We start from the raw sequence: 53,531 nt of genomic DNA, 5'->3' as shown, positions 1-53,531 counted from the left end.
CGACCTTGGGCTGGAGAAAATCGCGTCCAAGCTCAGGCTCGAGCATTTGACTCTGGGATCGCAGGCGATTTCTCCGGCCGGCATCGAGCGACTTGCGCAGTCGTCGACGCTGGAGCATATTGGACTGTCGGGGCGCGCGATGGACGATGAATTCGCTTGCATCGCGCTGCGCGTTCCGTCGCTGACCAGCTTGTATCTCAAGGATGCCGCCATCACGGCGGCGTTCCTTCGACAAGTCGCCGCCACGCCACAGGTAACCGTGCTGCACTTGACGAACTGCCACTTGACGGATGCGGACGCCGCGCACCTGGCCCCGCAAACGTCGTTGACCAGTCTATCAATCACCGACTGTCCGCTGACCGATGCGGGCGTTGCCGCCTTGGGCGCCAAGCCGGCGCTCAATGTACTCGATCTCAGCGGCACGCAGATCACGTCCGCGGCGTTCGCACCGCTCGGACGCTACGGCGCCTTGAATACGCTGTTCCTCAGTCGCACCCTGGTCGACGATTCCTGCATTGACGCCGTGGCGGGCATGTCGAATCTCGATTATGTTTCGTTCGATAACTCCAAGGTCACGCCAGCGGGCATAGCGCGACTGAAGTCGTTGCGGCACGACATTCTGCTCACGGACGAAATGCGATCAGCGCGGTGGTGATTGGCGTCACGGCATGCCGACGAGCTCAAAGCTGCCCCAGTAAAACGGGCTTTGCCATTGCGATTGCTGGCGGACCCACAGCTTGGCCGCATGTAGCGCGGCGGCATAGTCAATGGCGCCGGCGTCGTTGGGCTTGGCGCAGCCGCCGCAGAAATAGGAAATCAGGCTCGCCGCGGCCGCGTCGTCGACAATCCAATTGCTGGCCACCACGCGCCGCGCGCCGGCCACCAAAAAGCCGCGCGACAACGCCCAGACCCCTTCGCCTTGCTGTTGCGGGCCGAAGTTGGTCTGGCAAGCGCTCAAGATCGCCAGGTCACAGTTCTTGAGGTTCAATTCGTAAATCTCGGGCAGGGTGATCTGCCCATCGTCGGCCGGATCGCTGGCGGCGGTCGGACCAGGCGACACCAACAGCGCGCCGAAGAGATTGCTGTACTCTTGATCGCTGACGCCATGACAGGCCAGGTGCAAGATGCGGCACGCCTCGGCGCGGCGGCGCAATTCGGCTTCGGTGGCTCTGTTGCCCGTGAGGCTGACCGCCTCGGCGCCGGCCTTGGCGAATAGATCGCACACCCAGCGCGACTCCTTGCCCGAGTTCGGCAAGGGCGCCAGCTTCATACCAAAACGCGCGGCGCGGTCGATCGTACTATTGCGCGGCGTCTGGGCCAATTGGGGGTCGCGCGGCGTCTGGTTATAGACCGGATCGCCCAGCGAGAGGACGACGCCACCGGCGGCCGGCTGGCGCGAGTCGAGACTGTAGAGGACGCTGGCCGAGGGGCCATAGACGATCGGCGGTCCCACATCGAGGAGATAGCGCGGCTGTGGACCGGGTTCAACGACGAGCGTCTCGAAGGGCAAAAACGCCAGCGCGCCATCGGGAATGACAACCAAACGCTGGAGGTTGCCGGAGAGAATGGCCTCGCGGGCTTCAGTGGGAATTAGCGTGTTCCATAGCGCGGCCAACTTGGGGAGCGCCGAGAGCGCCGTCGACGGTTTGGCCAGTTGCGAAACGAGGCCGTCGTTTTTCTCGCCGATCAGCAGGGTGTGAAGCTTGTCGGCCGTGAGCGGACCCGCCTCGATGCCGAGCGCCTTTGCGTCCTCCGTCGTGATGTCGAGCTTGCTGATCTTCGCTTTGGTTCCGTCCAGGGCCAAGACAAAGGTCGCTTCGTCGCCGATCATGTACGACAGCATCAGCCCATCGGCGCCGACGACGCGGCGCTGGATTTGACCAATCCGGGGCCGGCTGCCGCCGGTGGCCAATAGCGAGCGGTACACTTCGCTCGTCGCGCGGAGCTCGCGATAGAAGGCGTACAGTTCTTCGCGGGCTTGGGTCAGGTCGGCTTCCAGCTTGGCGCGATTCTCGTCGCTGGCGGCGGCGACCTGTGACTCCAGCGAACGAATCCGGGCATTCAGCTCGTTCTCGCGCTGTTTAAGCTGCGTCCGTTCGGCGGCGGAGCGGCCGGCGTGGAGATCGGCGTCGCCAGCGTTGAATTCATCGAGCAGCGAGCGCGCCCGCGAGCGTTCCATGGCGGTAAACGCCTCGTTCGGATCGTTTAGCTCCGCTTGCCAGGCGACCATCAAAGTGAATGCATCTCTTAATTCGGCAAACGCGGTAGCGCGATCCTGTTCGCCGCCCGACGACTGGCCGCGCTGCTCCTCGGCCAGGTCCATTGCTCGGCGCAGGTCGGCGACGGCCTCGTTGCGCTGCCCCAGCGCCCAGAGCGAATTGGCGCGGCGGCCATGCGCGTCGGCGCGCGCATGGGCGGGCATGCCGACGCGCTCCCAAATTTCGATGGCGCGGTCAAAGGAGTCGATGGCCTCGGCGTGTCGATCTTGCGCGGCGCGGAGTTTGCCGATGTTGTAGTAAGAGCGGCCAGTCTCTGGGTCATCGGCGCTGAGCGTTTTCTCGCGCCAGGCGAGCACGCTCGTCCACAGCTCGTCGGCCTGGTCGTATCGCTCTTGGAGAAAGGCCAGGTAGCCGAGATTGTTTACGATTTCCCACGCGCGAGGATGTTCTTTGCCAAGCGCCTTTTCGAAGATGGCCAGCGCGCGGCGATAGAGTTTTTCGGCTTCTTCGTACTTGCGGTCCAGGGTGTGGCGGTTGGCCAGATTGTTGAGGCTCATGGCCACAGCGGGATGATCGGGGCCATAGACTCGTTCGCGAATCGCCAGCACGCGCTGCATCAGCGGGAGGGCTTCGACTTCGCGCCCCTGGTCGATTAGTACGATCGCCAGGTGCGACAGAGCGATGGCTACAATCGCGGAGTCCGGCCCGACCGATTTCTCGAAGATGGCGAGCGCTTGCCGCATGAGAGGCTCGGCCTCGGCGTAACGGCCTTGCTCGGCATACATATAAGCAAGATTGCCGACACCCTTGGCGTATTCGGGGTGCTGCGGCCCGTAGTACTTGAGGTCGATCGCGTTGCCTTTCTTATGCAACTGTTCGGCCTCGGCGTAGCGGCCTTCGCTGGCATAGATCGACGCCAGGGCGCTGAGGCAGTGACCCACGGCGGCATCGTTGCCGCCCAGCTTGGTCTCGCGGATGGCCAGGGCCTGCTTGACGAGCGACTCGGCCTCGCGGTTGCGGCCCAGTTCCTTATACAGATTGGCGAGGTCCATCTGCACGTTGGCCAGCAGCAACGAGTCGCCGTGCGCCGCGCGTTCGATGCGCGTGGCGCGCAAGAATAGTTCTTCAGATTCTTTCGCTTTTCCGATGTCGTCGAACAGATCGCCAAGGTTCTCCAGCGCGTCGACTAGCTCGGGGCTATCGGCGCCGTGGAGCCGAGTGCGAATCGCGATCGCCCGCTCGAGCGCCTGTTGCGCGTCGGCGAGCCGATCGGTGCGCTGATAGGCGATGCCGCGGCGGTCGAGCAACTCGGCCAGCAATTCGGCCTGGGACGGGTCGCTTTCGCGCAGCATCGGCTCGGCGCGGTCGTACAAAGTCAACGCGTCGGCGTAGCGATACTGGGCCCCCACGGCCGCGCCCACCAGTATTATGGCGCGGGCTACTTCCACGCGGTCGGGCGGTTGTGCCCGCTCGTTGGCGGCGAGAATTTTGCGCGCCGCGTCCTCGGCGGATTTGAAGTCGCCGCGATTGAACGAGTCGCCATACCGTTCGACCAATTGCTCGTAGCTTTCGGCCGCCAGCGCCGGGCTGGCGAGCTGCGCGACCACGACGAGAACGACGCAAAACGATCGTTGAACGGACATGACGCCACGCGCCTTCGCAATGAGACGAATTGAAGTTGTCACAGGCAAACACTCCAACCGCTTTTTATCGCTGGGAATCGTTGGGGGCAACATTATCCTCAATCGCGCTCTCGTCCCCCATTACCTAAGGACGACGTCCAATAGAAGGGCCAAAACAAGCGCACGGCGCCTAAGTGGCGAGCGCGGGTTCCACTTCGCGCAGCAGCCCAGCCGCTCGTTGGCCTGCCGGTGATACGTGCCAGGCCGGCGGACCTGACAAAGGGGGACGGCGGAGTATGGTAGGCGATCCGGATTGCTCGAATTCCAGACGATCAACGCGCCAGAATGTGAAGCAAATCTCACCTGCTGGGCGCGCTCGCGGCGCTACTGTCGCGCTGTGACGCTCGATATACTCTCTTCTGAAATCTCATATTGGGGCGCGTGATTCTCAGCCAAACGAGCGAGCAACATGCGACTCCGCACACCTCGACGCTCTTATGCCCCTCTCGATGGAAAAAAGTCTCCCCCCGCGCGTCGGATGCTGCTGGAGCTGCTTGAAGATCGCCGGTTGCTGGCTTTCACGGTCAATCACACACCGTACCTGCAATTGGGCAACGCCCCGCTCGACGGCTTAAACGGCGGCGCGGATCAAGCCGAGGTACTGTGGCAAACCACCGGCGCGCAAGATACCGACACCTTCACCGCCGAGTATCGCGAGAACGGCGCTGGTAGTTGGACCAGCGCCACACTGAACGCCCAGATTGTGACCGGAGTGAGTGGGCGGATTGTCCATTCGGCCACGCTAACCGGCCTTAACTTCGACGATGATTACGACTACCAGATCACGCACTTGCGGGGCGGCAATCCGATCGCCACCTACCAAAACACGTTCCACACGCGGCTGGCTGCTGGCGACAACCAAAACTTTTCGTTTGTCGCGTATGGCGACTCGGCCGTGGGCGACCCGCCGGCCGATTTCATCGGAGTGCAAGAGCGGATCAACCTGGTTGATCCGGCATTTTCTGTGCTACTGGGCGACAACATCTACACCTCCGGCACGCACGCCGAGCACGACTTGCGGCTCGATCCCTCCAAGAACGCGCCGCTCACCACTTACAACCAAACCCACGTCGACTATTACGGCTTTGGCAATCACGACGTCGGTTCGGCCAATGGGCAGGCGGCGCGAGACAACTATTCGCTGCCAATCCCAGTGCAAGGCTCGACCAGTCCGGTGGGACTGGCGTTCGACACTGACGTGCAGACTGAGAAGAACTACTCGTTCGACTACGGTTCCGTGCATTTTGTCTCGTTCGACACCAATCTGTGGCAAAACGCGACCGCGCTCGACAAGCAACTCGACTGGGCCGAGGCTGACATCGCCGCGGCGCGTGCCCGACCCAATCCGCCGCGATGGGTGGTGGTGTACGGACATCATCCGGTGATCTCGCTGATCAGCCACACTGAGCACACCGCCGACGACAACTACTACGAGCAAGTGGTGTCGCGGCTTGGCGCCGGCGGGGCCGCGGTCGATCTGTTTCTTGCCGGCCACACGCACAACTATCAGCGCAGCTATCCCTTGACGGGACGCGTGGGCGCCACCCCCACCTACCTGGTCGACACCGACAACAACTACGCCAAGGGCGCTGGGCTAAACCTGGTGATCCAAGGCACCGGCGGAGTCGGCCTGGGCTATGGCGCCGGCGACGCCGCGTTCGCCAGTTCGCACGTGGCCGTCGGCATCGACTCGGCAACCACCGTGCCGATGCAGTTTGGATTTGGCAAGATCGACGTCACGCCGAACCAGTTGGTTTACAGCTACGTCTCCGACACGGGGCAAACGCTCGACAGCTTCGTCATCAGTGGCGGGCCTGACTCCATTCCGCCCAGCGCCGCCGTGTTGGCGCCGCTCGACAATGGGCCCAGCGACCAGGACCCGGCATTTCAGCAGGTGCTGGTCAGCGCCGCGCAGGCTGATCTGCAGATTCAGCTTTCGGACATGGGCGATGGCGTCGACGACGCGTCGGTCGTGGCCGCAGTGGTCTCGATGACCAGGGACGCCGCGCCGTTGGTCCTGGGCGTTGATTATTCCTTCGGCTACGACGGCGGCGCCAACCGAATCACGCTCACGCCGATCGGCGGCAGTTTTGGCAGTGGAACCTACGCGATTTCGCTGACGTCGGGCATCGAAGACCTTAACAACAACCCGCTCGCGCCGATCACGTTGACCGTGACGGTCGACACCTCGCTGCCGATTCAGGTCGCGTTTCGTAATGGCGAGAACGGCTACGGCGCCGCCTTGGACACCTACTTGCACCAAGATGAATCGAGCGTGCTGCACGGCACGAGCACCAAGATCGTCAGCGATGGCGACGACGATCTGGGCACGGCGGAGACGCCGGCTCAGATCGTGCAAGGCCTGATCCGTTTCAATTCGCTGTTCGCCTCGCGCGGCGGCGGCCCGATCCCGGACGGCGCGACGATCGTCAGCGCCACGTTGACGCTCCGCACGGGCACGTCCTCGAACGACCAATCGGGTTCGCTCTTCACGCTGCATCGCATGCTCTCCACCTGGAGCGAATCCGCCACCTGGGACAACATGTCAGGTGGTGTCAGTCTCGATGGCATCGAGGCGGTCGCTATCGCCACGGATCTGGTGAATGGTCCCAACGCGCTGGGCGGATTCGTGAATTTCGACGTCACCGCGGATTTGCAGACCTGGTCGGACAACATCGCGCTCAGCACCCGCGGCTGGGTGATCCATCCACTGAGCGGGACGGATGGCTGGCGGGTCGATTCGAGCGACGCATCGACCATTGCCAACCGGCCGCAGCTCACGGTGGCTTATCAGATTGGCCCGACCAGCGCGAGCGCCGGCGGACCGTACGCGGTGGATGAAGGCGCCTCGCTGGCGCTCGCCGCGTCGGCCACTGGCGTCGGCACGTTCAACTACAGTTGGGACGTGAACGGCGACAATGTCTTTGGCGACGCCAGCGGCATCGCGCCCGTGCTCAACTGGTCGCAATTGACGGCGCTTGGAATTGCCGACGGCCCCGCCGGTTTCAATGTTCGTGTGCGCGTCGACGACGGGCTGGGCCATTCGCTCACCAGTTCACCCGTCGCGCTCACGCTGAACAACCTCGCTCCCAGCGCCGGAGTGACCGGTCCCACCAATGTGCTGCGTGGACAGAGCGCTATTTTCAATCTTTCCGCGGTCGATCCGTCCGGCGTCGATCAAGCGGGCAGCTTCGTGTTCCAGATCGATTGGAATGGAGACGGGATTTACGACGAATCCACCGCAGCCGGCCCGGCGAATCAAAGCGTGTCGCATGTCTTTGCCAACAACGCGGCGCTCCAAGTGCGATTGCGAGCCGTTGACGACGACGGAGGCGTTGGCGCCACGGCCACGCTGCCAATCTTCGTGTCGGGCGTGTCGTTGGCGGCCGATCTTGACAATCCGTTGCTCACCAGCCTGTACTACACAGGCACGGCCGGCGCCGATCATCTCGTCTTCGAGCAACTCGGTCCAGGCGCCATCCGCGTGCAAACGCTGCTGGAGAACGGCGCCGTCTTCGCGCTCGATCAAACCTTCACCGGTGTAACGGGCCGCGTGATCGCAAACGCGCTGGCTGGCGACGACGAACTTGGCGCCGCGCTGCTCACAACCACGGCGGCCACGCTGATTGGAGGGCTCGGACACGACACGCTCACCGGTGGCGCTATTGGCGACCGCCTCTTCGGCGACCTGTCTGGCGACGGCCTGGGTGAACTGAACGCCGGCGGCAACGACGTGATCGTGGGGGGCGATGGCGACGACTTGATCTATGGCGATTTCAGCGGTGATGGCGGCGAAGGGGGCAACGACAACATTAGCGCCGGCGCTGGCGCCGACACAGTCTACGGCGATGCCGGTGGCGACGGCGGCGAGGGAGGCGACGATTCGATCGCGGGCGGCAGCGGCGCCGACACCATCTATGGCGATTTTGGCCTCGATGGCGGCGAAGGGGGTGATGATGCCATCTTTGGCGAGTCTGGCAATGACATTATTGTCGGCGACTTTGGCGGCGATGGCGGCGAGGGGGGCAGCGACATCATCCACGGCGGCGCCGACAACGACACGCTCAGCGGCGACTTTATGGGTAGTGCAACCGACGGCGAGCGCGAGGGCGCGGATATCGTCATTGGTGGAACCGGCGCCGACGCCATCTACGGCTGGGCGGCGCTCGTTGGTCCAGCCGGGTTCGGCGGCGACATCTTGGTCGGCGGCGATGTCACCCACGACCAAGTCGCGCTAGCCGCAATCCGCGCCGAATGGACCAGCGCCCGAACGTACGTTGATCGCGTGGCCAATATCACCAATGGCTCCGGTTCCGTGGTCGGAGTGAACGGCACGAACTATCTGTCCACCGGATCGACGGTGCTCGACGATGCCGCGGTCGACGAGATCTGGGGCGATTCGACCACAGTCGACGAATGGTTCCTGCTCAAGCTGACAGAAGATTTGCTCAGCGGCGACCAGCCCGGCGAGACCAAGACCGATACGCCTTAGATTAGCTGCTCGGGGAAGAATTCACCGAGCTGCGCGAATTGCAGGACGCAATTCACAAACTCACGACTACTGTCGCGATTTTGCGAGCTGCAGCAGCTTCGCTGCGCTCGCGGCGAGAGGGAAGAAAGCCACGATGGCTTTCTTCCCCAGACGGTTATCTCTGACGGCCAAAGAAAGCCAATCCGAGCGGGTTCAGATTGTCGTCTCCGAGCGGCGTCAGGCACACCAAAAAGTGCCCCTGCGCGTAGCCGGGATTTGCGGCGAGGAAAAACTCCACGTCGGGATCGCTCTCGTGTCGGCCCGGCTGCGGCACGCGATCCTCGCGCACCGGGGTGACATGCGCGGGGCGGACCACGCCCGCTGTGGCGTCGTACTCATTCGGAAACTTGAGCCGCGTCAAGGCGTTCATCAATTGCTGAATCGCGACGGGCGTCGGCTGCTCGCGCCGCGGATAATACTCGCGAAAGAAGCCCGGCAAAAATCGATAGCTGCGGTAGGTGCAGGTGAGCAGCAAAAAATAGACTCGCGACTCGGGCAGCTCGGCGGCCGTGCTGAACAACAGTTGGCCGATGGCGCGTATAAACTGCCGGTCGTTCGCATACTCCGGGCGAATCACGGTGTCGCCCGAGAAGAACGCCACCACCGGCTCGCCGTCGACCGTCGTATCGAGACGCATCAGAGTCGAGAAGCCGACCGGCGCGCCCGTTTCGCGATCGCTGACCACGAACACCCACGGCTTTTCATCGAGATCGAGGTCAAACTGTCGGCGTTCGACGCCTTGAAAATGCTCGCCGAGCAGTTGAAACAACTGATCGCGCTCGACGGCGGTCAACGTGGCGACGCGCCGTAGCGTGGTGACGGTGCCGCGGCGCACGGGCATTTCGCTATCGAGGTGGGAGCTCACGCGCGACTCGCAACCAGTGGGACGTCACCGCGGTAGCGGCACCTGCGAGCGGAACTCTTCAAACTTGCCGCGCCGCGTGCGGGGAATCTCGTCAACATAGCAGAAGGCGACCGCAAAAGCGTAACCGAGGCCGCGCTGCAGGTAGTGGCGAATGTGTTCCTCTTCTTCGCCCGTGAGGGGACGGGCCGATACCAGATTGACGTCGATCTCGGTCGTTGTGCGCTGCGTGATCTGAAACTGGCGAATCGGCGGCAACTCTTGAAACACCGAAGCGAGCGCGCTGGCGTCGAACATCGGCCAGCGCGTTTGACCGTCGGGCAGCACGAACATATTGCGCTGCCGACCCAGAATGCGGCGCAGCACCGGCAGGCCGCGTCCGCAATCGCACGGCGGGCCGACTTCGGCGTAGTCGCCAATGTCGTAGCGCAAAAGCGGCATGCCAAAGTTGTGCAGGCTGGTCACGACTACGCGGCCAATTTCGCCCGCGGCACAGGACCGGCCGCCGTCGTCTAGCACCTCGACCAGCACATTCTCTGACTGCACGTGATAGTGCTCGTGATCAGGGCATTGCATCGCCAGGTAGCCAAATTCCTCGGAGCTATAAACGTCGACAACTGGCACGCCCCAAGCCTCTCGGCAGGCGGCGCGCGTCTCAGGTTCCAGCACTTCGCCGAACGTGCGAATCTGCTGGAGACTCGGAAGACGAATGTTGTTCTTCAGGCAGTAACGGGCCAGCGCGTTGAGCGCCGAAGGGTATGACAATAAGTAACCCGGTTGTTGCCGCTGGAGCCAGTCCGCCTGCTCCGCGGTGCTGGAATGAATCGTCAAGATCGCACAAGGCCCGGTGGCGATCAGTCCGTCGGTCGCCGGTCCCCAGTTGCGCGAGCGCGCGCCTTGCGGCGGCCGGGCCGCCTCGTGGTCGACAAAGCGCATCGCCGCCAGTGTGGAGCGAAAGTCGCGCCGATGCCACAGATGCTCGCGTAGCGTGAACACCCGCCAGGCGAGCGCCGTGACCGCGGTCCCCCACACGCGCACCGGCTCGCCGGTCGAGCCACCGGTGACATGCATCCGCGTGGGCCCATGCGCGGGGGGAAGTTTCTTGCTGCAAAGGGCTTCGCCGAGCGACTGCACATCGTGCCGCGTTAAAATTGGCAGGCGCGACCAATTGGCTTCGAGATTCTCGCGCGCTGCGGAGATGCCGGCGTCGGCAAGTCGCTGCGCATGAAATGGTACGGTGCGCGCGGCATGGCCGACCACCTCGGCCAATTGATCGAACTGCCGGCGGCGCAAGCGCTGGGCCGACCACCACTGCGACTGCTCCAGTTGAAACAACAGCGCCAGCGCCATGGCGCCATCGGGCTTGGGGGGCGCGGGCCAGCGAATCGCCTGCACGGCGGAGAGAAAATCGACCTGATAGTCGTCGGACTTCGTCACGCGCTGTGTTCCACTTGTCGCCATCTTCGATCAATGCCGCTCGTCGAACCAATCCAAATCGAATGTGGCCAGTTCGATGCGCTGGTACGGCGACTCGTTGCCGCATTCGTAGAGGCAGGCCACCTGATTGTTTTTCAAGCGCGCCAGGCAGGAATACGCGGCCAGGCCGGTGTGCAACACGCGCGACAGGGGCCACGTGGCGCCATCGTCCCGGCTCAGGCGCGCCGTCAGTCGTTCTCGTTTCAGACTCGCGGGATTGGCGAACAGCAACCGCCGATCCGCGGCATCGCCCGGCGACCAGCGCAATAGCGACGCCTGACAGACCGGTTCAATCAGCGCGCGGTCTGGCTCGGGCACAGTCCAAGTTAGGCCGCCATCGTCACTCTTGCTTGCGAAGCGGCAGCCCTGTTTGTGATAACTGCGCATGTTGAGCAGCAGCGATTTGTCGGATAGCTCCGCAATCTGGCACTCGTTGAGCCGCGGTCCCACCACTCCGCCGATCTGCCAGCGCTGGCCATGATCGTCGCTGTAGATGACGTGCGAGCACATCGCCCGGTCGCCGGCCGTGGTGTGATCGCACGGAATGAGCAATCGGCCGGCGCTGGTCTGGATGCCGACGCCCGGCCCGGTGGCGTACCAGGTCCAGTGGTCGCGTTTCACTTGAGGAGTGATCTCGCGCGGCGGGCTCCAGGTGGCGCCGTCATCGGTCGAGGTCATCTGCCACACAGTACGCGAGCCTTGAGCCGTGCCGCCGACAATTTCACTTTCGGCATCGTCGCCCCGGTTGTGGGTGAGCAGCAGATGCACCGCGCCGGTGGCGAGGTCGATCACTGGGCAGGGGTTGCCGCAGGTGTTGGCGCCGTCGTCCCAGATGACGCGCGGCGGATTCCAGGTTTTACCGCCATCGTTGCTGGCGCGCATCACAAGATCGATGTCGCCGGCGTCGGAGGTCGACTGTTTGCGCCCTTCGCAGAAGGCAATGGCCGTGCCGCCCGGCGTCGCAATCAGGCTGGGGATCCGAAAGGTGTGATAACCGTGCGTGTCGGCGGCAAACAGCGTCTGCCGCTCGATCGGTTCGTCCGCGGCGGCGTGGCCTGCCGCTGCCGCGCAGAGCGCAAGCGCTGCAAACAGTTGGCGGTATTGTTGCCAGTTCAATCGTCGAATCGAGTCGCGTGGCATCATGTGGTCGCGGGGACTATTTGAATCTCGTCGCTGGTCCAGTGTCGTTCATCGCATAGGAGCCGGCAAGATAGCGGCGCCGGTGGGACGCCGCGCCCTGTTTCTGCTAAACTCGCGAGCGTTTCACCATCGATTTGAGCGTCGATCCAACGAGGGAGATTGCAGCATGCGACCCGCAGTCAGCCGAGAGATTCGCCTCCGTGAGCGCCCCGTTGGCCTGCCGACCGCCGAGACCTTTGAAATGGCTGAGGCCCCGGTCGCCGAGATCAAGGAGGGGCAGTTTTTGGTGCGCAACATCTGGATGTCGGTCGATCCGTACATGCGCGGTCGCATGATGGATCGCCGCAGCTACGTGGCGCCGTTCGAAGTTGGTCAACCGCTGGCCGGCGGCTGCGTGGGACAAGTCGTCGAGTCGAAGCACGATCGCTATCGCGCCGGCGACTATGTGCTGGGCATGAACGGCTGGCGCGAGTATTGGATCACTAGTGGCGCCGGCGTCGGCAAGATTGACCCCAAGCTTGCGCCGATCCAGGCGCATCTGGGCGTGCTCGGCATGCCCGGGCTCACGGCGTATGCGGGACTGCTCAAGGTTGGCGCGCTCAAGGAAGGGGAGTCGGTGTTTGTCTCCGGTGCGGCGGGGGCGGTGGGCTCGGTGGTCTGCCAGATCGCCAAGGCCAAGGGCGCCCGCGTGGTTGGCAGCACCGGCTCGGCGGAGAAGGCGGCCTGGCTCAAGAGCGAGGCGGGCGCCGACGAGGCGATCAACTATCGCGACGCGGGGGACCTGACCAAGGCGGTGGCCAAGGCGCTGCCGGAGGGGATCGATGTCTACTTCGAGAATGTGGGGGGAGCGCACTTCGATGCGGCGCTGGCCAACATGAAGGACTTTGGCCGCATCGTGGTGTGCGGGATGATCTCGCAGTACAACGCCACCAGCGCCGAGCCGGGGCCGAGCAACTTGGGGCTGGTCATCCCGCGTCGGCTGCGGATTCAAGGCTTCATCGTCACCGATCACGCCGACCTGCGCGATCAGTTTTTGGCCGACATGGGGGGCTGGATCGGCCAGGGCAAACTGAAGTGGCGCGAGACGGTGGTCGAAGGTCTTGATAAAGCCCCCGAGGCGTTCTTGGGTCTCTTTCGCGGCGACAACCTCGGCAAGATGCTGGTGAAGGTTGGCCCTGATGCGGTGGTATGAGGCGAGTTGTTATGGCTCCAGGGCACGAATTGCGTCTGTGGCCTGCGGCCAGCGTGCCCCAATGGAGCACGTGTCATTAGCCCGGGACGCAAGCCCCTGGCATCCGCCGACCCGAAATTGACTATTGAGCCAATTGGTGATATATTGGTATCATATTGTACTAACCACGGAGTCCCGCCATGATCAAGTCCCTGACCAAGCACGGCAACAGCTACGCGCTGGTCATCGAGAAGCCCATCTTGGAGCTGCTGCGCGCCACGCCGGATACTCCGTTTGAGATCATGAGCGATGGGCAGTGCCTCGTCTTGACGCCCGTACGCGACTCCAAGGAAGAGAAAAAGTTTCAGAAGTCACTGGAAATGGTGCATGCGCGGTTTGGCCGCGCCATGAAGCGTCTGGCGGAGTAAGTCATCATGGACACTCCGTGCTTCTTGGACATGGATCGCGTCATGCGCGTACATCGTAGTCTGATCGAAGTCTACGGCGGAATTGGCGGTGTGCGCGACGCAGGTCTGCTGCTCTCAGCGATTGCCATGCCGCAGGCTTCCTTTGGCGGCGAATGCCTGCACAGTGATCTATACGAAATGGCGGCCGCCTATTTGTACCATATCGTGCAAAACCATCCGTTTTTGGATGGAAACAAGCGGACGGGCGCGGCGGCCGCCGTTATTTTTCTTGCGATGAACGACATCGAGATCGACGCCGACGAAGCGGGACTGGTGGCGTTGACGTTGTCCGTGGCAAGCGCTGGCGCCGGCAAGTCCGAAATCGCGGAGTTCTTTCGTTTGCGGGCTCATCCCGCTCCTCCCGACGACGAGTGAGCCAATCCCCGGTTCCCTTCCGCCTGCTGCTTTTGAACCTACGCGTGTCGGCCGGTTTGCACTGCCGCCATCTGTGCTCGCGGTCGTCGGGTGGCAACAACGGCGATGGTCAAGCCGCCGATTGCGGCCAGGATTAGCGTTGCCGGCTCGGGCACGGGCAGGGCCGCCGATGCCGCACTGCCCAGCGAGGCGTGATCTGCCCAAATCGTGTAGTCGGCGCCATCGACCCAATAATCGTGATTGAAGTTACCGCCTGAAACGCCGTCGTAATAGCCACCGCGGTGGAATTTGTCTGCCCATAAGGTGTAGTCCGCTCCGTCGGCCACCCCATCGTCGTTGCCGTCGCCCGGTTTGGGGAGAGTGACCAGGACAAAGCCAAACTGGTGTCCCGATGGCATGGTGTCCGTAAACTCGGAGGTCAGATCAAAGTCGAGGTGAATAGGGCCGTCAACGTCACCTAGCGTTGTGCCAAGATACGTAAGCGCACGCGGGCCATCGAAAAAGTTGTCGATGTCGGCTGGATCGTCAAAGTGTTGATTCAGTACGGGGGCGCCGTTGCGGCTGATGGACCAATCAAACGCAACTCCAGTCAAATTGCCGATGGCGCCGGAAGCGATATAGTAGGCGATTCCCAAATCCTGGTTCGGATTCAACTGCGAGGCGTCCAGGACGATCGAAACCGAGTTTTGGTTGTTCACATCGGCAAATTGCGTGTTGCTTAAGTGAAGAATTTCGCCAATCGCGAGCGTATTGCTTTGCGGGTCGGCCACACCCACCGCGCGCAATTGGTCATTATGCTGATACAAGGAATACACATCCCAATCGAGTGGATCCGCGATCACTCTGGTGCCAACTTGATCGGGCATCATCGCGCGACCAAAGTATGCCTCAGACCGGGTACTGACGTATGACCCCACTTGGTTTTGCACGGCCGTGGCCGATGTAACTATTGACTGCACAGGGCCGGTGCTATGTCCCGCAGCCTCGGTGACGTTCACGCTTCCAAATTGAGCGGTCGCATCTGCTTGGGAGCCAACCGCCTTTGCATGTGATACGCTGTACTTGATGCCAGGTGCGGTGACGGGCGAGTTGGTCGCGCGAGCAATTGCAAGGTCCGCGCTGATTGCTTCCGCGGTTGCCTGCAGGCGAGGAACCAAATCAACTTGATCGGCGTCATTCCACGACTGCTTCTCAATCGAAGCGGTCACCTCCACTCGCGCGTTTCCGGTGCTGATTCCTCGAGCATGGGCCTCCAACTGCCCTGTGTAACGAGCACGGCCGGTGTACGGCAAATCGGTTGGCAAGACCTTCGCATTGACGTTGATTGCGCCTGACGTTGCGACGTCAACGAGCGCCAACGCATCGCCACCTTTGCCGGGCTGCGCCGATTCGCCAGCGATTGCCATGACCGATGCTGTCGTGGGCGCGGCGTCCTGTCGAGAATAGCGCAGAATCGAAGTCGCGCTGCCGCCATTTTCGCCGCTTAGTTCACCAAATTGTTCTGCGCCAGGATTACCGGCAATTGCGGTTTGCGTCAGGACAACCGCCCCGCTCGTCTTCGCGAACGCCGCGTCAACGATCGTTGCGTCGCCGCCTGAGTTCGGTTCCGAATACTTCGCCCCACCGTTTCCACCGGTAGCGGTCGCATTGATCGTGATTGCGCCGCCCGTCGTGCTTTCCGCGTAGGCGCCTGTCACGGTCGCATCTCCACCGTTGCTGCCAGCGCCCGGGTCGCCTGAGAATCTTGGGCCGCCGCCGCTGCCACCCGTCGCGATGATATTTGATGTGAAGCTTCCCGGCGCAACGACATGTCCGCTTGCGGTGGCGCTGCCACCGTCTCCTCCCTGTCCATTCACATTGGCGCCGCCCGCGCCCCCTGTGGCGACAACGTTCGCGCCGCCAATCGCCGTCGCGCTGCCGCCGTGTCCGGAGTTGAAGCCTGGCACATCCCAATTGCCGCCAAACCCGCCATCGCCGCCTTGCGCCGTCACCAAGTCGATGGCATTGGTGAGCGTTGACTCTGCCCAAGCGTTTCCACCGTTTCCACCATTGCCGAAGCCGTCTGTGCTGCTGGCCGATCCTCCGAGCCCTCCTGTCGCGCTTGCCTTGCCAACTGCTGAGTTAGTCGCGGTGGCGTCTCCACCGTTTCCTCCATTTCCCTGCGAAAAATGATTCTCGCTTACGCCGCTCAGTCCGCCATTTCCGCCAACAGCGACAAGGACATTTGTCGCGGTGACATTGCCACCGTTGCCGCCACTGCCACTGTGATATATCTCGCCGCCGCCGCTCCCGCCGTTTCCGCCATTGCCGGCGCGCACAGCATCAACGTTGGCTGCAACGACATCGCCGCCGTCGCCCCCATCACCTCCATTCGAATACCATCCACTGAGATAACCCGATCCTCCAGCTCCTCCATTGCCGCCATCTGGCGCGATCCAGCTATCAGCGTAGGTTTCCGAAAGTAACAACCCATCGGCGCCGTCCCCTCCGCGTCCGCCGTTCCCGCCCGGCGTGCCGTTCAGGCCGTTGCCTCCATTGCCGCCATTGCCGCCACGGCCGGGCAGGATCACTACGCCCGGAACAACTTCTCGCGTCATGCCGTTGCCACCTGGTTGCCCATCGCTGCCGGGCATGCCGTCCAGGCCGTGAGCGCCAGGCGCGCCATCAATCCATTGGGCCTTCGCTTCCTGTCCCGCCAATAAAAACAATGCGAGTGTCAGAGCGGCTTGGGCCAATCGTGGGAGGATTGTCATCGGTGCCCCTTGAAGGTTGGCGGAAATGGTTTCGGATGATTCCGTGAAAGGAAAAGCTCAGTAGCGGCCCGCCAATTATCGCCTCCCCGGCCCGGCTTCGACAACGCCCTTTGCCGTCGCTAAATTAGTGACTGCTTGGCCCATCGCCGGATCGCCCGTGGGGCGGTTTGTTGTCGTTTATCGCCTTCGCCGCCGCTCAGCCAACCAGTCAAGGAGCCTGTCATGTCGCAAGCCGTAATCATCGACGCCGTACGCACCCCGTTTGCCCGGCGTGATGGCCTGTTTCGCGAAATTCGCCCCGACACCTTGTTGTCGCTCTCGCTCAAGGGCCTTGTTGAGCGGACGGGCATCAGCCCCGCCAAGATCGAGGATGTCGTCACCGGCTGCGTCACCCAGGCGGGAGAGCAAGGCGCCAACGTCGGCCGGCTGGCGGTGCTGTTGGCGGGCTTTCCGGTCGAAGTGCCGGCGGTCACGCTCAACCGGATGTGCGGCTCTGCCCAGCAGGCGATTCACTTCGCGGCGCAGCAGGCGGCGGCGGGGGATGTTGATTACTCCATCGGCGCCGGCGTCGAGCACATGACGCGGGCCCCGATGTTCAGCGACCTGGGGGGACTCGATAAGCTCAACCCCATGCTGTTTCAACAGTTTGAACTGGTGCATCAGGGGGAAAGCGCCGAGCGGATGGCCGATAAGTGGAAGATCAGCCGCAAGGAGGCGGACGAGTACTCGATGGAAAGTCATCGCCGCGCCAGCGTCGCCGCCAAGGAAGGGCGCAATAAGGAGATCATCCCCGTCGAGGGATTGACCGCCGAAGGGGAGAAGGTGACGCTCACGCGCGACGAGGGGATTCGCGATACGCTCGACCCGGCGAAGATCGCGAGCCTCAAGACGGTGTTTCGCCCCGATGGCACCGTGACGGCGGCCAACAGCAGCCAGATTTCGGACGGTTCGGCGGCGGTGCTGATTGGCAATCGCGAGGTCGCCGAGGCCGAAGGGTACAAGCCGAAGGCCCGCTTTCTGGCGCGGGTGGCGGTTGGCGACGACCCCACGCTGCAACTGGCGGGCGTGATCCCGGCCACGCAGAAGGCGCTGAAGAAGGCGGGGCTCACGATCAAGGACATCGACTGGATCGAGATCAACGAGGCGTTCGCCAATGTGGTGCTGGGCTGGGCCCGCGAGATCAAGCCCGACATGGCCAAGGTGAACCCGTGGGGAGGCGCAATCGCGCATGGGCACCCGCTCGGCGGCACCGGCGCGGGACTGATGGCCAAGATGGTCGAGGGTTTGCGGGCGACCGGCGGGACGCTGGGCCTGCAAACCATGTGCATCGGCCACGGCATGGCGACCTGCACGATCATCGAGCGGATCTAGCGGACGAGCGCTAGCGGCCAGGGAGTGTCCCTTTGCCCGGCCTGCGGCCGAGTTGATGCGCTGCGCGCGGTGGTCGTCGAGGCTGCGCGCCAATTCTGAAATCGAGTTCAGGCGCTGGCGCTGATCTTCCGCCTGTGTCTTGAGCGCTGCTAAAACGGTCGACGCCCGGCTGCGGGTGAGCCGGTTGTATCGGGGCACCGCGGCGGAACGTGAACATGGATCATCAATCGGCGCCCCCGGTCTATTCACTGGTGCAGTTGACGGGGTACGCGCTCAAGCTGGGCACGATCGGCTTTGGGGGGCCGGTGGCGCTGGTGGGCTACATGCATCGTGACCTGGTGGAGTCGCGCGGTTGGATCAGCGAAGCGGAGTTCAAGGAGGGGCTGACCCTGGCGCAGATCATGCCGGGGCCGCTGGCGGCGCAGTTGGCTATCTATCTTGGCTTTGTGCATTACCGCGTGCTCGGCGCCACCGCGGTTGGATTGGCCTTTGTGCTGCCGTCGTTTTTGATGGTGCTGGCCATTGGTTACGCGTATGTGCGGTATGGTGGCTTGCCTTGGATGCAGGCCGTGTTCTACGGCGTTGGCGCCGCCGTGATCGCCATCATCAGTCTGAGCGCCTATAAACTAACGAAGAAGACGATTGGCAAGGATTGGCTGCTGTGGACGATCTACCTGGTTAGCGCCGCGATGACGGTGGTCACCGAATCCGAAAAGATCGCGATCTTCCTGGCCGCTGGCTTGATCGTTTGGCTGACCAGAACGCCGCCGCGATTTATTCGCTCGGCCGGGTCGGCTGGCGCCGCGCTGTTGCCATTTGTAATGGCGACGACAGGCTCCGCCGCTGCCACCGAGCGCGAGACGCTGGCGCGCATCGCGATGTTCTTCACGAAGGCGGGCGCCTTTGTTTTCGGCAGTGGACTGGCGATTGTGCCATTTCTATATGGCGGCGTGGTCAAGGAATATGGTTGGCTGAACGACCAGCAATTTTTGGATGCGGTCGCGGTGGCCATGATTACGCCCGGTCCGGTGGTCATCACCGTCGGGTTTATTGGCTATCTGATCGACGGCCTGCCCGGCGCTAGCGTGGCGGCAGTGGCCACCTTTCTGCCGTGCTACCTGCTGACCATCATTCCGGCGCCGTATTTCAAGAAGTATGGCAAACGGCCGGGCATCGTGGCGTTTGTCGACGGGGTGACCGCCGCCGCGATCGGCGCCATTGCGGGCGCGGTGGTCGTGCTGGGACGCCGCACCCTCTTTGAACAGGGGTATTCGCCGCAGTGGTTCAAGATGGCGCTTTGCGCCGCGACGCTCGCGCTATTGTGGCGATATCAGAAGCTGCCCGAGCCGATCGTGGTCTTGGCGGCGGCGGCGATTGGGTTGGTGGCTTATCCGAATTGGCACGGATGAGTATCTCGACTGTCCGTGACGGACACGGTAGTCGGAGCACATCGGAAAACAAACGTCAGAGCGGGCGAAGAGACTCGAACTCTCGACATCCAGCTTGGGAAGCTAGCGCTCTACCAACTGAGCTACGCCCGCGGGTGCGCGGCGAGGCCAATGGCCGCCGCGCGCTGCTCAACTATAGAATCTGGCGGCGATGGCAGCAACACACACCTGGGACACTACCGGCGATTTTGTGGCTTGCGAACGAAGGCCGTCAGGCGCCCGGCAGATCGTGCGGCTGCACGAGCGCTTCTAGTTGCCGCAGCATGGGTTCGTCGCTGGACGGCAGCGGCACGGATGGCCGCGCGGTGGCGCGAAGTTGTTTAAGTAGCTGGGCCAGCAGTTCGTCGCGAGTGGGCGCGGCGGCGGGATCGTCGGCCAGATTGGTCAGTTCGTGCGGGTCGCTTTCCAGGTCGTACAAGGCAAGCTCTTGCCCAACTGGCGAGTCGCTCGGTTTGTAGCCATCGGCGCGCACATGCTGGCCGGCGCGATAGACGATCTTCCAGCGCGACGTGCGGAGGCACGCTTCTTCATTCGGCGCGTACTCGACAAAGACCGCATCGCGATGCGTGGAGGCCGCGCCGGTCAACACGCCGCGCAGGCTGCGCCCTTGAGTGGTGGCGGGGGGCGCCACGCCGCAAGCGTCGAGCACCGTCGGCAACAGATCGACCAACTTGACCATGGCGTCGGCGCCGCCGCCGTTGGGAATCCAGGGGGGATAGCGCATCAAGAGCGCGGCGCGGATGGCCTCTTCGTACGAGGTGTGCTTTTCGAAGCGGCCATGCTGGCCGAGCAGATAGCCATGATCGCCGAGATAGATCACCAAGGTGTCGTCGGCATGGCCAGTTTGCTCCAGCGAGTGGAGGACGCGGCCAATATTCTGGTCGAGATACTCGACCGAGGTATGGTGGGCGGCGATGATGCCGCGCTTCTGGTCGTCGGTCAGATCGCGAAAGATCTGTGGGATTTGCGCCAGATCGCGCGGATCGACCGGCGGCGGGTTGAACTCGCTGGCGGCATGTCGATGCGCATACTCGACGGGAAAGTGAAACGGCGAATGAGGCTCGTAAAAACTGACCACCAAAAAGAAAGGCGCCGCGCGCGACTGGCGCAGCCACTGGTCGGCCTGAGCGGCGAAGTAGGCGCCAGACATGCGCGCGTCGACGCTGGCGAAGGGGCGGCAGGCGGCGTTGAGCCAGACACTTGCCGGATCGCGAAACGGTCGCCACACGCCGAGGGTTTCGACGCCTGTAGGCAGCGGAAGCGACGGTTGCTGGGTCAACCATTGGCGATACTCTGGCAGGTCGATGCGATGGTCGAAGCCGTGCTGGAGTTGGCTATTGAAGTGCATCTTGCCGATAGCGGCGGTGTCGTACCCGGCCGCCTTGAGCAGTTCGGCCAGCGTGGTTTCTGACTCGGGCAGGGGAGTCGCCAGTTGGGTGACGCCGATCGTGCGCGGGTAGCGTCCGGTGATCAGCGATTGGCGCGAGGCCGTGCAGACCGGCGAGTTGCAGAACGCGCGATCGAAGCGCATGCCGGCGGCGGCCAGGCGATCGAGGTGCGGCGTGCGCACCTGTCGATTGCCGTAGGTGCCGGTGACATAGGGGGCATGGTCGTCGCCCATCAGCAGCAAGACGTTGGGCGGGGCGGCGCGGGCCGCCACGGAAGCGACCAGGAGCAAGAGGAAGCCGATTGCTGCGGGACAAAATCGCATGCGCGCCGCCTACCCCTTGCGCTCGATGCCATATTCGTCGAGTTTGCGGTACAGCGTGGCGCGGCCAATGCCGAGCAGTTTGGCCGCTTCGGGAATGTTGCCGCTGGTGCGGGCGAGCGCCTCGCGGATCAGTTTGCGCTCCCAATCTTCGATGAGCAGGGAAGAAAGTTGCGTATCGCCGGTGCTGCGCAGGCCAAGATCGCCCGGCTCGATCTGTCGTCCGCTCGCCAGCACGACGGCGCTATCGATCACGTTGCGCAACTGGCGCACGTTGCCGGGCCAGGCGTAGCCAAGCAGTTTTTGTCGCGCGGCCGGCGACAGTTCCAGGCTGGGGCGGCCGTGCTGCCGTTTGAAGTGTTCGAGAAAGAAGTTGGTCAACAGTTCCAGGTCGCGACCGCGGTCGCGCAGCGGCGGAATCACCAGTTCGAACACGCTGAGGCGATAGTACAAATCCTCGCGAAACTTCTTCTCGCGCACGTACGAATTCAAATCTTGATTCGTCGCGGCGATCACGCGCACGTCGACTTGCACCTCGCTGGTGGCGCCAACGGGTTGAAACGGGTAGCCCTCCAGAATGCGCAGCAGCTTGGCCTGTCCGGCCAGGGTCAGTTCGCCGACCTCGTCCAGAAACAAGGTGCCGAGATGGGCCTGTTGGAACAGGCCGACGTGATCGCGTTCGGCGCTGGTGAAGGCGCCCGCCTTGTGGCCGAACAGATGGCTTTCCATCAGGTGTTCGGGAATCGCGGCGCAATTGACGGCCAGCAGCGGGCGGTCGGCGCGGGTGCTGTTCTTGTGCAAGGCGCGGGCGACCAGTTCTTTGCCGGCGCCGCTTTCGCCTCGCACCAGGACACAGCCCGAGGTCCGGCCGAGGCGGCCGATCTTGTCCTTGAGTTCGAGCATGGGCTGGCTTTCGCCGATCATTTCGTCGAAGCCGGCCGATTTTTGTTGCAGGCGCTGGTAGTCGATTTCGAGGCTCTCTTCGTGGCGGGCGCGAGCCAGGGCCACCGCCAGGATGTTGGCGAGCGAGATGGCAAAATCGAATTGCGACTGGCGAAAGCGCCCCTGTTGCAAATAGATGTGCAGCGCCCCCAGGACCTGCGCGCCGTTGACCAACGGCACGCAGAGCGCGTCGGCATAGTGTTGTGGTTTGTCGCTGGAGGGGAGGGTCCGCTGATTGGCGGTCCAAACCGCGCGGCGCTCTTGGATGACCAGCCGGGTGAGCGCTTCGCTCAACGGCGCCTGCTCGCCGCCACGTTCTGGCAAGACGGTGTGCGGCGTCAGGTGGCCATCGTCGCCGACGCCGAGGAAGCCGACAATCGAGGCGCCCGTCCGTTCGCAGAGCAGCTCGAGCGCGGTTGTCACCACCTCGTTGGAAGCGCCGCAGCCGAGCAACTTGATGCTGAGTTGATAGAGCAACAGCAGATCGTGCGCTTGTTCTGAATCGCGCATCGCGGCGATGGCGGCCAGCGCCATCATGCTGGTGTCGTCGCCCGTCACGCGCACGTCTTTGACCAACGTTTGCGACACGTTGGGATCTTCGTCGGTGGCGATGGTCGGTGGTTCGGTGCTTTGATGAAAGGTGAATTCTGTGGAGCCGACGCGAATGTAATGGCCGTCGCCGAGCACGGCGTCGTCGATCTTTTGACCATTGACGAAGGTGCCGTTGCGGCTATCGCCATCGTTAACTCGCCAAACCCCATCGTTCTGCGAGATGATGGCATGCACGCGGGAGCAAAGCGGATCGCCGAGTACGATGGCGTTGTCGGTGCCGCGGCCGATGCGATTGGGCTGGGAGTCGGAGAGCAAAAAGTGGGAGCCAGCCCTCGCGCCGAGGGTGACGGTGAGATAGGTGTACTGAGTTGCAGCGGCGCGAGGCGACGATGTCATAATTTTGAGTATAGCAGAGCGAATATCAAAATGAGACGTTTGGCCGCAGGTGATCGGCGGATCGCGTAAAATGGATCGGAGCCTGTAGATATGTTGAGAAAGCACGGCAGATGAGCCAACCGCGGGACGCCAAGACTGGGCTTTTGGTCATAGGGCACGGCACGCGCGACGAGGCCGGAGTGGCCGAGTTCTTGCTGCTGGTCGACCAATTGCGTCAGGCGCTACCCGATGTATTGGTGGGACATGCGTTCATCGAGTTGGTGGCGCCCGGAATGGAGCAGGGGCTGGCGCTGATGGTTGAGCGCGGGTGCGAGCGGGTCGCCGTGCTGCCGCTACTGCTGTTGGCCGCTGGGCATGCGAAGCGCGATATTCCACAGGCGATAGAAGCCGCCGAGCTGCGCTATCCGGCCGTGCGATTTGGATTGTGTTCGCACCTTGGCTGCCACCCAAAGCTATTGGAGTTGTCGGTCGCGCGGATGCGCGAGGCGGTTGAAGGCCGATCGGCCGTCGATCCCGCGGAGACATTATTACTGATGGTGGGGCGCGGCAGCAGTTGCGCACAAGCCAATGCCGAGATGTACCGATTGGCGCGGCTGCGCTGGGAGCTTGCGCCGGTGGGCGGGCTGGAGATAGCGTTCACGTCGCTCACAGAGCCATCGCTGGCGCGATCGCTGGAATTGGTCGCAAAGTTGCCCTATCGGCGAATCGTTGTGCAGCCTCATTTGCTATTTTCTGGGCGAATCGTCACGCGAATTCATGATGCGACGCGGAAAATGGCCGATGCTATTGGGGATAATGAGTGGATCGCCGCTCCGGTGCTCGGTCCGCATCGACTGTTGGTCGAGGCGTGTCTTTCGCGGGCGGAATTGCCCAACTTCGCCCATGCGAGAACCAGCGCGAGCTAGCTGCGTATAGCAGTTGGAGCAGATTGAGAATGATCAGTAGGGGGATGATGGATCGACGAGCGGTGTGCCAACTTGATCTTGATTTATAGGCAAGCTGCGCATACGATCCCATTAACCCGTTGTGCCTTTTCTACTTACGGTGTTCCGGGCATCGACTTTCAGAGGGATCGTAATGGCTCATCGAGTCTTCGCTGCGCGTGGCGTTTTGGCGGTTTTTTTCTCCTTGGCGCTACTGGCCAGCGCAGCGCAGGCAAAGACGACGAGTCTGCCGGAAGCGCCGACTGCGCAAGATCGGCAGATTACGCGGCTGGTGGCCTCGTTGCTGCGGCACGGCCATCTGTCTGGCCATAAGCTGGATGACGAGATCGCTCAGCGGACGCTGAAGTCGTTCTTGAAGACCATCGATCCGATGAAGTTGTACTTCTACCAGTCGGACGTGGACGCGTTTGAAAAGCAGCGCGACCAGATCGACGACCTGGCGAGCCGCGGCGACATTGCCTACGGCTACAAGATATTCAACACGCTGCTGGCGCGAATCGATGAGCGCATGAAGGTGGTGGATGAGCTACTGAGTGAGCCACAAGATTTCACCATTGATGAAGAGATGATCGTTGATCCCGAGGCGGCGCATTATCCGCGCACGCCGGAGGAAGCGCGCGACCGCTGGCGCAAGCGGATCAAGTACGACCTGTTGGTGCTGAAGGCGGAAAAGAAAGAAGGCGCCGAGGCGATTGATAAGCTGCGGCGTCGCTATAGCGGGATCGCCAAGCGGTTGCACCAGACCGATCGCGACGAGTTGTTGGAAATGTATTTGACCTCGATGACCAGCAGCTTCGACCCGCACACGAACTACATGTCGCCCGAGACGCTGGAGAATTTTGAGATCATCATGCGTCTCAATCTAGAAGGGATTGGCGCCGCGCTGTCGTTTCAAGACGGCTACACGGTGGTGAGCAAAGTGATTCCGGGGGGCGCCGCCGACAAAGATGGACGGATCAAACCCGAAGACCGCGTGACCGGCGTGGGGCAGGGGGAGAATGGCGAAATCGTTGACGTGGTTGATATGAAGCTGGCCGACGTGGTCGACATGATCCGCGGTGAAGCGGGAACCATCGTACGACTGCAAGTGGTGCCGGCGGGGGCCACCGTGCCGGTGGTCTACAACATCACCCGCGCGAAGATCGAGCTTAAGGACAGCGAAGCCCGCTCGCAGATCGTGGAGCATGGAACTCGGTCGGACGGCACTCCGCTGAAGATCGGCGTGATCGACCTGCCGAGCTTTTACATGGATATGGACGGCGCGCGGCAGCACGTATCAGACTACAAAAGCACCACGCGCGACGTGCGGAAGATTCTCAACGACTTCCGCCAGCAGGGGGTCGACGCCGTGGTGATGGACTTGCGCCGTAACGGCGGTGGATCGCTGACGGAGGCGATCAGCCTGACGGGCCTGTTTATTGACGAAGGCCCGGTGGTGCAGGTGAAGGGGGCCGACGGCCAGGTGCAGCACTATGACGACGTAGAGTCAGGCGTGGCCTGGGATGGACCGCTGACGGTGCTGGTCAGCAAGTTGAGCGCCAGCGCCAGCGAGATCTTCGCCGGCGCCATTCAAGACTATCGCCGTGGCATCGTGGTTGGCGATCACACCACACACGGCAAGGGAACCGTGCAGACGCTGCGCGAGTTGGGCCAAGAGTTGTTTGTCGGCCCGAACACGCCGAAGCTTGGCGCGCTGAAGATCACCATGCAGAAGTTCTATCGCCCGAGCGGCGACAGCACGCAGAAGCGGGGCGTGGTTTCGGACATTGAAGTGCCGTCGCTCACCACGCATCTCGACGTGGGCGAGGGAGACCTGGACTATGCGATGGAGTTTGATCGCGTGCCCGCGACGCCGTATCGCAAGCTGAACCTGGTCGACGCGGCGATGCTTGACCAGCTTCGCGATCTATCGCATCGGCGCACCGAGAAATCGAGCGACTTCCAGAAGCTGGCGCAGAACATCGCCAAGTATGAAGAGCAGAAGCAGCGCAAGACGGTCAACTTGGAAGAGACCAAGTTCCTGGCGGAACGCGCCGAGTTGAACGCCGAGAAGGAAGAGCAGAAGCAGCTTGAAGAAGAGCAGGGCGGAACCAAGCCGGTCGTCAGTGACGACGACTACCACATGCAAGAGGCGATCGCCATCACTGGCGATTACTTGCGATTGGTTCGCTTGGCGCAGGTCAATTAGCTCGTTGGGCCGCTTGGCTCAGCGCGAGGCGGCGCTGGCGATGAATTGTTGATGGGCGATTCGTGGCGGCACAATTGCCGTTACGACGCCCGCAGCACCGCGCCAAACCGTTGGCTGGCTGCGGCGACGATTTGATCGCGCACCGCGTCGGCCGCCTGGCTGGTGAGGGTGCCTTCCGGATCGCGGATGACCAGCGAAAATAGCAGGCTCTTGTGCGCTGCGCCCAGGCGCTGGGCGTCGCGGTAGGTGTCGCGGTAGGCCACCGATTCCAACAGCCGGCCGCCAGCCTGGCGGGCGGTTTGTTCCACCGCGGACCAAGCCACGTTCTCGGCGACGACGAGATTCACGTCGCGCTCGATGGCCGGAAACTGCGGCGTGCGATGGTACTGCGGCACGAGTTGCGCCAAGTCTAACAGCGCTTGCAGCCGCACCTCGGCCACCGTGGCGGCGCCGCGCAGATCGAACTCCTTGCGACCCGCCGGGCTGACTTCGCCGAGGTAACCGAAGAGTTGGTCGCCCAACCTGATTTGCGCAGCGCGGCCGCGTTCGAAGAGTCGATGACTGAATGGCTCGACATGCATCGCCGCGACGACGTGCAGTTCGTCGAGCAGCGATTGCAGCGCGCCTTTGGCATGCAAAAAGTCGCCGGCGGTGGTGAACGCCAGAGTCAATTGTTCTTGCGGTAGCGCCGCGGGACGCGGCAAGTAGATCTTGGCGATCTCGAAGAGTTCGATATCCGAGTTGGATAGGGACTCGTTGGCGCGGCGCGCCCCGAGCAGGCTGGGCGCCAGACTGCGGCGCAGGCGGTCGGCGCGGCGCAGAATCGGCGTTGAACTGACGAGCGGCGGAGCGTCGGTCCAAGGACTAAACGCTTCGGACCACGACTCGTCCACCACGCTCAGCGTGTACGCCTCATCGAAGCCGCGGGCCGTCATCACGCCGCGCACACGTTCGACGACGCGGTCGGCCAGGCTCTTGGCAGACGCGACCATCGGCACCTGCACGTCCTCGGGTATCGCATCGTAACCGTGGACGCGGGCGACCTCTTCGATCAGATCGACCTCGCGCGACAAGTCGCGGCGCCAGGTGGGCGGAACGACCACCATGCTTTGCTGGTCCGACCGCTCGATCTGGTTGCCAAGCGAACTCAGGATGTCGCGCACGCGGTCGGGCGGGATTTCGATGCCGAGCAAACGCTTGATTTGCGAAAGTCTCAAGACGACGCTCGGCGGCGGCGGCGGCTGAACGCCGACAGCTATGACGCCGGCGGCGAGTTCGCCCCCCGCAAGTTCGAGGATCAGCTCGCAGCAACGGCGGCTGGCCCAATCGACGCCGGCGAGATCGACGCCGCGCTCGAAGCGATACGACGAATCGCTGTGCAGCCCCAACTTGCGAGCCGTGGCCCGAACATTGGCGGGCGAAAACACGGCGGCTTCGATCAGCAGGTTCTTGGTGGCCGAGGAGACCTCGGTGGCGGCGCCCCCCATGATGCCGCCAATGGCCACCGCGCGAGAGGCGTCGGCGATCACGCACATGCCGGGGGCCAAGTCGTAGGTTTTATGGTCAATGGCTTCGAGCTTCTCGCCGGCGCGTGGTTCGCGGACGATGATTTCTGGCCCGTTCAGTTTCGCCAGATCAAAGGCATGCAGCGGCTGGCCACACTCGAAGAGGACATAGTTGGTGACGTCGACCACGTTGTTGATCGCGGCGACGCCGATGGTGGCCAAACGATTCACCAGCCAGCGCGGGCTGGGCCCGACTTGAACGCCGCGGATGACGCGCGCGGTGTAGTGTGGGCAGAGTTGCGGACACTCGACGCGCACCTTGGCGAGCGAGTTGACCGAAGCGGCGGCCTCTTTGACTTGGGCCGGCGGCGTTTTCAGTTCCTGGCCAAAGAGCACGGCGGCTTCGCGGGCGATGCCTAGATGGCCCAGACAATCGGGGCGATTGCTCGTCACTTCCAGATCGATGGCCAGGTCGTCGCCGCGCGGCTCGGTCGACTCGTGGTTCAGGCCCGCCATCATCAAGCGGCGCGCGAACTCGTCGGCCGACAGGTCGAGCGGCAAATAGTCTTTGAGCCAATTCCAGGAGACGATCATGCGAGCATCAAAACTGTCGGAGGAAGCGGACGTCGTTCTTGTAGAACTCGCGGATGTCGGCCACGTTGTGGCGGCGGGCGCAGACGCGTTCGACGCCTAGCCCAAAGGCGAAACCGGTGAACTGGTCGGGATCGTAGCCGACCGCGGACAGCACCGCGGGATCGACCATGCCGGCGCCCCCCATCTCGATCCAGGCGTCGTTCCAGCTCATGTCGACTTCGACGCTGGGCTCGGTGAACGGAAAGAACGACGGTCGAAAGCGAATGTGGACATCGTCGCCGCCAAAGTAACTCATGGCGAACAAGCGCAGCACGCTCTTGAGATCGGCCATGGTGACATGGCGATCGATCAACAGCCCCTCGATCTGATGGAACATGGGGTAGTGCGTGGCGTCGGCCGTGTCGGGCCGATAGACACGACCCATCGAAACAATGCGCACCGGCGGCCGCGTTTGCTCCATCACGCGGATCTGCACGGTGCTGGTTTGACTGCGCAACAGCAGTGGGCTGCCGGTGGCGGTGCGAGCGGCGGAGAGATAGAAGTTTTCGAGCGGATCGCGGGCGGGGTGATCGCCGGGGATGTTTAACGCCTCGAAGTTATGCCACTCGTCTTCAACCTCTGGCCCATCGGCGACCGAGAAGCCGAGCCGGCCCATGATCTCCTTCATGTCGCCAATGGTTTGCGTGAGCGGATGCAGACGGCCGAGCCGCGCGCGCGCGTCAGGGACGGTGATGTCGAAGGCGGGCCCCTGCGCTGCGCCGTCGGCGGAAGAATCGAGGGTTTCCTTGGCTGAGGAGAAGACCGCTTCGAGCGCTTGCTTTACTTCGTTGAAGCGTTTGCCAGCGGCCGGCTTTTCGGGGGGCGGCACGGCGCCGAGCAACTTTTGGGCGGCCTTCAGGCGGCCGCTTTTGGCGCCAAGGAATTCGACGCGGGCGGCTTCCACCTCGTTGGCGCCGCCGGCAGCGGAGAACCGCGCCTGCGCGTCGGCGAGCAACTGGTCTAGCTCGCTTAATAAATTGGCCAACGACATTGGCGCACCCAGGACGAAGTAACCTGCAAATCCAGGAAGGCTGGCGCCGGCCTGAACCAGTCGGGCAGGCGCGTCGTCCTTCCTACCACCCACGCGCGCGACCCAGTGGGCGCTTATGCGGCGGTGGCGAGCACGTCCTTGACTCGCGCGACGATCGCATCGAATCCGGCCGGATCGGCGATCGCCATTTCAGCCAATGTGCGGCGATCGAGTTCGATCTTGGCGAGGTTGAGCCCGTTGATAAATTCGCTGTAGCGCAAACCACGCTCGCGGCAGGCGGCGTTGATGCGAATGATCCACAGGCTGCGGAACTCGCGCTTGCGCAACCGGCGATCGCGCCGCGCGAACACGCCGGCGCGGAGCAGGGTTTCTTTCGCGGTGCGCAACAGCTTGCGACGACCGCCGACGAACCCTTTGACCTTCTTGAACAGACGGCGCTTCGCCTTGCGGCGAGCCGAACCTTTGACTGTACGCATGATTTTCCCTTTCGCGAAATCTAGGCCCATCTCGCAGCGGCGAGATGCGTTGGTTCGCGCCCGTTTCGCAGTTTGTGACGTCGGCTCAAGGCCAACGCCGTGGCAAAGCCAGCGCTCTGTTAGCGTTTGGATTCTGATATCTAAACCGATGCTGGAGCACCAGCGATTTGCCGTCCGCCGATCCACTTGCGTGTGCGGCGGTCGTGCTCATTCAGCCCTCGAATATCCAGGGCTGAATAAGCGCTAGTAGCTGTTGCCGCAAAGCGCCAACTTGACGCGCTTGGCCTCGACCGGATGCAGCGTGGTCGTGCCACGGAGGTTTCGCTTGCGCTTGTGCTCCATGCGCGATTGCAAGTGGCTGGTGCCCGCCTGACGATGCTTCACCTTGCCGGTGGCCGTCACGCGGAACCGTTTCTTGGAGGCTTTGTGTGTCTTTTGCTTGGGCATGTGCCGGCCCTTTGTTTTTCGTATGGATAGACCCGTTATTATAGGGCTTCGCGACGAGTCTAAAAGGGGGAATTATTGGACAATTGCGTCAAAGCGGCAGTGAAACGACCACGGCGGCGCGGTCGCCGCAGGTTAGCGCCGTTCCCGACGCGGCATGGCTGGCGCGAAGGTAGCCCAGGGCCAAAATGGCGCCCAACCGGCCAGAGGCTGTAACCGACGTTAGCTCGCCTGCGGGCTGACCATCGGATGTGAGGGTAGTTTCTGGCGGTGGCATGGGGCCATCGATGCGGATGCCGGTCAAAAGCCGGTTCACGTGGCCTAGCGCGTCGATCCTGGCGACCGTTTCCTGGCCGATGTAGCACCCCTTTACAAAGCTAATGGCGCGATCGTCTCGGCCTACCTCCTGCGGCAAGTTGCGATCGCTGATATCGCGGCCATAGAGGGGCAGTCCATTCTCGATTCGCACAATTTCCAAGGCGGGGGCGCCGCAAGGGCGAGCGCCGGCGGCGTGCAGCGCTTGCGCGATGTGGCGCGAGTCGGCGGCGGCCGATTGAATCAGATAGCTGCCGGGGCCCGCCCAATCAACAGCCTGGATTTGCGCGTTGTGGCCGCCAATTTGGGCTTCGATGCCGGAGAGTAGCGTGGTTGGTAGTGGGGGGCCGACCGCCGATTGCAGCGTTTGGGTGGCCAATGGGCCGGCGAGCAAAAGTGCGGTTGCTTCGCCGGTACGGTCGTGGAGTTGGACATCCTCGCGAATGATGTAGCGGTCGAGATGGGCCATCAGCCGCTGGTTTTGGCCGGGCGATCCGAAAATCAGGTGCGACGATTCGCCAGCAAACACAAACGCATGTCCCAGCACATGCCCTTTGGCATTGAGAAAAAACGCCTCGCGGCCGGCGCCCGGCGGAAGCTTGCGCATCTCGTTGGTGCAGATGTTGTGGAGGAAGCTCGCCCGATCGGCGCCGATGAGTTCAATCTGCGTCCAGTCGGCCAGTTCCAGCAGGCCGGCCTCAGCAGTGAGCGCGGCGTAGTCGGTTTCCAGGCGGTGCTGGTCCACCTCATCTGGAGGGCGATCGGGATTGTTGATCGAATCGCTCATGATGGATCGTAGGCCCGTCGCTGCGGAAATACGCCAAATCGGAAAACTGGGGGGGGTAATCTCCGAAAACCCCTGCACTGCGAATGGGGAGTCGCGATTCAAGGCGTTGACTTGGAATGACTTAGCGTGATCTACGCCGATTTGCGTTTTCGGAGTTTTCGGAATCACGACTCCGAAATGCGATTCTGCTTGTCGGAGGCACGTTGCGGCAGTTCGATGCGCTATTCGTCAGCCAGTTTTGCCTTGAGAAGGTTAAGCACTCTTACCGCTTTGCCGATTTCGGTCATCTGGCGGGCGGGGTCTTGCGGTATCTCGCGCTCAATCGTCAGCGGCCCGGAATAGCCAATCTGATCGAGGGTGCGCAGATAGTTCTCCATGCCGACATCCCCTTCGCCGGCGGGCACCTCGGCGCCCCATTCTTCGCCCGGCCGGGCGGCCCATTTAGCGTCTTTGACATGCACGCTGCGGACCCAGGGGCCCACCTTTTGCAGGGCGGCAATCGGCTCGCCCGATCCGTAGAGGATCATATTGGCAGGGTCGAAATTGACGTGCAGGTTCTGGCGGTCCACATCGCGAATGAATTGCACTAGGTCGTCGGCGGTTTCTTGACCTGTTTCGAGGTGCAATTTTTGGCCATGTTGGGCGACATAGTCGCAAAGCTCGCGGGTAACGGCCAACACCTCTTGATACAGGGGGCTTTTGCGGTCGTGGGGGACAAAGCCGAGATGCAAGGCCACGACGTGGACGCCGAGCAGCTTGCTGAAATCGGAGATTTCTTTCATTTCGGCGAGCCGCGCGGCGCGCGTTGCGGCGGGCACCAGGCCGACCGTTTTGACCACGGTGGGAATATCGGCGTAGCTTTCCCCCTCAAAGCCGCCGAAGACCGCGGTGGGGGTGATCTCCAACTCGCGCAATTGAGCCAGAAATTCGCGGGCCTTTTGGGGCGTGCGATTTTCCTGGCTGGGAGCGTGCAATTGAATGGTGGGGATTCCCAGCTCGCGCACGACGTTGAGCTTGACGCCCAAACCGGCGTCGATGCTGGTGAACACCCCAATCGGCCATTTCTCCATGTCACCGGACTCCTACACTTGCGTTCGCCGCGCATGCGATGCGCGCGGCTGAGTGGCTTAGTGTAGCGAATCGGGGGCGGGCTCGCATCTTGCGAAGCCGCGCAGCCAATCGGCGGCTGGAGGGGCGAAGGGGCGGAATTTCTCCTGTCGGCCTTCGTCCTCGATGTGCAAGATCGCCCGCGACCGGCCGAGTTGTCCGGCTGCGGGGGAGTCGATCAGCAGGCTGGAATCGGTGGCGCTCATTTGCAGCAGGACGCGCAGATTGAATTCGCGCAGTCCTTGTCGATCGAGCATTCGCTGGAAGGCCGTCAGCGTATCGCACCAAAGCAGGGTGTGAACGCCGAGCGCCGGACCATCGCGGAGAATGTCGGCGAATTGCGCGTCGGGCCGACTGGTTGGCTGATCGTCCGTGCGGGAGAAGCTGAAGTCGTCGGCACGCGACCGCAGCGCGCGCATTCGTGGCAAGTCGAAAATCAATAAGTAGATGGGACTCGTTGCGTCGCCGCCCGCTTGCCGCGCGGCCAGCTCCGCGGCGACGGCCGCGATGATCCGGGGCGCATCGTCGGCGGTAGCGAAATCACCGGCGCCGACTAGCGCGGCGAGCGGCGCAACGCCGCCCGCGTTCGCGCCGCCGTCGAGGACAAAGAATCGGGCCGGTTTCTCCAGCGGGCATTGCGCACGGAGGCTGAGCAGGGCGGAGGTCATCATGCCGGCGGCCGCTTCGGCGTTCTGCCCGATCATGAGCAGGTTGGCGCCGGCGCGGCGCTCGAGCGGTGCGCTGGCAATTTCTTCTAGTGCGAGCGGTTCTCCCAGCCAAGCGCTTGGGGGGCCGTCGGTGGGGGGCGCCGGTCGGGCGGCGATTGCGGCCAACGACTCGTTTTGCTCGATCGCGGCCGGCCGCGCGCCTTCGAAGACCAGCATGCGGCGGCGCGCCACAGTGGGGCGCTGCTCGGTTAGATGTCGCACCTGTTCAAGATACGCCTCGCGCTGGTCATCGGGTAGCCACACCACCTGGAACGGATGGTTCCCTTCGACTAGGCCATTGGCGTCGTTGTAGATCGCCTCGCCGGGGCGCGCGAGGAGGCGGGCGGCCGAGTTGTCTTCGCTGAGGATCAGGTGGGCGTCGGCTTCGCCGCATTGCAGCGCGATGCGCACCGCCATCTGGCCGAGCGTGCTGCGGGCCAGGGTATAGGCGCCGCCGAGCGTTTGCGAGCCGAGAATCACATGGATGCCAAAGGCGCGGCCCTGACGAACCAGCCGATCGAGCAGTAGCGACGCCTGCTGCGCCAGGCGGTCGTCTTCGGTGAAGAACTCTTGAAACTCATCGACAATGAAGAGCACGCGGGGGAGCGAATGGCCGGCGTCGCGATAGGCGGCGATGTCCTGTACGCCGGCGGCGCGAAACGTTTCGCCGCGCTCTTGCATCTGGCGATCGAGGCGCTGCATGACCGACAGGCCGAACTCGCGTTCGCTTTCGATGGCGACCACGCGGGCGTGCGGCAGTTGATGCTCGACGTAGGTCTTGAATTCGACCCCTTTTTTGAAGTCGATGAGATAGAGTTCCAGATCGTCCGGGCTGTAGCGAAGCGCCGCGTTGACGATCAGCGCGTGCAAGAGCGTCGACTTACCGGAACCGGTCTTGCCGGCGATGAGCACATGCTGCGAGACGCCGTGGCCCAGTTGCAGGCGCTGCAAGCGCGAGGCCCCGGATCGACCGAGCGGCACATCGAGCCCGCGGCGACTATCGCTTTGCCAGTATGAGTCGACGGTTGGCGCAATGGCCGCGAAGGGGACTTCGACCCGCTTGGCGCCTACGGCGGCGGCGCCGACGCCGTTCAATAGCCGCTTCAGTTCGTCGACCGTGGGCAAGGGATCGACGACGAGCGGCAGGGCGCCGAAGCGCGGATTGTTCCAGGCGAGCCGATCGGCCTTGGCGGAAAAGCGAGTGGCGCCTTGTTCCAGATCGCGCAGGTTGAAGTCGGGGATTTTGGGCAAGCGCGTATCGGTCGACATCAGCGTGAGCACACCGCAGCGCGGGCCCGTGGCGGCGATGCTGGCGAGCCGTCGGGCGGCGGCGTCGGTGAAGCCGGCGGGGAAGTTGGCGACCACCAAGATGTGATATGGCTCCGCAATCTCGCCGGCGGCGCGGTTGTAATCTTCGAGCGTGGCGAACTCGTCACGGAGATACTTTTGAATGACCGTCTCCATGTGTTCCGTCAGATCGGCCAGACGCTGTTCAATCTGCGCCGGCTCGGTCCAGATACGATGGCCGATGATGGCCGGATCGTGATCGGCCAGGTGCATGAAGGCGGCGAAGTTCTGGCCCAGGCCAACCGGGTCGATGAAGGTGACGCGGGCCTTTCCCGGCGGGAGGCCGAGCAACATGCGCAGCACGAGCGAACGGAGCAGTTCGATGGCACGCTGGCGCCCTTCGTCGCGGGCCTCGATCAGCAGTGACGATTGAGTCGGAAACTCGAGCAGCGCCGGCAACGTAAAAGTTGACGACGCGCTGCCATCGATCGGCGCGATTGTCGAGTTGTTCGGCTGCGTGGCGCCAAGATCGAGTGTCAATTGTCCAAAGCGAATGGCAGCGGGACTGGCGATGGCGGGCCGCCAATGGGCCGCGACAGCGCCGGTCCAATCGAAGGAACCGAGATGGGTTTGAGCCCAGACATCGGCCATCGATTTTTGGAACTGTGACTGGTTGTCTTGCCAGGTCGTGTGGGCGTCGGCGATGGCTAGTTCGTGCTCGTGCGCGCAGGCCAGTTCGGCTTCGCGGGCTTCGGCCTCTAGCTCCTCCAGCGCGCTACGATGTTGCTCAATAAGCTGCGCGCGAAGGACTTGATGCGATTGGTCGGCTGCCAACAGTTCGCTTTCGTGCCGCGCTTGAAGCGCGCCGAGTTTTGTGGCGACAGCGGACTCGATCTGGGGAAGTTCTCCTTCGCGGCGCTGGGTGGCCGCGCTGAGCACGCGGTCGAGTTCGGCGGTGGTGCGGCCGGTCTCGGCATCGCGCTGCGAGCGCGCCTGGCGGCGCTCGTCGCGAGCGGCCTGCGAAGCTCGTTCGTAGGTCTGCTTGCATAGCGTCTCGGTCTCGACGACCGCTGCGCAAAGGCGATTATATTCTTGCGCTACTTGCCGGCGCGCTTGGCGCGTGACCGCCCAAACAGTCGCTAGCACGCTGGCGCCCGCCAAGATCACGGAAGCGATGGCCCAGGGAAGTGGATTCCAACTGGCGAGCCAACCGACCATCGCCGCGACGGCGCCGGCAATGCCGATCGACATGAATAGCAGGGATGAGCGCTCGGCGAACGGCGGCAGGCGCAGCGCGACGAGCCTTGCGACGGCGTCTTGCGCCTCCGCCACGCGCGACGCGAGCGCTTCGCCCGTGGTCTGCTCGCTGGTCTGGATGGGCACGGGCGGCGGCGGATCGTGCGGCAACTGATGGATGCGCGTCAGATAATCGTCGGCCGCTTTCTTGGCGTCGCGGGCCAAACGCAAATTGGATTGCAGTTGCTTGCGGACCTGGGCCAGTTGCTTGCGCAACTGGCGGCGTCGCGCGTCGAAGACCGTGCCCGCCAGCCACACCGCCTCGTGTTTGACCTTGCGGGCGCGGCGTTCTTGTTTTTCGATCGCGGCGAGCGACTCGGCGAGTTTGGTTTTGGCCGCCTGCTCGATGGCCAGGTGCTCCGCCTCGAAGGCGGCGATACGGGCATGCCGCTGTTGCTGGTGACGCTGGTCGAGAGCGGCGATTTCGGCCTGATGATGCGCCGCGGCGTCAGCCAGCAGGCGCGTGCGCTGGGCGGCGACGGCAGACTGTGTTTGACGGCACGCCTGGCGCGCGGCCGACAGCGCCTGGGAGTAGGCGGCGGCGGCGGCCAAGGCTTGGCGGATTAGCTCTGCTTCGCGCGCGACGACGCTGCCCGCGGCTTGGCGAGGCTGGGGCGCATCGGATTGGAGGGGAAGCATGCTCAAGCGATGGAATCTGTTTGAGGGCGGCAATCGAGTTCGGCGCGGTGGAGGATGTCGGCCAGCCGGTCGATAGCTTGAATGACAGTGTTGATCTGCGGTTCTAGCGGGGCGAGATGATCGCGCTCGAAGCGGCGGCTGACGGAGTCGTTCCAGTCTTCTCGCGCTTCGTTCCAGCGCAGTTTGAGCTTTTTGGCCGCCAGCGCCAGCGCCGCCTTGCCGTCGTAGAGATTGCTCATGAGGGGGCTCCTGGCTCGGCACTGGCGGAGCGCGGCGGCGCGGCCGCGAGATAGGCGGCGATTTGCGCCAGCGAGCGATCTAGTTCGGCCAGGCTATTGGACACGCCGCTGGTCAAGTAGGTGCTGAGGGGCTCGCAGCGGGCGGTGAACTCGGTGATGGCCTGATCGATGAGCGGAATCCAGCGGCGCACGGCGGCGAGTTTCTGTTCGGCCTCTTCCAAGCGGCGCTTGGCGGCGGCGAGCAGTTTCTTTTCTTGCAGGCACGATGGCGTGCGCCGCGGATCGATGGTGGCCGACAAGCAGCGATGCAAATCGCTTTTGGCCTCGGCGACCAGCTCTTCGCGGCGGCGCAGTTCGTGCTTCCAGTAGGCGAGTTGCTCGTGCTTGAGCCAATCGGCGAAGCGCCGCGCCTCGTTGAGCGCGCTAGCCAGCCCTTGACTGGCCTCGGTTTGAAACGCGACAAGCGCGGCGCGTACCCCATCGATGGCGGCGGTGGATTGGACGTACATTCCCTGATTCATGCGGCCCTATCGCTGTCGCAGGTATTCTTCGGCTCGTTCCGCCTTGCGGAGCAGGAAAGGAATATGCTCGTCGGACGCCTCGACGAACTTGGCGACCGACTGCATGGCCCGTTCAAACTCGTCGGAGAATTTTTGCTGCTCCTTGTCGCGCCAGGTTTGACTCAGCGAGGTCATTTGCCCGCGCAGCGAGAGCATCTGGGCTTGCAACTCGTTGCTGAAGCGTTTGAGGTTTTGGGCGAAGCGCCGCATTTCCTCGGGATTGACGATGGCTTGCGACATGGCGGCGCCTGGGGAGTGCGGAAACGAGAACCCTGCGGACAGCGCGTGCTAAGGCTGGTTTCGCCCCCCGGACAGTGGCCGGGCGTCGACGCGATTCGCCGCCTGGCCGTTCACTCTTCCCTCTTTGCGACGCACGGGGGCGAGGGTTCCGAGGCGCAGAAACCAGCGCTAATCTCAGTCTAGGCGCGAAGCGCAGGGGAGTAAACGAAATGGCGCGCGGCGCGGCGGCGCTTTCGTCACGATCGGCAGAACTGGCAGCGGCGCGGCTGGGCAGAGCTTATTCGGCGGTGGCGGCGCCGGCCTTGCGGGTGGACTGCCACTGGCGATATTCGGGGCTTTTGGCGAACTCTTCGTAGGGAGGCGTGTTGGAGAGGTCGTCGAGCAGCATGACGCCGAGCGCTTCGATGGCGGTGAGCTGGCGCGCGGTCTCGGGGAAGTCCTTTTCTTCGAGGGAGATTTCAATCAACGCGGAACGAGCCTTCATGACGATTTCTGATTCTTTCGAATCGCACATGTCAGTGAGGATTTTTTTAGCGGGCTCGATCTCGCCTTTGCCGCGCAGAGCGTTGGCGCGATAGACTTCGAGCGCGCGGTCGCCGCCGACACGGCGGTCGAGTCGATCGACGCAGGCGAGAACCTCATCGAACTGATTCTGCAGGAAGTAGAAGTCGATCAGGACGAGGTCGGTCGACGGATCGTCGGCGAAGTCGCGCGCAAACCGCCGCATATTTTCGACGTATTGCGTCTGGTCAACTTCGGCGCTGGCCATGACGTGAATGAGTTGGAAGGCTTTTTGCTTTTGCAGGCTCTCGGGAAGCTGGTCGTATAGCGCCATGGCCTCGGCATATTGCCCGGCGCGCATGGCGGCCGACATGCCCCGAATTTGTCGGCCAAATTTCACCAGGTCGCTCTCGGCCGGCAGCAACTTGGACAACCCTTCGCCGGAAGCCTGTTGGATGGACGGCAACAACAAGTTGCGCAGCGTTTTGGAGAAGAGCTCACCGGCGGAGAGGATATAGAGATCGTAGATCATGGGCGCGCCGTCCTGCCCCTTGCCCAAGTGCAGTTCGTGATAGTTGGTGCCTTCCGTGTCGGGAGACAGCCGGAACATTGCGAGATGCTTCTTGCCGACCTGGCGGACCCACAAGAGGCGATAGGCGCCTCCCTGACCGAGGCCGCGGACGATGGTGTCGCCGAGCCGGGCCGGTCCCCGATAGCCGGTCTTGAAGTCGCGTTCAAGATTGTCGGGATACCGCAGGCCCTTGAGGCCGCGGCGAAAGCAGAGGTCGACACGGAAGTTGTCGTTGAAAAATTCCGCGTTGCCGGCGGTTGTCTCCGACTCGAGCCGTTGGGCGAACTCGACGAACTCGGCGGCGGCGGGCACGCCGGGGGGCGCCGGCGCGGCGGCCTCGTCGGTGGCCGCCATGACGACAAACAGGCGCAAAGTGAGTGCAAGAACCGGATTGGCGATCATTTTGGTTTCCCCTGAAGCATGACGATTCGTTACGCAGAGAACTCTGCTACGACAAGATGGATTGCACGACCTCGCCGCCGACGTCGGTGAGGCGGAAGTCGCGGCCTTGGTATCGAAAAGTGAGGCGCCGGTGGTCGATGCCTAACAGGTGCAGCATGGTGGCGTGGAGATCGTTGACGTGGACGGGGTTTTCGACGGCGTGATAGCCTAACTCGTCGGTGCCGCCGTAGGTAAGGCCGCCACGGACGCCGCCGCCCGCCAGGAACATGCTAAAGGCGCGCATGTGATGATCGCGGCCGACGCCTCCCTTGTTGCTCTGCGCCATGGGGGTGCGGCCGAATTCGCCCCCCCAGACGATGAGCGTGTCTTGCAGCATGCCGCGCTGCTTGAGATCGGTGATGAGGGCAGCGGTGGCGCGATCGCAATCGCGCGCGCAAATGTTGAAGTACTTGACCAGATCGTTGTGGTGATCCCAATCGCGGTGATAAAGCTGAATGAAGCGGACGCCGCGCTCGGCCAGACGGCGCGCCAGCAGGCAGTTGTAGGCGAATGTTCCATCGGCCGATTCGACGCCGTACAACTCGCGCACGCTTTGTGGCTCTTGCGAAATGTCCATTAAATCGGGCACGCTGGTCTGCATCTGAAAGGCCAGTTCGTACTGTGTGACGCGGGCGTCGATTTCTGGATTGGCGAGCGCTTGATTGCGCAGCGTGTCGAGCTGGCCGATGGTTTTGACCAGCCGGCCTTGTTGAGCGTGATCGACGCCGGGCGGGCTGCTCAAGTAGTGAACGGCGTCGCCGTGGGACGCGAAGGCCACGCCCTGATAGCGGCTGGGCAAGAAACCGCTATGCCACTGGCGCGCGGCGATGGGCTGCGGACTGCGCCCATCGGGGCTGGTGCTGGTGAGCACAATGAAGCCGGGCAGGTCCTGGCACTCGCTGCCAAGTCCGTAGAGTGCCCAGGAGCCCATGCTCGGCCGCCCGCTGATCGATGTGCCAGTGTTCATCACGGTATGGGCAGGGTCGTGATTGATCTGATCGGTGTGCAGCGAGCGGACGATGCAAATGTCGTCGGCGATGGCGCCGATGCGCGGCAGAGCTTTACAGATCTGTTGTCCCGACTCGCCATAGCGCTCGAAGTCGAACATGGGCGCATGGCACACCAGTTCTTGGCCTTGCAACTGGGCGATCGGCTGCCCGGCGGTGAAGGAGGCAGGCATGGGCTGGCCATGCAGTTCGGCGAGTTTGGGTTTGGGATCGAAGGTCTCCAGATGCGAAGGACCACCGGCCATGCAGAGAAAGATCACCCGCTTGGCCTTGGCGGCATGATGCGGCAGGCCGCTGACCGCTGGTGCGACGCCTAGGGTGTTGGCATTTGCGGGTGAAGCATGGAGACTGGCCAGCGCGGCGGCGCCGAGACCGAGCGAAGCGCGACCGAGAAAGGCGCGGCGGTTCATGTCTGGCGACGGCAGCAGATGGAGCATGGTTAGTTCCGGGTGATCGTTTCGCTGAGATTGAGCACCGCGCGGGCGACGGCAGTCCAACTGGCTTGCTCGATCGGTGGGAGGTCGGTGGCGGGGGGAGTTTGTCCCACGGCCAGCACCAGCGAGGCCGACTCGGGATGGGCTTCGTAGGCGGATCGCGCATCGGCGAGCAAGGCGCCGAGCAGTTCGATTTCGTTGGCGTTGGGCTGGCGCGAGGTGGCTTCGCGCCAGGTCCAGGCGATGCGCTGCTGGTCGGTGGCGCCTCCTTCATGCAGGGCGCGGGCGGCCAGCGCCTTGGCCGCCTCGACAAAGCTGGGATCGTTCAACAGGGCCAGCGCGGCCTTGGGGGTGTTCGACACGGCGCGCTGCGCTGCGCACTCTTCGCGCGTCGATGCGTCGAAGGCGAGCAGACTGGGGTGCAGAAAGGTGCGCTGCCAATGGGTGTAGAGCCCCCGGCGATACTGCTTGGCGCCCTGGTCGGCGACCCACTTGCGCTTGGGAAAGTTGAGAAACTCCCAATATCCCTCGGGCTGATAGGGTTTGACGCTGGGGCCGCCGATTTGTGGCGTCAACAGTCCGCTGGCGGACAGGGCGACGTCGTGAATGAACTCGGCCTCCAGTCGCCAGCGCGATTGCCGGGCGTACAAGCGGTTTTGCGGATCGCGCTCTACAAGTTCGGCGGAAGGGACCGACGATTGCTGGTAGGCATTGGACGCAACGATCGTCCGCACCAGATGTTTGATGTCCCAGTCACTTTCGATGAACTCCACGGCGAGCCAATCAAGTAGTTCGGGATGGGTTGGCGGTTCGCCTTGCGCGCCGAGGTCGTCCAGTCCGCGGGCGAGACCCGCGCCGAAAAAGAGCTTCCAGAGGCGATTGACGAAGACGCGCGCCGTGAGCGGATGGCGGCGATCGACCAGCCAATTGGCGAGATCCAACCGAGTGAGCCGGCGATCGGCCACGGGAGGCTGCGGCAGAAAAGCGGGCACGGCGGGGAGGACCACCTCGCCCGAGTGGTTGAGCCAATCGCCGCGTGGCAGGATGCGCATCTCGCGCGGTTCGACGGAGACCGTGACCATGCTGGGGATGAAACGCTTTGCCAGTTCGGCGCGCTCGGCGTTTAACGACGCCAGTTCGTTTGCGGCGGCAGTATTGTCGTTGCCGCTGGCATCGACGCGGACCTGGCAATCTTGGATCGCTTTGTCTAGCTGCGCGACGCGAGCGGCATCGGCGTAGTTTGGCGCCTGGACCACGGGATCGCGATTGCCCGCTTTGTAGACTCCCTTGCCTTGCACGTCGGCGAAGAAAGCGGCGAAGCTGTAGAAGTCGCGCGCGGTGTAGGGATCGAACTTGTGATCGTGGCACTCGGCGCAGCCGAGGGTGGCGGCGAGCCAGACGCCGGCCACGGTGCGGACGCGATCGGCGGCCGACTTGACGAGATACTCGCCGTCTTGCGCGCCACCCTCCTCGGTGGTCTTGTCGAGCCGGTTGAAGCCGGTGGCGACGCGCTGGGCCAACGTGGCGCTTGGCAGCAGGTCGCCGGCCAATTGCTCGCGCGTGAATTGATCGAACGGCAGATTCTCGTTGAACGCGCGAATTACATAGTCGCGGTAAGGAGAAATGGAGTGCGGGTTGTCGCTGTGATAGCCACACGAATCGGCGTAGCGGACCAGATCGAGCCAGTAGACGGCCAAGCGCTCGCCAAAATGCTCGGAGGCGAGATACTGATCGACCAGCGCCAAATAGTTGTCGGGAGTTGGCGCCGATTGCAGCGACTCGACATCGTCTTGCTTGGGCGGGAGGCCAGTCAGGTCGAAGCTGAGCCGGCGAACCAGCGTTGTGGCGTCGGCTGGCGGCGCCGGCCGCAATTGCTCCGACTCCAGTCGCGCCAGGATGAAGCGGTCGATGGCGCCGGCGCCCCAGGACTGGTCTTGCACCTCGGGCGGGCTGGTACGCGCGGGGGGGATGTACGCCCAATGTTCCTGCCACGGCGCGCCCGACTCGACCCAGCGCTTGAGCACATCCATTTGCGCGGGCGTGAGTTTGTTGACGCTGTCGGCCGGGGGCATGCGCTCTGACTCGTCGATCGAGGTGATGCGACGAATGAGCTCGCTGCTATCCAAATTGCCCGGTACAACGGGCATGGCGCCGCTGTCGGCGGGGGTGAACAAACCTTGGCGCACATCGAGCCGGAGCCCGGCCTCGCGCGTGCCAGCGTCGGGACCGTGACACTGATAACAGGTGTTGGAGAGAATCGGCCGCACATCGCGGTAAAAGTCGATGGCGGGCGGAGCGGCGCGCAGCGGAAGAATCGCGCCATGCGCCACAATGACAATCCACAACGCCTGCCGCATTTCGCTCACCGAGTAGGGACGGAATTGATCGGCGCTTATTCTAACAGCCGACGCACGGCGATGCGCCGCTTGTCGGCGCGCGACATGTTAAACTACCGCAGCGCGGGGCGAAGCGAACGCGGAGCCAATTGATATGCGAACATTTGCCTTGCTTGCGGCGTGGATTGTGGCCGCCCATGTCTGTGGGCAAGCGGTCTGCGTTGAGCAGGTCGATATCTATCATGTGCCGGGGCGGTTTGGCGGCTGGCCGGCGAACCACGGCATGTGGTCGTGGGACAATGAATTGCTGGTGGGTTTTAGCGCCGGTTATCACAAGGACAATGGTCCGAACCGGCACGCGGTCGATCATGCCAAGCCCGAGGAGCATTTGCTGGCGCGGAGCCTGGATGGCGGCCAAACGTGGGCGATTGAAAACCCAGCGGAATACGGCGCGCTGATTCCGCATGGCGCGTCGCTACACGGCATTGCGCCCCCCGAGTTGGCGCAGCCGACGCCGAGCGATTGCAAAGGGGGGATCAACTTCGCGCATCCCGATTTTGCGTTGACGGTGCGGATGACGAACTCGGACATTGGCCCGTCGCGGTTTTATTACTCCTACGATCGCGGACGCCGTTGGCACGGACCATTCCGATTGCCGCAGTTCGACACGCCCGGCATCGCGGCGCGCACCGATTACATCGTGAATGGCTCAAGTGAATGCCTGCTGATGCTCACGGCCGGCAAGCAGAATGGCAAGGAGGGACGCCCGCTTTGCGTGCGCACCACCGATGGAGGCACGAGTTGGAAGCTGGTTTCTTTCATTGGACCCGAACCGAAGGGCTTTGCGATCATGCCGGCGACGGTGCGGCTAGGTGATAACGAACTATTGACCACCTTGCGCGTACACGAAGGCAGCAATCGCTGGATCGACGCCTGGAAATCGACCGACAACGGCGCCAGTTGGCAACTGCTGTCGCGCCCCGTGCCCGACACGGGTAGCGGTAATCCGGCGGCCCTGGTGAAGCTGAAGGACGGACGCCTTTTTCTGGCGTATGGGTATCGCGCCAAGCCATTCAGCATACGGGCGCGATTAAGCGCCGACGGCGGCCAGTCCTGGAGCGACGACATTGTGTTGCGCGACGGGGGGGGCGGCACCGATCTTGGCTATCCGCGGGCGGTGCAACGGCCCGATGGCAAAGTGGTTGTGGTCTACTACTTTCATGACCAGCCGCTGACCGAGCGCTACATTGCCGCCACCATTTGGGATCCGCGAGAATCGTTGGCGAAGGGCGGGTCGTGATGTCGCGAGTTGTTGCCAGAATATTTCTTGCCGTGATGGGCGCCATGATGTTGTTTCCTGACGAAGTGCTGCCGGCGGATGCGAACTACGACGAAGCGCGGGCAGGGGATTATCAATTGCCCGATCCGCTGGTGGCGGCGGACGGCAGCCAGGTGACCGGCGCGACCGGCTGGCGCGGACGGCGCGCCGAGTTGTTGGAATTATTCTCGCGGCACGTGTATGGCCGCACGCCGGCGCTGTGCGAGATTGAGTTCGCCACAGTTTCGAACGTGCCCGCGCTGGATGGCATCGCGACGCGAAAGCGCATTGCGATCACCGCCAAGCATCAGGGGCGCAGCCACACGTTTCATCTGGTGCTGTTCGTGCCTGCGGGACAGGGGGCGCCGGCGCCTGTCTTTTTGGGGGTGCGACTATTCGACAACGATGCGCAGCGGCCACAGCCTGGCGCGCCGCTTGAATTGGCGCGACCCTTGCCGACAGGGATTGCGGAGTCGGACCTCTCGGGCGATCGACTGATGGAGACGATTTTGCGCCGTGGCTACGCGGTGGGGAACATCGACGTGGAGGAGGTGGCGCCGGACGACAACGCCAGGTATCGGCGGGGGATCATCGGGCTGTACGGCGGCGCGGACGAGGCGGATCGTGGCGCCGAGGAGTGGGGCGCCTTGGGCGCATGGGCGTGGTCGCTTTCGCGGGCGATGGACTATGTGGAGACCGACGCGCAGCTTGACGCAGAGCGCGTGGCGGTGATTGGGCACTCGCGCGGCGGCAAGACGGCGCTGTGGGCCGGCGCGCAGGACGAGCGGTTCGCGCTGGTCATTTCGAACAACTCGGGTTGCGGAGGCGCGGCGCTCAGCCGGCGCAACTATGGCGAGACCGTCCGCCACATCAACGAGCGTTTTCCGTTTTGGTTCTGCAAGAATTTTCGCGCGTTCAACGATCGAGAGAACGCGCTGCCGGTGGATCAGCACGAGCTATTGTCGCTGGTGGCGCCGCGACTGTTGTATGTGGCAAGCGCCGCCGACGATCGCTGGGCCGATCCGCGGGGGGAATGGCTGGCCACGGTGGCGGCTGATCCCGTCTTTCGCTTGTTGGGGCAGCCGGGTTTGGGCGTTAGCGAGGCGCCAAGCGTGAATCAACCGCTGGGAGTCTCGGTGGGCTATCACCTGCGCAGTGGTAAGCACGCGTTGTCGGATTACGACTGGATGCAGTACTTGCGGTTTGCCGACCGGCACTGGCGATAACGCTCGTCAATGCGAATGGGCATCGCCAGCGGCGGCATCGGATGGTGGCGCGTGCGGCCCGGCGCGGAGCGCGTGATTGGCTTCTTCGCCGTGCTCGACTGTGTCGCCATGCCCCGCTTTGTCGTCTTGCTCCTGGTTGTCGCCACGAGCGATGGCGTTGTCGCCAGGGCCTTGGAGATCATCTACATATTCGCTGAGCATGTAGACCTCGACACGGGAATTTTCCGCCGGGAGTCCGGGGCCGCCGTCCTCCGACTGCGGTTCGTAGGGACCGGCCTGGCTGAGTCGCATCCGCTCCGCCTTGATGCCATGATCGCGGAGATAATCCATCACCGCCTGGCAGCGCGCGAAGCAGAGTCCCCAGACACTTTTGAACTCGCCGCTGGCCGGCAGCGCGCGGCCGCTGGAGTGGCCACGGATTTCGATCTTGTTGGGCTTGCCGATCATGGCCGGAACGATTTCATCCAGATGGGCGCGGGATTTTTCGTCGAGCGCCACCGAGTCGGTGGAGAACAGGAGCATCGCGCCGACATACGACTGCTCGCCGCCATGCACCATGAAGATGCTGGGTTTGCGAGCCAGGTCCCCCTCGGGGTTCTCCTTGGGGGGCTTGCGCGTGGGAGCGGCGCCGCCGCCACGTCCACGTCCGGGGCCAAAGCGAGAGCGAAATGAGTTGGAGTGCGGCGCGCGCCCGCCGTCCATCGAGCGCTGGTAGCTGCCGCCACTGGGGCGCGACAAGGGGCCGCCGAAGGGATCGTTGAAATACTGGGCGACCGATTCCTTGATGGGCTTACTTTGTCCGGTGATCCACATCACCAGAAAGAAGGCCATCATCGCGGTCACGAAGTCCGCGTATGCCACTTTCCATGCACCGCCGCCTTTACCCGCCATGATGTGTCCTTGTAGTTGCTAGTCGCCGCTTTAGCCGGCTTCGACTTCTTTGAAGATGGCGTCCAACTCGTCGCGCGTGGGGCGACTCTCTGTGCCGACTCCGCGGCGCGCCTGTTCCAACGCGACCTTGGGAGGGCTGTCGCTCGCGAAATTGAGAACGGCCGTCGAAATTGTGCGGAAGAACGCCATTTCGGTGGCGCCGAGCAACTCCATGCGAGCGGCCAACGGCGCGAAGAAACCGTAAGAGAGCAAAATTCCGAGGAACGTTCCCACGAGCGCGGCGCCCACTTTATGACCAATCTCTTCCACCGGGCCGTCGATCACGCCCATCGTGACGACGATGCCGAGCACGGCGGCGACGATGCCGAAGCCGGGCAGCGCGTCGGCGGTTTTCATCAGCGCGTTGAGCGGCGCATGATGCTCTTCTTCGATCACGTGCATTTCGGCGTTGAGCAACTTGGAGAGTTGCGCGGGATCGGCGGTGCCTTCGATGATTGGCGCCAGCGCGCCGCAGACGAAGTCGGAGACGTGATGGTTTTTGGAGATTTTTGGATACTTTTGAAAGATGCTGCTCTCGTGGGGATGGGCCACATGCTCTTCGAGGGCCAAGAGACCATCGCGGCGACCCGTGCGAAAGACGTCGTAGAGCAGTTTGAACAACTCGCGATAGGCGGCTTTGTTGTAAGGCGATCCTTTGACGGCTTGCAGCACGCCTTTGAAGAGGTCGATGAGGACCTTCTTGGGAGACATCACGATCAAGGCGCCGAGCGCGGCGCCGCCGATGGTGACGATTTCCGATGGGTGGATCAAAGCGCCAACGCTGCCGCCCGCCATCGTGAAACCGCCGAGCACGGCGCCGAGCACCACAATACAGCCAACGATGACAATCATGCTTAAGTTCGTTCCGGGCAGGAGTTGTGGCGAGCGCGGGGCGGCCAAGGCGCGCGTATGGCGCGACGGGCGCGAGATGGCGCCTAGCGATATATAGCTCACACAGAGCGAGAGTTGCGCTGGCGCGCCGGACACGCTAGGCCGGTTGGCCGATACCGAGCAGCGGCATGCCGCGCTTAACGATTGCGCCGGTTATGCACGCGGCCCAACTTAGAGACGCACGTGCTGGCGGCGTTCTCGCGCAGCCTGGAAATGTCGGTCCATCGCCACAGTAGCACCGCCTGGGCAAGCTGGGTTGGCAACTCAGCGAACCGCGACGCACTACGCGCTTCGCGCCGGTCCCGTGGAGTCGTCCGGGGCGTCGCATCGTAGCGAAGCGAAGCCGTTAAGGCTTGCCGGCGCTGTCCAGCTTTCGGACGAAGAAAAAAAGCTAACGCGATACACGGCGGGCCAAACACCGATTCCATAGCACTAACCGCGAGTCAGGCGATCGCGGATTTGTGTCACCCGCGAGCAAACAACCCGATGCGCACCAACGCCAAACGAGTCGAGCGAGTGTCGCGAACGCTTCCTTCTTGGAAGGTCGCGGCGGAGATCGAGAGCCGCCAGGACGAAGTGCTCAGGCTGTTGGACGAGCTGAACGATCGCGTTGAACGCGCCTTGGTGGATTTGGGCGTGGAAATTCGTGGATTGCCGCTCGCGGCAGTGGCAATTCCCGTGCAATCCCGAGCGGCCTAGCGATGAGTTGCGGCGACTGTCCCAGCGAGACTTGCCCGCGCCATCCGCCGCATTGGCGGAGCCAGCGGCATGGGATCGAAATCGTGGCGAGCGGCGCTGCGAGTTCAGCCGCGGCGATTGAGGCGCCCCGACTTGTTGATGGCGCGCAGCAGCCGCAGACCAACGGCGAGACTCAGCCCGCAGCCCACGGCCCCCAGCACCGACACCTCGCGTATTGTCGGCGGCACGTGGTTGCTGAGCAACAGCGCGGATCCTAAGAAGAGCGCGCTGGTCAGCATGCCGAGCACCAGTCGATTGACCGAGGGCTCCAGCCCGCGGTGATCGAGATGGACATCGAACTTGCCGCTTTGCACTTGCTCGATGATGTCGACCATGCCGCGCGGCGCGACCTGCGCCAAAACCTCCAGTTCGCGATAAAAGCGGCGCAACTTGCGAAACTGCCGCGTCGGCGAGAGGCGCCGGAGCAGCATCTTGCGCTGAAACGGCGCGATGACTTCGATCAGATTGAATTTTGGCGCGAGCATGCGGGCTGTGCCTTCGAGCATGACGAGCACTTTGAGCAATAGGGCAATGCGCGCCGGCAGCATGATGTGGTAGCGGCGGATAATTTCGGTCATTTCGTTCAAGGCGGCGGCCAGCGGGAACTCGTCGAACCGCTGATGCGCGTATTGCGAGACAAAATCGGCCACATCGGCGGCTAGCGCCGAATGGTCCATGCCAGGGGGCGCTTGTCCAAGCCGCGTGATGACGGAGGTGAGGAGCGACGAATCTCCCTCCACCACGGCCATCAGCATTTCCTCGATTTCCTCGCGCAAGCGGTCGTCGATCCGCCCCACCATGCCGTAGTCCAACAGGCCGATCACATTGCCTTCCAGCACCAGCAGATTGCCGGGATGCGGATCGGCGTGGTAGAAGCCGTGCGTGAAAATCATCTCCAGGTAGATCTCGGCGCCGCGACGCGCCAGGTCGGGCAGATCGTGGCCGGCGCGAGCGCAGGCGTTGATGTCGGACAGCTTGATGCCCGACAGTTCCTCCATGGTGAGGACGCGGCCGGTGGTGAACTCGGGGTAGGTGGTGGGAATGCGGACGCGCGGATCATCGGCGAAGTAGCCGGCGAACTCTTGCATGTTGCGTTCTTCGCGGTCGAAATTCAGCTCGCGCAGGAGCGTGCGCTGAAACTCGGCGGCGGTCGCCTTGGGACGATAGTTTTTGAATTCCGGGAGCAACTCGGCCATTTCGGCGAGCGCGCCCAGGATATCGAGATCGACGCGGACCTTTTGTTCGATGCCGTAGTGCCGCACCTTGACGACCACGCGCTCTCCGGTGTGGAGCCGCGCGCAATGCACCTGCCCAATGGAGGCTGAGGCCAAGGGCTCGTCGCAAAAGCTGGCGAACAGCTCGTCGACGGACTCGCCCAGTTCTTCTTCGACGATGCGGCGGACCGTCGCGGGGTCGTCGGCCGCGACCTGATCTTGCAAGCGCTGCAACTCGGTCGCCAATTCAACGCCGATAATGTCGGGCCGGGTGCTGAGCACCTGCCCGAGCTTGATGAAGGTGGGACCGAGTTCTTGGAGGGCGAGTCGGATGCGCGTGGGCGTCGAGTGGGTGCGCAACAGCTCGCCATGCGGCGACTTGAGGAAGCCGTCGGCGATTTTGATGTCGAGGCGCTCGAACCAGGTGGCCAGACCGTACTTGCTGAGCACCGACAGCACTTCGACGCCGCGCGTGCTGCTGCGAAGTAGCTGCGGTAGGGCCGTGATCTTCATCATGCCATTTAGTATAGTCGGGCGGCTTTTGAGACTGCATGGCCGCGCGGCGAGGCGTGAGGATGATGGATGCGACACGGAATGACGATTATCGCTATTGTCCCCGCTGTGCGGGCGCGCTGGCGCCGTTGGTCGACGCCGGCCGAGCGCGGCTGCAATGCCACGGTTGTGGGTGGATCCGCTATCGGAACCCCACGGCCGGCGCCGCGATCGCGCTGGTGGAGCGGCACGAACTTTTGATCGGCCAGCGCGGCGACGGCGGCTTTTGCATTCCGTGCGGCCATGTGGAATGGGACGAGTCGGTGGAGGCCGCGGCGATTCGCGAGTTTTTGGAGGAGACGGGATTGTCGGTGCGGATCGAGCGATTGCTGGCGGCGCATTCCAACTTTCACCGAGCCGATCAGCATGCCGTGGGGGTGTGGTATCAAGGGGCGCGCTACGGAGGCGAGTTGCGCGCGGGGGGCGACTTGACGGCCGTTCGCTTCTACCGCTATGGCGATCTGCCGCCGCTCTGCTTTCCGACTGACCAGTTGGTGGTGGAGCAGCTTCACCGCGAAGGGCTGTTGTGAGCCACGGCGAACGGCTAGTGGATGAGGCAACGAAAAACGCCCCGCGCCGAATGGTGTTCGGCGCGGGGCGGAATCGATCAAAGCAATTGGCAAGCGCGAACTAGGCCTGGCCTTCGGCGGGGTCTTTGCCGTCGACCCAAGGGCCGGCGAGCTTCATGTAGTCTGGGGCCACGAGCAAGCTGCCGGTGTCGCCGGCGCGCCAACCAGGAATGTGGTGTGGCTTGTCGCGGTTCTTCGACATCTTTTCCCAGCCAGCGGCCCAGCTTGGATCGGCCTCGGTGGCGCGGCGGTTTTCGTTGTCCCAGAAGAACGCCTTGCCTTCGCGATAGCTCTGGGCGCCGAGGTTGACCAGCACGATCGCGGCGGCGCCAAGATCGGGCGGATTGTTGACGGCGTCCTGCTTGTTCGACGCGATGGCGTCGAGCCAGTTTTTGAAGTGCACCGGCGTGGTGTCGCCCACGCCTTCGACCTTGATGTGCTCCTTCTTCTGACCGCTGAGCTTGGTGACCTGCGGTCGCTCCGGGATGAAGTCGAAGCCGCCGAAGCTTTCGCCATTGCCAAACTCAAACGTGCCGTAATGGCCGCGAATGAGTTGCTTGATGGGGCTCTCTTCGCAGCTCATGGTGGCGGTCACCAGGCCTTGCACGCCTTCATCGAAATCGGCGACCACGGTGGCGACATCCGGCACGTCGCGGCCGTCGTACTCGAGGAAGATGCCGCCCGCGCCGACAACCCGCCGAGGAAAGCGCAGGCCGGTGGCCTTGAGCATCGACGTGGTGCGGTGGACGAACAGGTCGGTGTACATGCCCATGCCGAACGGCCAGTAGCAGCGCCACTGGGCGTAGAGGGCCCGATCGAACGGCATGTCGGGAGCGAGCCCTTCCTTGGCTCCGAGCCAGCGTTGCCAATCGATCGTTTTGGGATTCATTTCGGCGTCGAGCTTGTAGTAGCGCCATTGTCCCATGATCGAGTTGCGGAAGTATTCGGTCTGGTACATCAGCACCTTGCCGAGCTTGCCATCGTTGAGCAGCTCGTTGACCTTGCCCCACAAAGGGAGACTGGTCGATTGCACGCCGACCTGCATGATCTTGCCGCTGGAGCGCCACGCGTCGACCACCTGCATGGCCTCTTCGACGGTGTGGGTCATCGGCTTTTCGCAGTAGACGTGCTTGCCCGCCTTCATGGCGTCGATCGCCTGCTTGGCGTGCCAATGGTCTGGGGTGGCGATGCAGACGGCGTCGACATCCTTGTCGGCGAGCATGTCGTTGTAGTCGTCTTGCTTCTTGGGATCGACGCCGGTGAACTCTTTGATGTCGGCGCAGACTTTGTCGCGCTGAACGCTGTAGACCTCGGAGACGGCGACCAGATCGATATTGGCGCCTTCCTTGCTCAACTTCTTGAGGCTGCCGACATGGGCGCCATGGCCGCGGCCGCCAGGACCAATGAAGCCGATGCGGAGCCGGTCGTTGGCGCCATACGCGCGGGCCGGAGCGGGCGCGCCGAAGATCGAACTGGCGGCGCCGGCAGCGGCCGCGCCGACGGCGGTGTTTTTGAGGAAACTGCGGCGCGAGACGTTGTCTTTTTCTTCCATCGCGAGATGTCTCCTGCGGTTCGGTAGGGTGGGCGGTGGTCGATTACATCCCCAATGACCACCGTTATGGTGATTTTCAAAGAGGCTATTCTAACCGGGGGAAAGGCGGATTGCACGCGCTGCGAATGGGTATTCGACCGGATCGCGTGGTCCGACTATTCTCTTGGCAAGCGCTGGCTAACAGCCGGTTTAGCGTCAGAACGCGGCTGCGCTGCTACTTCGCCACCGTGGGATCGGCGAACATCCGTTGTTGCTCGGAAAGCGCTTGTTCCAGTCGCTGGCGAACGTCGCACAGGCGAGCGTCGTCGGCCAGATTCGTCAATTCGTAAGGATCGCTGCGCAGATCGAACAGTTGCATTGTTGTTGTGCCGCGCACCACGTAGCGGATCAACTTGAAGCGTTCGTCGCGAATCATGCGCTGCTCGCGACGGTACGCGGCAAAGAGCACGTCGCGCACGCGCGGCTGGCGGCCTTCCACCACGGGACGCAGGCTGTGGCCCTCGACAGCCGATGGGACCGATGCGCCCGTGTAGTCGCATATCGTTGGGAAGAGATCGAACAGGTACACCAGCGCCGCCGACGAACCGTGCGCGATGCCGGGGCCGGCGATCAGCAGCGGCGGTTTGACATGCTCGTACAGATTTTGCTTGCCCATCAGGCCGTGACAGCCGCCGACCGCCAGGCCTTGATCGCTGGTGTAGATCACCAGGGTGTTGTCGAGAAGCCGCTGGCTTTCCAACTCGCCGAGCACGCGTCCCACTTCGTGATCGAGATGCGAAATCGTCGCGTAATAGTCGGCCAGATGTTGGCGCATGGCGGCCGGTTGGCGCGGCCGCGCGGCCAACTGTTCGTCGCGAACATCCATTTCGCCATTGTCGAACGGATGCTCGGGCAGGAAGTTTTTTGGCAGTGAAAGGCGCGCTGGATCGTACAGCGCTCGAAAGCGGGCCGGCGCGAGTCGCGGATCGTGCGGCACGGGGGGCGCCAGATAGAGAAAGAAGGGGCGACCGCGGTCGCGGCCGCGCAAGAACTCGATCGCGTGGTCGGCATGCTCCGTGGCCGATTGTTCGGTGCGACCATCGGTTTCGATGTTCACTTCAAAGGCGGCGTTGCCAAACGTGCAGGAATTGCCGCGCTTGCCGCAATGAAAAGTGGAATAGCCCGCGTCGCGCAGGGCGACGGGCAAGAGGGGCGTGCCGGCGGGCGCCACTGGCGCGCGTTGATCGCTGGGAATGCGCCACAGCGACTGGCCGGTGATGAGCATCGTGCGGCTAGGCAGGCACACGGCGCCGATCATCGAGCCCATGCAGTAGGCGTTGGTGAACGCGAAGCCGCGCTGCGCCAAGCGGTCGAGATGCGGGGTTTGAATCTCGTCGTTGCCGAGCGCCGCGATGGTATCGGCACGCTGATCGTCGGCCAGGATAAGCACGATGTTGGGGCGCGCGGCGGGCTCTTTCGAGTCGTCGGCCGTGGCCAACGGCGCGGCGCAACAAAGCGCGAGTAACATCACGCCGACGGGCCAAGCCACGGAGCGCAGTTTTCGCATAGCCGGTCGCATGCCGCACCCGATGGATCAAACCCCAGGCAAGAATCGGACAGCGGGTGTGACGCCGGCGTTCACAGGCCGCCGCGAACCCAAACGTAGGCCAATACACACAACAGCGGAAAGGCCAAGAAGATCAGCCCGTAGGTGAAGATCGTCGTCCAAACGTAGCGGGGCCAGCGTGCCATCGTCTCGTCACATGAAAATTAGGGGGATGGCCCTATTGTAACAACCGCGACGGCACATTTTCAGGAGTC

38 protein-coding genes and 1 tRNA gene are annotated in these 53,531 nt (G+C 63.2%); 13 read left to right on the top strand and 26 right to left on the bottom strand.

Translation table 11 applies throughout. From position 1 onward, the window contains the following. Positions 1-655: hypothetical protein (locus tag K1X71_14275; GenBank protein ID MBX7074308.1), on the top strand; the 655-nt coding region annotated here is incomplete at its 5' end. Between the two features lie 6 nt (positions 656-661). Here K1X71_14275 and K1X71_14270 read toward each other — a convergent pair. Next, positions 662-3,862 (bottom strand): tetratricopeptide repeat protein, encoded by a 3,201-nt coding sequence (locus tag K1X71_14270; protein ID MBX7074307.1) that lies wholly within the window; start codon positions 3,860-3,862, stop codon positions 662-664. 448 nt (positions 3,863-4,310) lie between these two features. On the opposite strand from K1X71_14270, the gene K1X71_14265 reads away from it, so the two are divergent. Further along, complete coding sequence (locus K1X71_14265; protein MBX7074306.1) at positions 4,311-8,393, top strand: DNRLRE domain-containing protein; 4,083 nt, start codon at positions 4,311-4,313, stop codon at positions 8,391-8,393. Positions 8,394-8,547: 154 nt separating this feature from the next. Here K1X71_14265 and K1X71_14260 read toward each other — a convergent pair whose 3' ends face one another. Genes K1X71_14260 through K1X71_14250 form a run of 3 tightly spaced genes read right to left on the bottom strand, consistent with a single transcriptional unit; the run spans position 8,548 to position 11,910 of the window. Continuing rightward, on the bottom strand, positions 8,548-9,297 hold the full coding sequence (locus K1X71_14260; GenBank protein MBX7074305.1) for a hypothetical protein: 750 nt from the start codon (positions 9,295-9,297) through the stop codon (positions 8,548-8,550). Positions 9,298-9,321: 24 nt separating this feature from the next. Then, on the bottom strand, positions 9,322-10,731 hold the full coding sequence (locus K1X71_14255; GenBank protein MBX7074304.1) for a hypothetical protein: 1,410 nt from the start codon (positions 10,729-10,731) through the stop codon (positions 9,322-9,324). A 30-nt stretch (positions 10,732-10,761) separates the two neighbouring features. Further along, complete coding sequence (locus K1X71_14250; GenBank protein MBX7074303.1) at positions 10,762-11,910, bottom strand: glycoside hydrolase; 1,149 nt, start codon at positions 11,908-11,910, stop codon at positions 10,762-10,764. Positions 11,911-12,076: 166 nt separating this feature from the next. Between K1X71_14250 and K1X71_14245 the strand changes: the two genes are divergently transcribed. The 3 genes from K1X71_14245 (at position 12,077) to K1X71_14235 (ending at position 13,923) form a co-directional block, all read left to right on the top strand. Further along, a complete protein-coding gene (locus K1X71_14245) occupies positions 12,077-13,102 on the top strand; it encodes an NADP-dependent oxidoreductase (GenBank protein ID MBX7074302.1) in 1,026 nt (341 codons plus the stop codon). A 179-nt stretch (positions 13,103-13,281) separates the two neighbouring features. Then, the gene (locus tag K1X71_14240) at positions 13,282-13,509 is read left to right on the top strand and encodes a hypothetical protein (GenBank protein MBX7074301.1); all 228 of its coding nucleotides are present in this window, start codon (positions 13,282-13,284) and stop codon (positions 13,507-13,509) included. Between the two features lie 6 nt (positions 13,510-13,515). Further along, entirely contained in the window at positions 13,516-13,923 is a 408-nt protein-coding gene (locus K1X71_14235) for a type II toxin-antitoxin system death-on-curing family toxin (protein ID MBX7074300.1), read from the top strand. Between the two features lie 38 nt (positions 13,924-13,961). Here K1X71_14235 and K1X71_14230 read toward each other — a convergent pair whose 3' ends face one another. Then, positions 13,962-16,391 carry a PEP-CTERM sorting domain-containing protein gene (locus K1X71_14230; GenBank protein MBX7074299.1) on the bottom strand — a complete coding sequence of 810 codons (2,430 nt, stop codon included), beginning with the start codon at positions 16,389-16,391 and terminating at the stop codon, positions 13,962-13,964. Between the two features lie 507 nt (positions 16,392-16,898). Between K1X71_14230 and K1X71_14225 the strand changes: the two genes are divergently transcribed. Further along, entirely contained in the window at positions 16,899-18,047 is a 1,149-nt protein-coding gene (locus tag K1X71_14225; GenBank protein ID MBX7074298.1) for a thiolase family protein, read from the top strand. A 215-nt stretch (positions 18,048-18,262) separates the two neighbouring features. Then, positions 18,263-19,456: a chromate transporter gene (locus K1X71_14220; GenBank protein ID MBX7074297.1), complete on the top strand. Its 1,194-nt coding sequence runs from the start codon at positions 18,263-18,265 to the stop codon at positions 19,454-19,456. A 59-nt stretch (positions 19,457-19,515) separates the two neighbouring features. Here the strand turns inward: K1X71_14220 and K1X71_14215 are convergent. The 3 genes from K1X71_14215 to K1X71_14205 form a co-directional block, all read right to left on the bottom strand. Continuing rightward, positions 19,516-19,588, bottom strand: a tRNA-Gly gene (locus K1X71_14215). Positions 19,589-19,706: 118 nt separating this feature from the next. After that, a complete protein-coding gene (locus tag K1X71_14210; GenBank protein MBX7074296.1) occupies positions 19,707-21,206 on the bottom strand; it encodes a sulfatase-like hydrolase/transferase in 1,500 nt (499 codons plus the stop codon). 9 nt (positions 21,207-21,215) lie between these two features. Further along, complete coding sequence (locus K1X71_14205) at positions 21,216-23,093, bottom strand: sigma 54-interacting transcriptional regulator (GenBank protein MBX7074295.1); 1,878 nt, start codon at positions 23,091-23,093, stop codon at positions 21,216-21,218. Between the two features lie 110 nt (positions 23,094-23,203). On the opposite strand from K1X71_14205, the gene K1X71_14200 reads away from it, so the two are divergent. Together K1X71_14200 and K1X71_14195 are read left to right on the top strand one after the other, a co-directional pair. Continuing rightward, positions 23,204-23,998, top strand: a complete 795-nt coding sequence (locus tag K1X71_14200) for a sirohydrochlorin chelatase (protein ID MBX7074294.1) — start codon at positions 23,204-23,206, stop codon at positions 23,996-23,998. A gap of 172 nt (positions 23,999-24,170) precedes the next feature. Beyond that, positions 24,171-26,225, top strand: a complete 2,055-nt coding sequence (locus K1X71_14195; protein MBX7074293.1) for a carboxy terminal-processing peptidase — start codon at positions 24,171-24,173, stop codon at positions 26,223-26,225. 80 nt (positions 26,226-26,305) lie between these two features. Here K1X71_14195 and pheT read toward each other — a convergent pair whose 3' ends face one another. The 13 genes from pheT to K1X71_14130 form a co-directional block, all read right to left on the bottom strand. Next, a complete protein-coding gene (gene pheT, locus K1X71_14190; protein MBX7074292.1) occupies positions 26,306-28,324 on the bottom strand; it encodes a phenylalanine--tRNA ligase subunit beta in 2,019 nt (672 codons plus the stop codon). Between the two features lie 7 nt (positions 28,325-28,331). Next, complete coding sequence (gene pheS / locus K1X71_14185; GenBank protein ID MBX7074291.1) at positions 28,332-29,354, bottom strand: phenylalanine--tRNA ligase subunit alpha; 1,023 nt, start codon at positions 29,352-29,354, stop codon at positions 28,332-28,334. A gap of 113 nt (positions 29,355-29,467) precedes the next feature. Beyond that, a complete protein-coding gene (rplT, locus tag K1X71_14180) occupies positions 29,468-29,830 on the bottom strand; it encodes a 50S ribosomal protein L20 (GenBank protein MBX7074290.1) in 363 nt (120 codons plus the stop codon). Positions 29,831-30,073: 243 nt separating this feature from the next. Beyond that, positions 30,074-30,277 carry a 50S ribosomal protein L35 gene (gene rpmI / locus K1X71_14175; GenBank protein ID MBX7074289.1) on the bottom strand — a complete coding sequence of 68 codons (204 nt, stop codon included), beginning with the start codon at positions 30,275-30,277 and terminating at the stop codon, positions 30,074-30,076. A gap of 88 nt (positions 30,278-30,365) precedes the next feature. Then, entirely contained in the window at positions 30,366-31,376 is a 1,011-nt protein-coding gene (locus tag K1X71_14170; protein MBX7074288.1) for a hypothetical protein, read from the bottom strand. A gap of 221 nt (positions 31,377-31,597) precedes the next feature. Continuing rightward, positions 31,598-32,446, bottom strand: coding sequence for a sugar phosphate isomerase/epimerase (locus K1X71_14165; GenBank protein ID MBX7074287.1), 849 nt, complete (start codon positions 32,444-32,446; stop codon positions 31,598-31,600). A gap of 57 nt (positions 32,447-32,503) precedes the next feature. Next, positions 32,504-36,412, bottom strand: a complete 3,909-nt coding sequence (locus K1X71_14160; GenBank protein MBX7074286.1) for a hypothetical protein — start codon at positions 36,410-36,412, stop codon at positions 32,504-32,506. A 2-nt stretch (positions 36,413-36,414) separates the two neighbouring features. Then, positions 36,415-36,651, bottom strand: coding sequence for a hypothetical protein (locus tag K1X71_14155; protein MBX7074285.1), 237 nt, complete (start codon positions 36,649-36,651; stop codon positions 36,415-36,417). Further along, a complete protein-coding gene (locus K1X71_14150) occupies positions 36,648-37,172 on the bottom strand; it encodes a hypothetical protein (GenBank protein ID MBX7074284.1) in 525 nt (174 codons plus the stop codon). The genes K1X71_14155 and K1X71_14150 overlap by 4 nt, the downstream gene beginning before the upstream one ends. A gap of 6 nt (positions 37,173-37,178) precedes the next feature. Then, positions 37,179-37,451, bottom strand: a complete 273-nt coding sequence (locus tag K1X71_14145; GenBank protein ID MBX7074283.1) for a WXG100 family type VII secretion target — start codon at positions 37,449-37,451, stop codon at positions 37,179-37,181. A 277-nt stretch (positions 37,452-37,728) separates the two neighbouring features. After that, on the bottom strand, positions 37,729-38,925 hold the full coding sequence (locus K1X71_14140) for a hypothetical protein (GenBank protein ID MBX7074282.1): 1,197 nt from the start codon (positions 38,923-38,925) through the stop codon (positions 37,729-37,731). Positions 38,926-38,971: 46 nt separating this feature from the next. Then, positions 38,972-40,408 (bottom strand): DUF1501 domain-containing protein, encoded by a 1,437-nt coding sequence (locus tag K1X71_14135; GenBank protein MBX7074281.1) that lies wholly within the window; start codon positions 40,406-40,408, stop codon positions 38,972-38,974. 2 nt (positions 40,409-40,410) lie between these two features. Further along, the gene (locus K1X71_14130; protein MBX7074280.1) at positions 40,411-42,762 is read right to left on the bottom strand and encodes a PSD1 and planctomycete cytochrome C domain-containing protein; all 2,352 of its coding nucleotides are present in this window, start codon (positions 42,760-42,762) and stop codon (positions 40,411-40,413) included. Between the two features lie 133 nt (positions 42,763-42,895). Here K1X71_14130 and K1X71_14125 point away from each other — a divergent pair, with 133 nt between their 5' ends. Both K1X71_14125 and K1X71_14120 read left to right on the top strand, forming a co-directional pair. Further along, a complete protein-coding gene (locus K1X71_14125; GenBank protein ID MBX7074279.1) occupies positions 42,896-44,041 on the top strand; it encodes a glycoside hydrolase in 1,146 nt (381 codons plus the stop codon). Further along, positions 44,041-45,285 carry a S9 family peptidase gene (locus K1X71_14120; GenBank protein ID MBX7074278.1) on the top strand — a complete coding sequence of 415 codons (1,245 nt, stop codon included), beginning with the start codon at positions 44,041-44,043 and terminating at the stop codon, positions 45,283-45,285. The genes K1X71_14125 and K1X71_14120 overlap by 1 nt, the downstream gene beginning before the upstream one ends. A 6-nt stretch (positions 45,286-45,291) precedes the next feature. Here the strand turns inward: K1X71_14120 and K1X71_14115 are convergent, their stop codons facing one another. Both K1X71_14115 and motA read right to left on the bottom strand, forming a co-directional pair. Next, positions 45,292-46,176: an OmpA family protein gene (locus tag K1X71_14115; GenBank protein MBX7074277.1), complete on the bottom strand. Its 885-nt coding sequence runs from the start codon at positions 46,174-46,176 to the stop codon at positions 45,292-45,294. 30 nt (positions 46,177-46,206) lie between these two features. After that, positions 46,207-47,067, bottom strand: a complete 861-nt coding sequence (gene motA, locus K1X71_14110; protein MBX7074276.1) for a flagellar motor stator protein MotA — start codon at positions 47,065-47,067, stop codon at positions 46,207-46,209. Positions 47,068-47,622: 555 nt separating this feature from the next. Here motA and K1X71_14105 point away from each other — a divergent pair. Then, positions 47,623-47,805: a hypothetical protein gene (locus K1X71_14105; protein ID MBX7074275.1), complete on the top strand. Its 183-nt coding sequence runs from the start codon at positions 47,623-47,625 to the stop codon at positions 47,803-47,805. 104 nt (positions 47,806-47,909) lie between these two features. Here K1X71_14105 and K1X71_14100 read toward each other — a convergent pair whose 3' ends face one another. Next, positions 47,910-49,571, bottom strand: coding sequence for an AarF/ABC1/UbiB kinase family protein (locus tag K1X71_14100; GenBank protein MBX7074274.1), 1,662 nt, complete (start codon positions 49,569-49,571; stop codon positions 47,910-47,912). Positions 49,572-49,633: 62 nt separating this feature from the next. Between K1X71_14100 and K1X71_14095 the strand changes: the two genes are divergently transcribed. After that, positions 49,634-50,140: an NUDIX domain-containing protein gene (locus K1X71_14095; GenBank protein MBX7074273.1), complete on the top strand. Its 507-nt coding sequence runs from the start codon at positions 49,634-49,636 to the stop codon at positions 50,138-50,140. A gap of 100 nt (positions 50,141-50,240) precedes the next feature. Here K1X71_14095 and K1X71_14090 read toward each other — a convergent pair whose 3' ends face one another. Then, positions 50,241-51,731, bottom strand: coding sequence for a Gfo/Idh/MocA family oxidoreductase (locus K1X71_14090; protein ID MBX7074272.1), 1,491 nt, complete (start codon positions 51,729-51,731; stop codon positions 50,241-50,243). Positions 51,732-51,945: 214 nt separating this feature from the next. Further along, entirely contained in the window at positions 51,946-53,259 is a 1,314-nt protein-coding gene (locus tag K1X71_14085; protein MBX7074271.1) for a sulfatase-like hydrolase/transferase, read from the bottom strand. Between the last annotated feature and the right edge of the window lie 272 nt (positions 53,260-53,531).

The organism is Pirellulales bacterium, from assembly GCA_019694455.1.
Taxonomy (GTDB): domain Bacteria; phylum Planctomycetota; class Planctomycetia; order Pirellulales; family JAEUIK01; genus JAIBBY01.
Note: the sequence above shows the minus strand (reverse complement) of the source record. Positions and strands in the feature narration are given on the sequence as shown.

Coding starts and splice junctions, on each gene's coding strand:
- K1X71_14270 (MBX7074307.1), bottom strand. CDS start 3,862: ATGTCCGTTCAACGATCGTTTTGCGTCGTTCTCGTCGTGGTCGCGCAG.
- K1X71_14265 (MBX7074306.1), top strand. CDS start 4,311: ATGCGACTCCGCACACCTCGACGCTCTTATGCCCCTCTCGATGGAAAA.
- K1X71_14250 (MBX7074303.1), bottom strand. CDS start 11,910: ATGCCACGCGACTCGATTCGACGATTGAACTGGCAACAATACCGCCAA.
- K1X71_14245 (MBX7074302.1), top strand. CDS start 12,077: ATGCGACCCGCAGTCAGCCGAGAGATTCGCCTCCGTGAGCGCCCCGTT.
- K1X71_14240 (MBX7074301.1), top strand. CDS start 13,282: ATGATCAAGTCCCTGACCAAGCACGGCAACAGCTACGCGCTGGTCATC.
- K1X71_14235 (MBX7074300.1), top strand. CDS start 13,516: ATGGACACTCCGTGCTTCTTGGACATGGATCGCGTCATGCGCGTACAT.
- K1X71_14225 (MBX7074298.1), top strand. CDS start 16,899: ATGTCGCAAGCCGTAATCATCGACGCCGTACGCACCCCGTTTGCCCGG.
- K1X71_14220 (MBX7074297.1), top strand. CDS start 18,263: ATGGATCATCAATCGGCGCCCCCGGTCTATTCACTGGTGCAGTTGACG.
- K1X71_14210 (MBX7074296.1), bottom strand. CDS start 21,206: ATGCGATTTTGTCCCGCAGCAATCGGCTTCCTCTTGCTCCTGGTCGCT.
- K1X71_14205 (MBX7074295.1), bottom strand. CDS start 23,093: ATGACATCGTCGCCTCGCGCCGCTGCAACTCAGTACACCTATCTCACC.
- K1X71_14200 (MBX7074294.1), top strand. CDS start 23,204: ATGAGCCAACCGCGGGACGCCAAGACTGGGCTTTTGGTCATAGGGCAC.
- K1X71_14195 (MBX7074293.1), top strand. CDS start 24,171: ATGGCTCATCGAGTCTTCGCTGCGCGTGGCGTTTTGGCGGTTTTTTTC.
- pheT (MBX7074292.1), bottom strand. CDS start 28,324: ATGATCGTCTCCTGGAATTGGCTCAAAGACTATTTGCCGCTCGACCTG.
- pheS (MBX7074291.1), bottom strand. CDS start 29,354: ATGTCGTTGGCCAATTTATTAAGCGAGCTAGACCAGTTGCTCGCCGAC.
- rplT (MBX7074290.1), bottom strand. CDS start 29,830: ATGCGTACAGTCAAAGGTTCGGCTCGCCGCAAGGCGAAGCGCCGTCTG.
- rpmI (MBX7074289.1), bottom strand. CDS start 30,277: ATGCCCAAGCAAAAGACACACAAAGCCTCCAAGAAACGGTTCCGCGTG.
- K1X71_14170 (MBX7074288.1), bottom strand. CDS start 31,376: ATGAGCGATTCGATCAACAATCCCGATCGCCCTCCAGATGAGGTGGAC.
- K1X71_14165 (MBX7074287.1), bottom strand. CDS start 32,446: ATGGAGAAATGGCCGATTGGGGTGTTCACCAGCATCGACGCCGGTTTG.
- K1X71_14160 (MBX7074286.1), bottom strand. CDS start 36,412: ATGCTTCCCCTCCAATCCGATGCGCCCCAGCCTCGCCAAGCCGCGGGC.
- K1X71_14155 (MBX7074285.1), bottom strand. CDS start 36,651: ATGAGCAATCTCTACGACGGCAAGGCGGCGCTGGCGCTGGCGGCCAAA.
- K1X71_14150 (MBX7074284.1), bottom strand. CDS start 37,172: ATGAATCAGGGAATGTACGTCCAATCCACCGCCGCCATCGATGGGGTA.
- K1X71_14145 (MBX7074283.1), bottom strand. CDS start 37,451: ATGTCGCAAGCCATCGTCAATCCCGAGGAAATGCGGCGCTTCGCCCAA.
- K1X71_14140 (MBX7074282.1), bottom strand. CDS start 38,925: ATGATCGCCAATCCGGTTCTTGCACTCACTTTGCGCCTGTTTGTCGTC.
- K1X71_14135 (MBX7074281.1), bottom strand. CDS start 40,408: ATGCTCCATCTGCTGCCGTCGCCAGACATGAACCGCCGCGCCTTTCTC.
- K1X71_14130 (MBX7074280.1), bottom strand. CDS start 42,762: ATGCGGCAGGCGTTGTGGATTGTCATTGTGGCGCATGGCGCGATTCTT.
- K1X71_14125 (MBX7074279.1), top strand. CDS start 42,896: ATGCGAACATTTGCCTTGCTTGCGGCGTGGATTGTGGCCGCCCATGTC.
- K1X71_14120 (MBX7074278.1), top strand. CDS start 44,041: ATGTCGCGAGTTGTTGCCAGAATATTTCTTGCCGTGATGGGCGCCATG.
- K1X71_14115 (MBX7074277.1), bottom strand. CDS start 46,176: ATGGCGGGTAAAGGCGGCGGTGCATGGAAAGTGGCATACGCGGACTTC.
- motA (MBX7074276.1), bottom strand. CDS start 47,067: ATGATTGTCATCGTTGGCTGTATTGTGGTGCTCGGCGCCGTGCTCGGC.
- K1X71_14100 (MBX7074274.1), bottom strand. CDS start 49,571: ATGAAGATCACGGCCCTACCGCAGCTACTTCGCAGCAGCACGCGCGGC.
- K1X71_14095 (MBX7074273.1), top strand. CDS start 49,634: ATGATGGATGCGACACGGAATGACGATTATCGCTATTGTCCCCGCTGT.
- K1X71_14090 (MBX7074272.1), bottom strand. CDS start 51,731: ATGGAAGAAAAAGACAACGTCTCGCGCCGCAGTTTCCTCAAAAACACC.